At 28.8% G+C, this 57,671-nt stretch carries 43 protein-coding genes (1 of these 43 running past the window's edge); 18 read left to right on the forward strand and 25 right to left on the reverse strand.

The genetic code is table 11. From position 1 onward, the window contains the following. The first annotated feature begins 89 nt into the window (after nucleotides 1-89). Nucleotides 90-1,130 (forward strand): NAD(P)/FAD-dependent oxidoreductase, encoded by a 1,041-nt coding sequence (locus KO506_RS00005; RefSeq protein ID WP_215992875.1) that lies wholly within the window; start codon nucleotides 90-92, stop codon nucleotides 1,128-1,130. 207 nt (nucleotides 1,131-1,337) lie between these two features. Here KO506_RS00005 and KO506_RS00010 read toward each other — a convergent pair whose 3' ends face one another. The 3 genes from KO506_RS00010 to KO506_RS00020 form a co-directional block, all read right to left on the reverse strand. Beyond that, the gene (locus tag KO506_RS00010; RefSeq protein WP_215992876.1) at nucleotides 1,338-1,967 is read right to left on the reverse strand and encodes a response regulator transcription factor; all 630 of its coding nucleotides are present in this window, start codon (nucleotides 1,965-1,967) and stop codon (nucleotides 1,338-1,340) included. Beyond that, a complete protein-coding gene (locus tag KO506_RS00015; RefSeq protein ID WP_215992877.1) occupies nucleotides 1,964-3,979 on the reverse strand; it encodes a tetratricopeptide repeat-containing sensor histidine kinase in 2,016 nt (671 codons plus the stop codon). The genes KO506_RS00010 and KO506_RS00015 overlap by 4 nt, the downstream gene beginning before the upstream one ends. Nucleotides 3,980-4,078: 99 nt before the next feature. Continuing rightward, nucleotides 4,079-4,453: a DUF983 domain-containing protein gene (locus KO506_RS00020; RefSeq protein ID WP_354667543.1), complete on the reverse strand. Its 375-nt coding sequence runs from the start codon at nucleotides 4,451-4,453 to the stop codon at nucleotides 4,079-4,081. Nucleotides 4,454-4,526: 73 nt separating this feature from the next. Between KO506_RS00020 and KO506_RS00025 the strand changes: the two genes are divergently transcribed. Beyond that, on the forward strand, nucleotides 4,527-6,446 hold the full coding sequence (locus tag KO506_RS00025; protein WP_215992878.1) for an ABC-F family ATP-binding cassette domain-containing protein: 1,920 nt from the start codon (nucleotides 4,527-4,529) through the stop codon (nucleotides 6,444-6,446). 49 nt (nucleotides 6,447-6,495) lie between these two features. Here KO506_RS00025 and KO506_RS00030 read toward each other — a convergent pair whose 3' ends face one another. The 3 genes from KO506_RS00030 to KO506_RS00040 form a co-directional block, all read right to left on the reverse strand. After that, nucleotides 6,496-6,936: a hypothetical protein gene (locus tag KO506_RS00030; protein WP_215992879.1), complete on the reverse strand. Its 441-nt coding sequence runs from the start codon at nucleotides 6,934-6,936 to the stop codon at nucleotides 6,496-6,498. A 232-nt stretch (nucleotides 6,937-7,168) separates the two neighbouring features. Continuing rightward, nucleotides 7,169-9,484 carry a chondroitinase-B domain-containing protein gene (locus KO506_RS00035; RefSeq protein ID WP_215992880.1) on the reverse strand — a complete coding sequence of 772 codons (2,316 nt, stop codon included), beginning with the start codon at nucleotides 9,482-9,484 and terminating at the stop codon, nucleotides 7,169-7,171. An 86-nt stretch (nucleotides 9,485-9,570) separates the two neighbouring features. Beyond that, entirely contained in the window at nucleotides 9,571-10,359 is a 789-nt protein-coding gene (locus KO506_RS00040; RefSeq protein WP_215992881.1) for a helix-turn-helix transcriptional regulator, read from the reverse strand. A 302-nt stretch (nucleotides 10,360-10,661) separates the two neighbouring features. Between KO506_RS00040 and KO506_RS00045 the strand changes: the two genes are divergently transcribed. Together KO506_RS00045 and KO506_RS00050 are read left to right on the forward strand one after the other, a co-directional pair. After that, on the forward strand, nucleotides 10,662-11,612 hold the full coding sequence (locus KO506_RS00045; protein ID WP_436836405.1) for a 1-aminocyclopropane-1-carboxylate deaminase/D-cysteine desulfhydrase: 951 nt from the start codon (nucleotides 10,662-10,664) through the stop codon (nucleotides 11,610-11,612). Nucleotides 11,613-11,615: 3 nt separating this feature from the next. After that, nucleotides 11,616-12,464: a glucosaminidase domain-containing protein gene (locus tag KO506_RS00050; protein ID WP_215992882.1), complete on the forward strand. Its 849-nt coding sequence runs from the start codon at nucleotides 11,616-11,618 to the stop codon at nucleotides 12,462-12,464. Between the two features lie 91 nt (nucleotides 12,465-12,555). On the opposite strand, the gene obgE is transcribed toward KO506_RS00050, so the two are convergent. The 7 genes from obgE to mdh all read right to left on the reverse strand — a co-directional run bounded on the left by obgE (nucleotide 12,556) and on the right by mdh (nucleotide 22,584). Beyond that, the gene (gene obgE, locus KO506_RS00055) at nucleotides 12,556-13,545 is read right to left on the reverse strand and encodes a GTPase ObgE (RefSeq protein ID WP_215992883.1); all 990 of its coding nucleotides are present in this window, start codon (nucleotides 13,543-13,545) and stop codon (nucleotides 12,556-12,558) included. A gap of 5 nt (nucleotides 13,546-13,550) precedes the next feature. Beyond that, the gene (locus KO506_RS00060; protein WP_215992884.1) at nucleotides 13,551-14,243 is read right to left on the reverse strand and encodes a hypothetical protein; all 693 of its coding nucleotides are present in this window, start codon (nucleotides 14,241-14,243) and stop codon (nucleotides 13,551-13,553) included. A 52-nt stretch (nucleotides 14,244-14,295) separates the two neighbouring features. Continuing rightward, nucleotides 14,296-15,414 carry an adenylate kinase gene (locus tag KO506_RS00065; protein ID WP_215992885.1) on the reverse strand — a complete coding sequence of 373 codons (1,119 nt, stop codon included), beginning with the start codon at nucleotides 15,412-15,414 and terminating at the stop codon, nucleotides 14,296-14,298. Between the two features lie 92 nt (nucleotides 15,415-15,506). Next, the gene (gene secDF / locus KO506_RS00070) at nucleotides 15,507-18,485 is read right to left on the reverse strand and encodes a protein translocase subunit SecDF (RefSeq protein WP_215992886.1); all 2,979 of its coding nucleotides are present in this window, start codon (nucleotides 18,483-18,485) and stop codon (nucleotides 15,507-15,509) included. Nucleotides 18,486-18,640: 155 nt separating this feature from the next. Further along, on the reverse strand, nucleotides 18,641-19,306 hold the full coding sequence (locus tag KO506_RS00075; protein WP_215992887.1) for a hypothetical protein: 666 nt from the start codon (nucleotides 19,304-19,306) through the stop codon (nucleotides 18,641-18,643). Between the two features lie 74 nt (nucleotides 19,307-19,380). Then, nucleotides 19,381-21,492, reverse strand: coding sequence for a DNA helicase RecQ (gene recQ, locus KO506_RS00080; RefSeq protein ID WP_215992888.1), 2,112 nt, complete (start codon nucleotides 21,490-21,492; stop codon nucleotides 19,381-19,383). Between the two features lie 165 nt (nucleotides 21,493-21,657). Beyond that, on the reverse strand, nucleotides 21,658-22,584 hold the full coding sequence (mdh, locus tag KO506_RS00085; protein WP_215992889.1) for a malate dehydrogenase: 927 nt from the start codon (nucleotides 22,582-22,584) through the stop codon (nucleotides 21,658-21,660). A gap of 251 nt (nucleotides 22,585-22,835) precedes the next feature. On the opposite strand from mdh, the gene KO506_RS00090 reads away from it, so the two are divergent. Both KO506_RS00090 and KO506_RS00095 read left to right on the forward strand, forming a co-directional pair. Continuing rightward, nucleotides 22,836-23,333, forward strand: coding sequence for a hypothetical protein (locus KO506_RS00090; protein ID WP_215992890.1), 498 nt, complete (start codon nucleotides 22,836-22,838; stop codon nucleotides 23,331-23,333). A gap of 41 nt (nucleotides 23,334-23,374) precedes the next feature. Continuing rightward, entirely contained in the window at nucleotides 23,375-24,376 is a 1,002-nt protein-coding gene (locus tag KO506_RS00095; RefSeq protein WP_215992891.1) for a DUF6588 family protein, read from the forward strand. 74 nt (nucleotides 24,377-24,450) lie between these two features. On the opposite strand, the gene gyrB is transcribed toward KO506_RS00095, so the two are convergent. Next, entirely contained in the window at nucleotides 24,451-26,388 is a 1,938-nt protein-coding gene (gene gyrB / locus KO506_RS00100) for a DNA topoisomerase (ATP-hydrolyzing) subunit B (RefSeq protein WP_215992892.1), read from the reverse strand. A gap of 338 nt (nucleotides 26,389-26,726) precedes the next feature. Between gyrB and KO506_RS00105 the strand changes: the two genes are divergently transcribed. From KO506_RS00105 to KO506_RS00115, 3 genes are all read left to right on the forward strand, one after another. After that, nucleotides 26,727-27,983 (forward strand): porin, encoded by a 1,257-nt coding sequence (locus KO506_RS00105; protein ID WP_215992893.1) that lies wholly within the window; start codon nucleotides 26,727-26,729, stop codon nucleotides 27,981-27,983. A gap of 191 nt (nucleotides 27,984-28,174) precedes the next feature. Then, nucleotides 28,175-30,679: a TonB-dependent receptor gene (locus KO506_RS00110; RefSeq protein ID WP_215992894.1), complete on the forward strand. Its 2,505-nt coding sequence runs from the start codon at nucleotides 28,175-28,177 to the stop codon at nucleotides 30,677-30,679. Between the two features lie 65 nt (nucleotides 30,680-30,744). Continuing rightward, a complete protein-coding gene (locus tag KO506_RS00115) occupies nucleotides 30,745-32,511 on the forward strand; it encodes a glycerophosphodiester phosphodiesterase family protein (protein ID WP_215992895.1) in 1,767 nt (588 codons plus the stop codon). Between the two features lie 109 nt (nucleotides 32,512-32,620). Here the strand turns inward: KO506_RS00115 and gatB/aspS are convergent, their stop codons facing one another. From gatB/aspS to KO506_RS00130, 3 genes are read right to left on the reverse strand one after another with little or no spacing between them, the layout of a single operon-like run. Then, nucleotides 32,621-35,956, reverse strand: a complete 3,336-nt coding sequence (gene gatB/aspS, locus KO506_RS00120; protein WP_215992896.1) for a bifunctional amidotransferase subunit GatB/aspartate--tRNA ligase AspS — start codon at nucleotides 35,954-35,956, stop codon at nucleotides 32,621-32,623. After that, nucleotides 35,956-37,356 (reverse strand): amidase family protein, encoded by a 1,401-nt coding sequence (locus KO506_RS00125; protein WP_215992897.1) that lies wholly within the window; start codon nucleotides 37,354-37,356, stop codon nucleotides 35,956-35,958. Before KO506_RS00125 ends, gatB/aspS begins: the two co-directional genes overlap by 1 nt. Nucleotides 37,357-37,358: 2 nt before the next feature. Continuing rightward, on the reverse strand, nucleotides 37,359-37,628 hold the full coding sequence (locus KO506_RS00130) for a hypothetical protein (RefSeq protein WP_215992898.1): 270 nt from the start codon (nucleotides 37,626-37,628) through the stop codon (nucleotides 37,359-37,361). Nucleotides 37,629-38,289: 661 nt separating this feature from the next. Between KO506_RS00130 and KO506_RS00135 the strand changes: the two genes are divergently transcribed. The 9 genes from KO506_RS00135 (at nucleotide 38,290) to KO506_RS00175 (ending at nucleotide 48,476) form a co-directional block, all read left to right on the forward strand. Further along, nucleotides 38,290-39,681 (forward strand): anthranilate synthase component I family protein, encoded by a 1,392-nt coding sequence (locus tag KO506_RS00135; protein ID WP_215992899.1) that lies wholly within the window; start codon nucleotides 38,290-38,292, stop codon nucleotides 39,679-39,681. Between the two features lie 71 nt (nucleotides 39,682-39,752). Then, nucleotides 39,753-40,334, forward strand: coding sequence for an anthranilate synthase component II (locus KO506_RS00140; RefSeq protein WP_215992900.1), 582 nt, complete (start codon nucleotides 39,753-39,755; stop codon nucleotides 40,332-40,334). 35 nt (nucleotides 40,335-40,369) lie between these two features. Then, nucleotides 40,370-41,362 (forward strand): anthranilate phosphoribosyltransferase, encoded by a 993-nt coding sequence (trpD, locus tag KO506_RS00145; RefSeq protein ID WP_215992901.1) that lies wholly within the window; start codon nucleotides 40,370-40,372, stop codon nucleotides 41,360-41,362. A 1-nt stretch (nucleotide 41,363) separates the two neighbouring features. Beyond that, nucleotides 41,364-41,534, forward strand: a complete 171-nt coding sequence (locus KO506_RS00150) for a hypothetical protein (protein ID WP_215992902.1) — start codon at nucleotides 41,364-41,366, stop codon at nucleotides 41,532-41,534. A 91-nt stretch (nucleotides 41,535-41,625) separates the two neighbouring features. After that, a complete protein-coding gene (trpC, locus tag KO506_RS00155; protein WP_215992903.1) occupies nucleotides 41,626-42,414 on the forward strand; it encodes an indole-3-glycerol phosphate synthase TrpC in 789 nt (262 codons plus the stop codon). Between the two features lie 2 nt (nucleotides 42,415-42,416). Continuing rightward, nucleotides 42,417-43,124, forward strand: a complete 708-nt coding sequence (locus KO506_RS00160; protein ID WP_215992904.1) for a phosphoribosylanthranilate isomerase — start codon at nucleotides 42,417-42,419, stop codon at nucleotides 43,122-43,124. Nucleotides 43,125-43,179: 55 nt separating this feature from the next. Continuing rightward, entirely contained in the window at nucleotides 43,180-44,364 is a 1,185-nt protein-coding gene (trpB, locus tag KO506_RS00165) for a tryptophan synthase subunit beta (protein ID WP_215992905.1), read from the forward strand. A 94-nt stretch (nucleotides 44,365-44,458) separates the two neighbouring features. Then, nucleotides 44,459-45,226 carry a tryptophan synthase subunit alpha gene (gene trpA / locus KO506_RS00170; protein ID WP_215992906.1) on the forward strand — a complete coding sequence of 256 codons (768 nt, stop codon included), beginning with the start codon at nucleotides 44,459-44,461 and terminating at the stop codon, nucleotides 45,224-45,226. A gap of 88 nt (nucleotides 45,227-45,314) precedes the next feature. After that, nucleotides 45,315-48,476, forward strand: a complete 3,162-nt coding sequence (locus KO506_RS00175; protein WP_215992907.1) for a S41 family peptidase — start codon at nucleotides 45,315-45,317, stop codon at nucleotides 48,474-48,476. 94 nt (nucleotides 48,477-48,570) lie between these two features. On the opposite strand, the gene KO506_RS00180 is transcribed toward KO506_RS00175, so the two are convergent. The 8 genes from KO506_RS00180 to KO506_RS00215 form a co-directional block, all read right to left on the reverse strand. Continuing rightward, nucleotides 48,571-49,383 (reverse strand): T9SS type A sorting domain-containing protein, encoded by an 813-nt coding sequence (locus KO506_RS00180; protein ID WP_215992908.1) that lies wholly within the window; start codon nucleotides 49,381-49,383, stop codon nucleotides 48,571-48,573. Between the two features lie 225 nt (nucleotides 49,384-49,608). Then, nucleotides 49,609-50,073, reverse strand: coding sequence for an FKBP-type peptidyl-prolyl cis-trans isomerase (locus tag KO506_RS00185; protein WP_215992909.1), 465 nt, complete (start codon nucleotides 50,071-50,073; stop codon nucleotides 49,609-49,611). Nucleotides 50,074-50,087: 14 nt separating this feature from the next. Continuing rightward, complete coding sequence (locus KO506_RS00190; RefSeq protein ID WP_215992910.1) at nucleotides 50,088-51,773, reverse strand: amidohydrolase; 1,686 nt, start codon at nucleotides 51,771-51,773, stop codon at nucleotides 50,088-50,090. Nucleotides 51,774-51,854: 81 nt separating this feature from the next. Then, complete coding sequence (locus tag KO506_RS17050; protein ID WP_252726738.1) at nucleotides 51,855-52,061, reverse strand: hypothetical protein; 207 nt, start codon at nucleotides 52,059-52,061, stop codon at nucleotides 51,855-51,857. 68 nt (nucleotides 52,062-52,129) lie between these two features. Further along, complete coding sequence (locus tag KO506_RS00200; protein ID WP_215992911.1) at nucleotides 52,130-53,563, reverse strand: M20/M25/M40 family metallo-hydrolase; 1,434 nt, start codon at nucleotides 53,561-53,563, stop codon at nucleotides 52,130-52,132. A gap of 23 nt (nucleotides 53,564-53,586) precedes the next feature. Continuing rightward, nucleotides 53,587-54,303 (reverse strand): hypothetical protein, encoded by a 717-nt coding sequence (locus KO506_RS00205; protein ID WP_215992912.1) that lies wholly within the window; start codon nucleotides 54,301-54,303, stop codon nucleotides 53,587-53,589. A gap of 84 nt (nucleotides 54,304-54,387) precedes the next feature. Continuing rightward, complete coding sequence (locus KO506_RS00210) at nucleotides 54,388-56,157, reverse strand: hypothetical protein (protein WP_215992913.1); 1,770 nt, start codon at nucleotides 56,155-56,157, stop codon at nucleotides 54,388-54,390. Beyond that, a protein-coding gene (locus KO506_RS00215) for a tetratricopeptide repeat protein (RefSeq protein WP_215992914.1) crosses the window boundary here: on the reverse strand, nucleotides 56,157-57,671 show its final stretch. The gene runs 1,521 nt beyond the window's last position; 1,515 of the gene's 3,036 nt are visible here — the last part of the coding sequence; its start codon lies off the right edge, out of view; the stop codon is at nucleotides 56,157-56,159. The genes KO506_RS00210 and KO506_RS00215 overlap by 1 nt, the downstream gene beginning before the upstream one ends.

The raw sequence follows: 57,671 nt of genomic DNA on the forward strand, positions 1-57,671 counted from the left end.
CTCAAACAAATGCTACAATCTGGGCTAAGCCTATTTATAAACTTATAGAAAATTAGTAAAAACAAGTAAAACTTATTTATTTTTACATTGTGAAGGTAGATTATATAATAGTTGGTTTAGGTTTAGCAGGTTTAGCGTTTGTAGAAGAATTATTAACTGCAAATAAAACTTTTATGGTGTTCGAAGACGATTCTCAAACATCATCATTAGTGGCAGGAGGTGTTTATAATCCTGTTATTTTAAAAAGATTTACCCCAGTTTGGAACGCTAAACAACAATTACAAATAGCTTTACCATTTTATGAACGTTTAGAAAAGAAGTTCAATACTAAGTTCGATAAAAAAATAGAAACCAAAAAAGTTTTTAAATCAATAGAAGACCAAAATAATTGGTTCGAAGCTGCAGACAAACCTTTACTTATAGATTATTTAGACCCAAAAATAGAAGTTAAAAAACGAGATGGAATAATAGCTGATTTTGGTTTCGGAAATGTAAAAAATACAGGAAGAATAGATACTAAAAAGTTAGTAGAAACTTATAGAACCTATTTAAAATTAGAACACAAAATTCGATTTGAAAAATTTGAACATCAACAGATAAAATTCAATGAAGATTGGTTAGAATACAAAAATATTACAACCAACAGAATTGTTTTTTGCGAAGGCTATGGAATGACGCATAATTTATTTTTTAATTATTTGCCATTAAACGAAGTTAAAGGAGAATTAATAACTATTTACTCACCAGATTTAAAAATCGATTTTTTATTAAAATCTACATTATTTATTTTTCCTTTAGGAGATAATCATTATAAGGTAGGAGCAACCTTTAATTGGAAAGATAAAACCTCAAATCCATCAGAAGAGGGTAGAGAAGAGTTAGTCGAAAAATTGAAAAAAGTAATTACAGTTCCTTATAAAATTATAGATCAAACAGCAGGTGTAAGACCAACTGTTAGAGATAGAAGACCTTTGGTAGGTAAACATCCTGCATATCCTAATTTAGCAATTTTAAATGGTTTAGGCACAAGAGGAGTAATGATTGCACCTACAGTTGCCAAGGAATTATTTCTTCATTTAGAAACAGGTAAGGAACTTGATTCAGAAATAGCAATTAATAGATTTAAATAATTGTTTTAATTAAAGAAGTACTTGTTTATAATTTTTGTTGAAAAAGCAACCTGATTCATAAGAAAAAGATTGCTTTCTGGGGGCTTAAATGTGTTTTAATTTCTTTGTAAATTATAATAACGTTTTATTTTATACTTAAATTCAAACCAAAGAAAATAAAATTTTATAAATTATTTGTGGGTATTAATACCCATAATAAATTAATCTTTAGTTAAATAGATGTTTGTTTTTTAAAACCCATTTAGAAAGAGAACCAGTTTGCTGACCTAAGTTAAGTTTGGTAATAATTTTACTACGATGTTTTTCTATAGTTCTTGGTGATGTAAATAAGATATGTCCAATTTCTTTATTTGTTTTGTGTTGCGAAATTAATTTTAAAATTCTTCTTTCAGCTAAGGTTAGCTCTTTTAAAATTGAATTGGTTTCGTTTGTAAAACCAATATATTTTTTAACGTTTTTACTAAAATATGGAATTCCATTTTTTACAGAATTTATGCAAGTTTCTATCTCCTCTAAAGCAAATTCTTTTAGTAAATATCCATAAATGTTTAGTTTTTTGGCTTTTAAATACAGGTCTATTTCTTTATGAAGTGTAATTAAAATAATTTTGGTAATAATATTGTTTTTTTTGCATTCATCAGCAATCTCTATACCTGTTAAATTAGGCATTTCTACATCTAAAATGGCAATGTCTGGTTTGTTTTTAATAATAAAATTAAGAGCAGATTGGCCATCTGTTGCAATGCCAATCACATTCATTTTTTTCTCAATTAACAACTCATTTAAACCTTTTATTAAAATAGGATGATCGTCTGCTATATAAATAGATTGTTTCATTTTAAAGGAAATAAAATTTTAATAACGGTTTCATTTTTTTTTACGCAACAGACTTTTAAAGAACCTTTTAAAAAATCTACTCGTTGATTTATAGTTTTTAATCCGAGACTTTTATTATCATTTAATTTTTCTATGTAATTAAAACCAATTCCATTATCTTGAATAATAATGTAAATATGATGCTTTTTAATTAGTTTTAAAGTAACTCTAGCAGAACTTGCATCTGCATGTTTAATAATATTTGTAAGGCATTCTTGTATTATTCTAAATACATTAACCTCTTGTTCAACAGTTAAAATATTATCTATATTATCAATATCACCAAAAATAAAAGTTTCGCTATTATCATCGAGTTTACGCATAAGGTTGTCTAATGCGCTTGTTAAACCAATACCTTTTAATTGAAAAGGGTATAAAACTCTAGATATACTTCGCATTTCTTCTATTGCATCATTAATCAATTTTTCTAGAGACTTGTCTTTTATAGATGTTATTTTATGCTTAATTAGTAATAAACTATGCCCTAAACCATCATGTAAATCTTTAGAAATTCTTTTTCTTTGTTCTTCTTGAGCTAATAATAGTTTCTGTGAATAATTTATTTGTATTTTTTTCTCTTTTATAGAGAGTAGTCTATTCCAATATAAGTAGATGATAATTAATAAAAGAACGATAAAAATTATAATTGCAATTAGTAATTCTTTTTTAGTTTTATTCTTTTTTTTTAAATGGATTATTTTATTATTCTGTAATTGTTCTTCTTTTTCTTTTTCGGATAAAGTTTGATAATAATTAACAACACTAACTGAATTAATATTAGTAATTGAGTCTTTTATTTTGGTAAAAAATTGATAATATTTTAACGCATTTTTAGCATCATTTTTATCGGTGTAAATATCAAAAATTAATTTATTTAATTCTTTTTTAGATGCTAAATCACCTTGTTTTTCAATTTCCAATAACGTTTTTTGTGCTAATTCTAAGGCACTTTTTGGTTGATGATTTTTATAAAGATAAAAGCATTTTATTTTATTAAAAAAATCTTTACTAATTGAATTAGCATTGTCAGTTTTAATTTCTAAAGCAGCTTTTTTTAAAAATATTTCTGCTTGAGATAGTTTGCCATATTGTATATAATATTTTGCAATTGCAGTTTGATAATAGGGTATAAAGCCATCATTATCGTTACTCTTTTCTTTATGTGCTAATGCTTTATCTAAATATGTTTTATAGTTTTTTATGTTACCTACTTCTTTGTAGTTAATTGCTAAATTGTAATAATTAGAAGTTAAACCAATGTTGTATTTTAAAGACTTTTTTTTAGCTATAATATTTAATAGCTTTTCTATAGCAATTTCGTTTAAACCGATTTTAGTATAAATAGAAATAATTGCTGTTTTAATAAAAAAAGTGTAAGTTAAATCGTTTAAATTTTCATAATAAACAGAAGCTAGTTCGTAGTTTTTAATGGCGTCAATGAAATTATTTGTTTTTACTAATATCTGTCCTTTTAAAAAAATTGCATCTGCTTTATAAAGCGAATCTTTTACTGTATAACCATAGTTTTTTATAGAAATATTACAGTTTTTATAGGCTTTTGTAAAATTACTTTTATCATAATAAGCTCTTGCTTTTTTCTGATAAATTCCTCCTAATAGATAAGTGTCATTAATCTTGTTTGTATGTTCTTCTAATTTATTTAGTAGAAGAATTGCAAAATCTGGATCGTTAAATTCCATTTCAATTCTAGAGCATAAGCTTAAAATTTTGGAGGTAGCAACGCTATGTTTGTCTTGTTTAAACGCAAGTTCTAGATATTGTAAGGTAAAATCTTTAAAAGATTTTGAATCTTTAGTATCATCAATTAAGTGTACTAAAGATTTTAATTGAATAGGTTTATTTTGTTTTGTAAAATGTAAGTCTTGGGCAGTATTATAATTACTTTTGTTATGATTTGAAAAAATAGTATGTGACAATAATAAACATAAATAAAATATTTTTACTTGTTTCATTAGGGAGGGGATTAGTTGAAAAATGTAAAAGTCGCAAAAAAAACATCAAATAATTGGGTATTAGTACCCTAAAAAATAGTTTTTAATAAGATTGGTTCATCATTTTTCATCATAACTTACAAACATGTTTATCCATAGAATTCTAGATAATCGTAAATTTATGGGTGCTAGAATAAAAAGAGCAGCAACAACAGCTAAAAAAGATTGTAATAAATTAAAGTCTAAACCGAGTTTTGTAATTACAAAAACAACTATAGAAATAGCTACTGTAATACCGTAATTTACATACATAGCTCCATAAAAAAATGAAGGTTCCATCATATATTTTAAATTACAATGCGAACAATTATCATGTAATTTTGTGATTTTTGATGGATTAAAAGTAAAAGAATACTTAAAGAATTCTCCTTCTTGACATTTAGGGCATTTACCATTTGCAATACTATATAATTTTGTCCCTTTTTTAAACATCATAACTTTAAAATTTATCTACTTTTGCAAAGGTAAATTTTTTACCACTTTAATTAAGTAACAATTATTACATTTCATGTTAAACGTTCATAATTTAACAGTTTCTTTTATGGGAACTGATTTGTTTTCTGGTATCACTTTTAAATTAAATAAAGGAGATAGAATTGGTCTGATTGGTAAAAACGGAGCAGGAAAATCTACTTTACTAAAAGTACTTTCTAAAGATATAGAAAGTAGTGGAGGAACTATGGCGTTTGATAAAGATGTGCAAATAGGTTTTTTAAGACAAGATATAGATTTTGTAGAAGGAAGAACCATTTTAGAAGAAGCATACCAAGCTTTCGAAGAAATTAAAAAAATTGAGTTAGAATTAGAAGATATTAATAATCAGTTAACCACAAGAACAGATTATGAGAGCGATTCTTACACGCAATTAATACAAGATTTAACAGACAAACAAGAACGTTACGAACTTCTTGGAGGTTACAATTATCAAGGAGATACAGAAAAAATATTACAAGGTTTAGGTTTTCAAAGAGAAGATTTTAATAAACTAACAGATACTTTTTCTGGTGGATGGAGAATGCGAATAGAGTTGGCAAAACTGTTATTACAAAACAATGATATTTTGTTGCTAGATGAGCCAACAAACCATTTAGATATCGAATCAATTATTTGGTTAGAGAACTTTTTAAAAGGTTATTCTGGTGCAATTGTGTTGGTTTCTCACGATAAAATGTTTTTAGATAACGTAACCAACAGAACTATAGAAATCTCTTTAGGGCAAATTTACGATTACAAAAAACCATACTCTCAATTCTTATTATTAAGAGCAGAAATTAAAGAAAAACAATTACAAGCTCAGAAAAATCAAGAAAAAGAAATAAAACAAAAGCAACATTTAATCAATAAATTTAAAGCAAAAGCCAGCAAAGCATCTATGGCACAATCTTTAATGAAACAGCTTGACAAAGTTGAGTTGATTGAAGTTGACCAAGATGACAACCAAGCTATGAATGTGCGCTTTGCTATTTCTAAAGAACCTGGTAAAATTATTGTTGAAGCAGAAGATTTGTCTAAAAGTTATGGAGATAAACACGTTTTAGAAGGTGTAGATTTATTAATAGAAAGAAATTCTAAAATTGCTTTTGTAGGGCAAAATGGACAAGGAAAATCGACTTTAGCTAAAATGATGGTAGGCGAAATTCCTTTTGAAGGGCATTTAAAACTCGGTCATAATGTTGAAGTTGGGTATTTTGCTCAGAATCAATCAGAATATTTACCACCAGAAAAAACAGTATTAGAAATTATGGAAGATGCTGCAACAGACTCTAACAGAATGCGAGTTAGAGATATGTTAGGTTCTTTTTTATTTGGTGGAGATGCTGTAGATAAAAAAGCAAAAGTACTTTCTGGAGGAGAAAGAAACAGGTTAGCCTTATGTAAATTATTATTACAGCCATTCAATGTTTTAATAATGGATGAGCCAACAAATCACTTAGATATTGCCTCTAAAACTGTTTTAAAAGAAGCGTTAAATAATTTTAATGGTACTTTAATTGTAGTTTCTCACGATAGAGAATTTTTACAAGGTTTAACTAGCACTGTTTATGGATTTAAAGACAAAGAAATAAAAGAATATTTAGGTGATATTGATTATTTCTTAGAGCAACACAAAATGGAAAATTTACGTGAAGCTGAAAAGAAAACAGTAGTAAAAGTAGAAAAAGATACTTCTAAAAACGAAGCATATCAATTAAGTAGAGAGCAAGAAAAAGAGTTAAAAAAGCTAAATAACAAGCTTTCTAAAATAGAAACTGAAATTGCAGATTTAGAAGCTGAAGTAGAAAAACTAGATTTAGAACTAGCAAAAAATTACGATGAAGTTTCTGCTAAACCTAATTTCTTTAAAAACTACAAAGCTAAAAAAGCAAAAGTAGATACTTTAATGGAAGAGTGGGAGAAAGTAGAAGCAGAAGTTTCTAATTTTTCCTAGGTTTTTTTATAAGCAACCTGCTCTAGAAACTTTAATAAATGAGGAGTATTTATTGAAAATAATTGAAGAAAAATTCAATTATAACACTAAGAACAATACTTAATATAGTTGCTAAATAAGACAATGGTTTTAGTTTAAAAGTGTTAGCAAATGCTAGGTACAAACTAACGATAGCACAAATTGTTAAAATTATTGTGCCGTAAATGGGAACAATACTTTTAAAAAGCCCTATTATATTAAAAATAGGATCTAATAAAGCTGTAAAACCAAAAATTGCAAGAGCTAAATTTGTTTTTTTGTGCTCAGTTAATAAGTAATAGCTTGCAAAGATTAGCTCAAGACTTATGGCTAGAGCTCCAAACTTGTTATAGTATTCTCTTTTAAAATAAGGTTCAAAACTTTGTGGGAATTCAATTTTTAAAATAAAAGTGACACTTAAAATTAGTCCAGTAATCAAAAGTAATATCGAAACAATTTTTCTTTTATTCATGCCTTAAACTTTTTCTTTCTTTTTCAGGTCTGCCTTGGGCGATTGCAAATTATAAAGAAATTACAATAATAGCGTAACTTAGTTAAAGGTAAGAATTTAAATTTAAGTATTTAGATACTAGAATAAATTCGTTCTTAAAAATAGTTTTTATTATTGAAAGTTTAGTTGTTATTGAAAACAAATTGTTACAATTTGGCTCAGTCTAATAAAAAGTGTCTTACGATTGAAGCTATTAATACAAAAGATCTAATTTCTGCTGCTCTTCAACCTTTATTTTTCCTGAGTTTATAACAGTATTGTTTTTATGATGATTGTTTTTAACACCCCATAAAAGAGCAACCAATTTAACAGGGTTATTGCTAAAAGTATTCTCGTTTAAAAATACATTTACTATACCTCTGCTTTTTATTAAAACACCACTTTTTTCTTTTTTACCACAAGATTTAAAAGTATTATTTGTTAAAGTTAATATACCACCAATAGTAGATTCGTCATAACCACCTCTATAAAAATGAATTACATTTTTATTAATTTTTTCAAAATTACAACCTTTAAAAGTTACCATTTCTGCATTGTAATCTCCTTTTTCTTCTGCAGCCAAAATAAAACCATTTTCGCAATTTTTAATAGTAGTGTTTACCATTTTTATAGTATCAGAAAAAGATCCTTTAGAAGCTTTTAATACAGTTTTAAATCCCTCAACATTACAATTCTCTGCCAAAATATTATAAGCAGAAGACATATTCTCAACTAAAGGTGCAAAGGCTAAGTGTTCTTTGTTACCTGTAATTGAAATATTTTTTAAAATAAGAGTTCCTTTAGGATTCATTTCAAATAAAGGAGAATTTTTATCACCTTTAAAAATCAATTTTGCTTTGTTTTTAGAACTAGAAATTAAAGTAATTTTTTTATCAATTTTTAATGATGATTTTAAATGATAGTTTTCATCAATCAAATCTATAATATCGCCAGAATTTGCTTTTTTTAGTGTGTTTGCTAATTCATTTTCTTTGGCTGATACTTTAAATACAGTTGGTTCTACCTCAATTTTTTCTGTAGAAAACCAGCTTGGGCCATAATTTTTCTTATCAATTTTAAATTTTTCTGCTTTAATTAAGTTGCTAATTGCACCTACATAATTCTGATTAATTCTATCGCTATTAAACAAGTCTTTGTCAATTTTATCAAATTCAAAACCATTATAAGTTTCATTAATAAAGCCAGTTTGTCCATTTTCTGGAGCATATAACCAATCATTTATTTTTTTTATTTTTAAAGATTGATGTTGTAGCGCGTTAAATTCTGTAAAAGGAACTTTATTATTATCAAGCACATTATTTTTAAATAAAATACCATCAATATTATCATGATTTACCACTAAAGTTTTTTCTGTTTCGTGATTATAGATTAAATTATTTGCAATTATAGAACGAATAGGAGGTGCAGATCTAATTTCTACTTCAGGTAAAACACCTGCACTTTTCTTGTTTTGGCCAACACCAATTTGCCAAGGCATTTTGCAATCTACCCAAGTATTATGAGCAATTACAACATCTGTTACTTGCCTGTATCTATTTAATTGAGATTTAGGAATTCCGTTCATCACAGCTAAAGGACTTCTAAATTCAGATCCATTTATTTTATAGAAATAGTTATTTGTAATCCAATGACCTGTGTTGATTACACGAATTCCCCCATAAAAATCAGAATCGTCATCACCAATAAAAATATTACCATTTACTTTGGCAAAACTTCCATGTCTTAATACAAAAGATCCTTCGCATTTGTAAAAAATGTTATCCGTAAAAGTGTTGAAATTTGTTTTATCAGAAATAATTTCAACTTCGCCATTACAAGCTTCAAAATAATTATTAGAAACGTTTACATAACCAGGTGTCATGTGTGTTTTGCTATCTCCAATTCTAATGGTTTCTGCTCTTGGGCCGCCTTTTCTTGGTCTTGGGCCAAAATAATTATTTACAATTTGATGATGATTGCTATTATGTTTATTACCTGTTTGAAAAACACGTAATGTTTCACCATCATTAGATTTTCCTGTAATATAACAATGAGCTAAAGTATTGTGTTTACCATAAAAGTTAATCCAATGATCGTTTGTTAACCTGCTTGGTTTTGTAAATCCATCAATAACACAATTTGTTATTTTACTATAAAAAGCAGTTGAATCTTCGTTTATTTGATAAGAGATAATGCTATTTTTAGGCGAATATCCATTTCTAAAATACAAACCATCAACCTTTAAATATTGCCCACCCAAATGCAAAAAAGATTTACCTTCAATAAAAACTTTTCCAGAATTTTCTGCTCTTAAAATTATAGGTTTAGTTTGTGTACCCACTCCATAAAAATTAATTTCAGCATCTTTCCAAATACCATTAGCTAAAACAATTTCTGTACCTGGTTTTACTTCTTTTATTGCTTTATTAAGTTCTTTAAGGTCTTTTACAAATACACTGTTTAATGTTGATTTGCTATTACAAGAAACTAACAACAACACTAATAAACTAAGTAATAAATTGTTTTTCATAGAATATGCTTTTTTATAATTTTGATGTTCTAGTAGAATATAAATGTAAAAATATGGTTGTTAAATTCGTTTTTTTTTTTTAGATACTATTTTTTTATAAATGCATTATAATATTGTAATAATTCTTTACTAGTTTTAGCTTTTAATTTTAGTTTAATTTTTTTTATATGTTCTCTTACAGTGTGAATAGAAATAAAAAGAGTGTCAGCAATTTCTTTATGCTTATTTCCCTTACCTAAGTAAGATAATACTTCTAATTCTCTTTTGGTTAAGCTAGTGTACTTGTCTAAATTCTTTTTAATAAATTCATTTTCTTCAAAAATAGATTGAAAAGTTTTTATTGTTTTTGCAATCTCAGAAGGAGAACTCCTTAATTCTAGTATAGCTTCACCATTTTCATTTAAACCTTTATAAATTAGTTCTTTTTCTTTAATGTTGTTTGGAGCAATAATAAATTCTTTGTTTAACCAAACTCTTGCTTCTTCTTCAGTTGCAAAATGCTTTGGATTAAAAACACTTGGAGAGGGTTCATCAAAAACACCCATAACTTCCATATGAGAAAGCACATCTTGACCTACAACAAAAGCTATTGGATGATAGCCATCTTTATCTGCTGTAACAAAACCAGCTTCAAATCTTGGTTTTAAAATATTTTCTTCTACCCAAAGTTTAGTTTTATCATCAATATTATAGGTAAAGTTTTGTTGCAACCAAATAATTTGGATTGGATTTATTTTTTCTAAAGCTTTACGATATTGTAATAATTCACTTTTAAAAGATAAAACACTGTTAGGTGGTGTGTTCCAGGAATTAATAAATCTATTATTTTCAATTTCAAATTTTACTTTTAAATAAGGTCCGTTATAAACAATCATAAAATTTTATTAGAATTTGGTACGTTAAAGTACAGTTTATATAATTGTTTTCAATTAAAAATTGAATATTTTAAAATATTTGCTTCAATTCTTAATTAAGTACAATTATAAGGAAATTGTATTTATGATTATTAATAATTGGTATTGTTGTTTTATTTATTGATTTTCAGTTGAATAGGGTTTGTGGAAATAGTTTGAATATTATTTTATAAGTTTATAGTTTACTTGTAAAAAAAATCAAATGTGGAGATGTAACTTTTTGATTAGAAATCTATTATTTTTACTGCTTATTAAAACTAGTATTGAGCTTAGCAAAAAATCCTTTTATCATATTGCCCTTAGATATTAAAAATCAACAAATTCATCTTCCTGTTTTAGAAGAAAAAAAGGTTGAGCTTTTTATAAAAAGAGAAGATTTAATTCATCCTTTTGTTTCTGGTAATAAATTCAGAAAATTAAAGTATAACATTCAAGAAGCTGAAAATCAAAATAAAAAAGTATTACTAACTTTTGGTGGAGCCTTTTCCAATCATATTTTAGCTACTGCAGTTGCTGGTAATTTAAGCGGTTATAAAACTATTGGTATTATTAGAGGTGATGAGTTAGGGAACGATTTAGAAAAAACATTAGCTATAAATTCAACTTTAAGAGAAGCTTATAAAAACGGAATGACTTTTGAATTTGTTTCAAGAGCTATTTATAGAAATAAATCTGATGTTGAATTTAAAAATCAACTTAAAGAAAAATTTGGCGATTTTTATTTGATTCCTGAAGGAGGTACAAATGATTTTGCGATTAAAGGTTGTGAAGAAATTTTAACAAATGATGATGTGAATTTCGATTATATTTGTACAGCTGTAGGAACAGGAGGTACAATTTCTGGCTTGATAAATGCTTCTGAAAATCATCAAAAAATAATTGGTTTTCCTGCTTTAAAAGGAGAGTTTTTAGTTGATGAAATCAATCAGTTAGTTCAAAAAAAGAATTGGAACTTGCAAACTAATTATCATTTTGGGGGTTATGCAAAGTATAATGATGCTTTAATTCAATTCATCAACAATTTTAAAAAAGAAACGGATGTTTTGTTAGATCCTATTTACACAGGTAAAATGCTTTTCGGAATTTTAGATTTGGTTGATAAAAATCAATTTGCTAAAAACACTAAAATTTTAGCAATTCATACAGGCGGAATTCAAGGAATAGAAGGTTTTAATCAAAAGTTAAAAAGAAAAGGACAACAAATAATACAATAATATATGAAGTTTAGGATTTTATTTTTTTTATGTTCAATTTTATTTTTTGCCAGTTGTGGTTCTAAAAAGAAAGTAGTTAATAAGAAAAATCCTGGAGTTGTAATTGTAGAGCCAAAACCTATAGAGTTACCTTCTGTAAACGAAGTAGAACTTACCAAGAAATTAAAAAAGAAAAACCCAAGTTTAAATAAATATACATTGGCTTATATTAGAAAATATGCGCCAATTGCTGTAAAAGAAATGCACGAATATAAAATACCTGCAAGTATAACTTTGGCTCAGGGAATTTTAGAATCGGGTAGAGGTAGAAGTGAACTGGCTTTAAAATCTAATAATCATTTTGGTATTAAATGCCATACAGGTTGGACAGGGGAACGTGTGTATCATGATGATGATAAAAAAAGGGAATGTTTTAGAAAATATGTGTATCCAGAAACTTCTTACAACGATCATTCTTTGTTTTTAACCCAAAGAAGACGCTATGCTTTTTTGTTTGATTATAATATAAAAAATTATAAAAAATGGGCTTATGGTTTACGAAAAGCGGGTTATGCTACAGATAAAAAATATCCTGCTAAGCTTTTAAAAATCATTAAAGACTATAAATTATATGAATTTGATGATGTAAAAAAAGGAAAATATACCAAAGAAATTAAAAAGTTAAACGAAGGTAAAACCTTTAAAAAACCGATTGTAATTAAAAAGAGCAAAGAGAATATGTATCAAGTTAGAAAAGGAGATACTTTATATTCAATTAGTAGAAAATTTGGAATTTCTGTAGATTTTTTAAAGAAGCTTAATGGTTTAAATGATAACACCATTTCTATTGGTCAGCAACTTTTGGTAAAGTAATCAGAAACAAAAATTACTTTGTTATACTGTTATTTGTTTCTGATTTCTTAACCTAATTATTTTAATTAAATAAGATTACTTGTCTTTAAGACTAATTCAACATTTTCCAAAGTTTATCTTTCAGTTCTTGTAAACCAAATTGAGCAACAGAAGATATAAATATAGCATCTATACCTTTTGGTAAATCTGCTTTTATTTCTGCTTTTAGCTCATCATCTAACATATCAGTTTTAGAAATAGCCAATAATCTATCTTTGTCTAATAACTCAGGGTTGTGTTTTTTAAGCTCATTTAGCAAGATTTCATATTCTTTGTTAATATCATCAGAATCTGCAGGAATTAAGAATAACAAAGCAGAATTACGCTCTATATGGCGTAAAAAACGATGTCCTAAACCTTTACCTTCTGCTGCACCTTCTATAATACCAGGAATATCTGCCATTACAAAAGTTTGATGATTTCTGTTTTCTACAATACCTAAGTTTGGTTTTAAGGTTGTAAAAGCATAATCTGCAATTTTTGGTTTTGCAGAAGTTATAACAGACAATAAAGTAGATTTACCCGCATTTGGGAAACCGACTAAACCAACATCTGCTAGTAATTTTAATTCAATTCTAAACCAACCTTCTGCACCATCCATTCCTGGTTGTGCATATCTTGGAGTTTGATTTGTAGAAGATTTAAAATTCCAGTTTCCAAGGCCACCTTTTCCACCACGTAATAAAACAACTTCTTTTTTGTCTTCGGTAATTTCTACAATTACTTCATCAGTATCAGCATCTTTAATAATTGTTCCTAATGGTACATCAACATAAATATCTTCACCATCAGCACCAGAACTTCTACTTTTACTACCTGCACCACCACCTTCTGCTCTAAAATGACGTTTAAATTTTAGGTGAAATAAAGTCCACATATTTTTATCTCCACGTAAAATTATGTGTCCTCCACGTCCTCCATCACCACCATCAGGACCACCTTTGGTTATATATTTTTCTCTGTGTAAATGTGCAGAACCTTGTCCGCCTTTACCAGAAGAGGCATATATTTTTATGTAATCTACAAAGTTTCCTTCTGTCATAATTATTAGTATTGTAGTTTTTTATCAACAATGTTACCTATAAATAAATTGTCTAGATTTGCTTTTGTTGCAACTTTATCCATTGGATTTTTATATACAGGAGGCAAACCAATATAAGCAGCAATTTCATCTTTTTTTGAATCAATAATTAAAAAAGATAAACTTAGCTCGTTTTTTATGGGAGGAGTTCCTGCAAATCCTATTGTTGCTAAATTAACTAATCTACCTTTTACTTTTTTTAAAATTGTATTTTCTTTATTGTATATATATCCAAAACCTTTTACAACTATTGCAAATCTTTGATTTCTTGATTCAAGAAGAGAATCTATTACTTTGGGTATTTTAATTTTATTTGCTCCAAATAAAGGAGAAGTAAGATTGTAATACAAAGAAGATATTTCTCTATTTATACTATCTCTTAATTTATCATTAGAAATTTTAATCTTATTGTTTATTCTATAATTTTCTTTGTTAGAATCAATTATAGAGTCTAATTTAAGTGAAAATCTTTTTGTTAAAGAATCACTATAATAAAATTTATTTGTTCTTTCTACAATCTGAATTGTAGCAAAAGAATCAAAATATTCTAATTTAGGGTATTTTTTTTCAGATTTTACAAGTTTAAGATATTTATTGCTTACACAAGATAGAAGATTGAAACTTATAACTATAATTATGAAAAATTTATATCTCCTCAACTCTATGAATTAATAGTATTCAATCTTGAATATTAAACTTTAAATCTAGAATTTACAGTGTATCAAATACTTCTGCAATTCTTTTGGTAATATCTTCTATAGAACCAACACCATCAATACCATAGTATTTGTTTTGTGCATCAAAATAATCTTTAAGAATGGCAGTTTTTGTGTTGTATTCGTTAAAACGATTTCTAATTTTGCTTTCATCAGTATCGTCTGTTCTACCACTTGTTTTTCCTCTTTCTAGTAAACGAGTTACTAAAACATCTTCTGGTACTTCTAAAGCAATCATAGCATTAATTTGCTCGCCTTTATCACCTAAAAAAGCATCTAAAGCATCTGCTTGAGATTGTGTTCTTGGAAAACCATCAAAAATAAAACCATTGGCATCTGCATTTTTTTCTACTTCTGCTTTTAGCATATTAATGGTAACTTCATCTGGCACTAAATCGCCTTCATCCATATATTTTTTGGCTAGTAAACCTAATTCAGTAGCGTTTTTAATATTGAAACGAAATACATCTCCTGTAGAAATGTGTACTAAATTGTACATTTCTTTTAAGAAGTTTGCTTGTGTTCCTTTTCCTGCTCCTGGAGGGCCAAATAATACGATGTTTTTCATTTTGGGTTTTGGTGTTAATTGATATATTTCTGGATAATTTCTTCCTATTCCATTGTAATCTAATCCATATCCAACAATAAATTTGTCTTCAATACTTTTACCTATATAATCTATTGGTAATTCTTTTCTAAACACATCTGGTTTAAAAAATAATGATACTATTTTTAATTTTTTAACATCTAGGTTTTTAAAGATATTATAAATTTCTTGTAGCGTGTTTCCTGTATCTATAATATCTTCTAGAATAATAACAGTTCTGCCTGTTAAATCTTCATTAATACCAACTAAATGTTTTACTGTATCTGTTGTTGATGTTCCTTGATAAGAGGCTAGTTTTACAAAAGATACTTCGCAATTACCATTAAATTCTCTAATAAAATCTGCAGCAAATAAAAAGCATCCATTTAAAATACCTACAAAAATAGGTACTTCGTCTTTTGGTAAATCGTCTTTTACTTGTTCTGCTAAATATTTTACAATAGCATTTATTTCATCTTTTTTGATGAAAGGTTTAAAGTATAAATCGTGAAGTTTTAAAATACTCATAAGAATGCAAATATAACAGATATATTTAATGAAAAAACCGTTTTTAATCTGATTTTCAGAGTTAAAAACGGTTTCTTTTATTTAAAAGAGAACTATTTCTTCTTTTCTTCTTTTTTAGTTGTATCGAACATTATTGGTGTTGCTACAAATAAAGATGAATATGTACCAACTGCTACACCTACAATTAAGGCAAACATAAATCCTTTAATAGAATCACCACCAAATAAGAAGATGGCTAACATTACTAATAATGTTGTTAAAGATGTATTTATAGTTCTACCTAATGTAGAGCTTAATGCTTTGTTTACAACTTCGCTGTATTTCCAATTAGGATATGAACCTGTAAATTCTCTAATTCTATCAAAAATAACTACGGTATCATTTAAGGAGTAACCAACTACTGTTAGTATGGCTGCAATAAATGATTGACCAATTTCCATATCAAAAGGCATAAAACTATAAGTAATAGAGAAAACACCTAATACAATTAAAACATCATGGAAAACTGCAATTACAGCTCCTATAGAGAAAGATACTTTTCTAAAACGTAATAAGATGTATAAGAAAACTACTAATAAAGATCCAAAAACTGCATATAAAGCTGATGTTTTAATATCATCTGCAATAGTTGGTTCTACTTTCATATAACTCATAACGCCTGCACCTTCTTTTTCGAAACCAGGTTTAAAGTTTTCGTAAGTTGTGTCTCCTAAATAAGGTTTTAAACCAGTAAATAAAGCGTTTTGTACTTGATCATCTACTTCTGTACCTTCTTCATCAATTTTATAAACTGTTGTTATTTTAAGTTGATTAGACTCACCATAAGTTTTTACTTCTGGTGCTGTACCAAAAGCATCTTTTAAAGTACTTGAAACTTCAGTAGCATTCATGTCTTGATTAAAACGAACAACATAAGAACGACCACCTTTAAAATCTACACCTTGTTTTAAACCAATAGAGAATATAGAAATAATACCAGCAATAATAATACCACCAGAAATAATGTAAGCAATCTTACGTTTCTTTAAGAACTCTACATTTATATTTTGGAACCATCCTTTAGAAATAGAAGTATTAAATGTTAATACAGAACCTTTATTTACTGCTCCATCAATTAATAAACGAGTAATAAATACAGCTGTAAATAATGATGTTGCAATACCAATCATTAATGTTAATGCAAAACCTTTAATTGGTCCTGTACCAAAAATATATAAAATAATACCTGTTAAAAAAGTAGTAATATTTGCATCAATAATTGCAGATAATGCTCCTTTAAAACTAAATCCTTCTTCTACAGATTGTTTTAAACCTTTCTTTTTGAATAATCCTTCTTTAATTCTTTCAAATATAATTACGTTGGCATCTACAGACATACCAATTGTTAAAATAATACCAGCAATACCAGGTAAAGTTAACACAGCATTAAAAGATGCTAAAATACCGAAGATGAATAAAATATTTACAATTAAAGCAACATCTGCAAAAGCACCAGCTTTACCATAATATAAAATCATCCAAAGTAAAACTAAAACAATAGCTAAACCAAATGATAGGAAACTTGCATTAATAGCTTCTTGTCCTAAAGATGGCCCAACAACTTCTGCTTGAATAATTCTTGCAGCAGCAGGTAATTTACCAGCTTTTAATACTGTAGAAATATCCTCTGCTTCTGCAACAGTCATTGTTCCTCCAGAAATAGAAGTTCTACCACCAGTAATTGCCTGGTTTACAGAAGGTGCAGTGTATACGTAGTCATCTAATACAACAGCAACAAAATTACCTACATTATCAGCAGTCATTTTTGCCCATTGTTTAGTTCCAGAACTATTCATAGTCATAGAAACTTCTGGCTTGTTTAATTGATCAAATACTTGACCAGCATCTAAAATAACATCACCTTCAATAGTTGGTTTGTCATTTCTGTTACCTTTAATGGCGTATAAACCAATTAATTCAGTTGTACCATCTGCACTTGTGTTAGATTTATAATCCCATAAAAATTTTGCATATTTAATTTCATTAGGTAATAATGCTCTAATTTCTTTTTTAGATAATAAATCGTTTACAGTAGCTGTATCTAAAACACTAGCATAAGCAACTGTAGAATTTAATTGTTGTTGAGATTGCGCAAAATTTGGCATTAAGTAAGTAAATAAATTCTTCTGAACTTTAGTAGAATCTGATTCTTCACCTAATAAATCATCAATATCATCTTTTTTAGTTGTATCTTTTTCTTGCTCTAAAACAGAATCATCTTTTAGCATTTCTGCTACTTTAGCATTTGCAGTAAAGAAAAAGTTTTGTACTTCTGCATTAGTATATACACCCCAAAACTGTAATTCAGCTTTACTTGTGATTAACTTTGTAACACGCTCAATATCTTTAGCTCCTGGTAATTCAATTTGAATTCTACCAGAATTTCCAATTCTTTGAATGTTTGGTTGTGTAACACCAAATTTATCAATTCTACTTCTTAAAACTTCGAAAGCAGTACCAATAGAACTATTAATTTCTTCTTGTAAAGTTTCTCTTACAGTAATGTTTGCTTCATCAAAAGAAATTTTATCACTTAAAGCTTTTGTACCAAAAATAGAAGGATCACTTAATTTTGTTGTTCCTGCAACTTTTTCAAATTCTTCGAAAAATAAATCTAAGTAATTTAAGTTACTACTTTTTTGTCTAACATCTGCAGCTTCTAAAGCAGTGTTAAATGCTTCGTTTTTAGAGTCATTAGCTAAGCTTTTTAAAACTTCTTTTACAGATACTTGTAAAATTGCATTAATACCACCTTTTAAATCAAGACCAAGATTCATTTCTTTGTCTTTTACATCATTATAAGAGTATTCTGCTATTCCTAAATCTATAATGTCTTTGTTGGCAACACTATCTAAATATTTTCTTTCGTAACTTGCTTTTTGTCTAGCATCATCACTATCAACAGCTTTGTTGTTAGAGTAAGTTACAGCATCATCTTCAACTTTATTAGCTAAAAATGTGAATGATAGTTGATACAAACTCACTAATCCGAAAAGAATAGCGAATAATTTAATTAATCCTTTATTTTGCATTTGATATAGTTTTAGTCAAAAATTTTTAAAACGAGCAAATATAGATAACTTCTCGAACTTTTTGACATTTAATTATGTTTATTGATTTGTTTTCAGAAGATTGCGAAATCGCGTCATTCTGAGGTAGATATTTTAAAATTATCTACTTAAATTGTTTAAGATAAGTAATAAAAAGGGCCAGCTCTAACTTCTGGTATGTTGTGGGAAGTACTATTTTTTACTATAAATAATTGTTTGTAAAATCTAGATTTTGATTTATAAACAGTATTGGCTTCAATTAATAATATTTTTTCTGATGAAGCATAATTTTGTTGATTTGTGTATCGATCTGAATCATATTTGATTTCTATAATAGAATTACCATCAAAATTTGATGAATCTGCCTCATTTTCTAATTCATAAACATCAAAATTAAATTTAGATTTTTTTTCTGATGGATATTTTTTTTGGTTTTGTTTGTTAGATGATTCTCTAACAGCAATTTCATTTTTTTGAGAAAGTGCTTCTTTAATATAAGAAACTTGGTCTGAACTGTAATATGAAATTTTTAACCTACCATTTTTAGCTTCTTGAATTTTAATATTTGATGCGCCAGCAGTAGTTAAGCGATTTTTTATATCGGCTAATGTAAATTCCTTTTCAGAATCATTTATTTTAGAATTATTAAACTCTAAAACAATTTCTTGATTGGGTACAGGAATATTTTCGTGGAAAGTACCAAGAAAAGTAAATAAAACTAAAAGTGCACTAAAGTACCATTTTGGGTTCATGCGCCAAATATATAAAAAAAGATTGCTTTTTGTAGAAGTATAAAACTTCAAATTTAACAATAACAGTTTTTTTGCTTAAAAAGTAATATAAAACTGATAATCAATAAGTACAGAAAGCAATAAAATTACTCTTTTTTTAGAATTAAAGTTATGCTGATTCTAATTTGGCTGTAAGAAACTTCTTCGTTAAGTTTTTCGTAAATGGGTTTTAATTCCATTTTTTGATTAAATTGATTAAAAACGGTTCGAACTTTATCAATAATATCTTGTGTAACATATTTTTCAAGTTCAATGTTTTTGCCTTCTGTATATAGTTGAGATAAATGAGAAAAAATAGTAGTTACAGATAATTCTCTTTTTTCTGCAATTTCTTTTGGATTTAAGCCTTGTTTATAAAGATCTAAAGTTTTTTGAGTTGTAGGTGTTTTACGTGGTTTTTCCACATTTTTAAATTGGCGAATTAGATGCATAAAATCTTCACCATATTTTTCCATTTTATTTATACCTACTCCAGAAATGGCCAAAAATTCATTTTCTGATGTTGGTAATTCACTTGCCATTAATTTTAATGTTTTATCATTAAAAACAATGTAGGCAGGCATATTTTCTTCTTTAGATATAGAATGCCTTAATTTTTTTAGGGCTGTAAATAAATCGTTATTTACATCACCTATAATGGTCGCTTTTACTATTTTTTGTTTCTTCTTTTTATCATTTGGGCTAATAGGCGTTGTTAATCTAATCTTTTTTTCGCCTTTTAAAACTTGCCAACCAATGGGTGTTATTTTTAAAGCAGAGTTTTCTGCATACATTATTTCTATCAAACCTTGGTTTGCCATTTGAATTATATAATCTCTCCAATCGAAAAAAGAAACATCTTTTCCTATTCCGTAAGTTTTTAGATTAAAATATTGTTTTGAGTGTATATCTGCATTATTACTACCTCTTAAAACATTAATTAGCATTGTAATTCCGTCTTTTTCTTTCATTCTAGCAATTCCAGAAAGTGCCTTTTGCGATAAAATAGTACCATCAAAATCTTGTGGTGGATTTTCACAAACATCGCAATTGCCACAATTTTGAGTAAGATGTTCTCCAAAATAAGACAATAATATTTTTCTTCTACAAGATTTTGCTTCTGCAAATTGCAACATTCTATTTAACTTTTCTTTTTGCATTGCAGTGTTTGCACCTTCATCTGCAAATTGGCTGTACAATACAAAATCTCTCATATTGTAATAAAGTAGGGTTTCTGAAGGTAAACCATCTCTACCTGCTCTTCCAATTTCTTGATAATAACCTTCAAGATTTTTAGGTAAATTGTAATGAATTACAAAACGAACATTAGATTTATCTATGCCCATACCAAAAGCAATAGTTGCAACAATTATTTTTGTATCATCATTTATAAAATCAGTTTGTGTTTTTTCTCTTTCTTCGTTACTCATTCCTGCATGATAAAAAGCCACAGAATGCCCTTCTTTTTGAAGGTAGTTAGCTACTTCTTCTGTGTTTTTTCTGCTTAAACAATAAATAATACCACTTTCATTTTTTCTCCTTTTTATAAAGTTGATAATTTCTTGTAATTTTTTCTTTTTAGTAACTTGTCCTCTTACTTCAATACTCAAGTTTTTTCTATCGAAAGAAGAGATAAATAATTTTGAATTATTTAAACCTAATTGTGCTTCAATATCTTTTCTAGCAGATTTATCTGCTGTAGCAGTTAAAGCCATAAAAGGTACATTGGCTAACGAGTTTCTAAATACTTTTAGTTGAGTATACTCTGGTCTAAAATCATGACCCCACATACTTACACAATGCGCTTCATCTATAGCAACTAATTTTATGTTTAATTGTTTAAGCCAAGAATTACTTACTGATATTAGTTTTTCTGGGGATAAATATAAGAGTTGTAAATCGCCATTAATTGCTTTGTTGATGACGTTGTTTTCTTCTTCAACAGAAATAGAGCTGTTAAAGAAATCTGCCTTAATTCCGTTTGATTTTAAGGCTTGTACTTGGTCTTTCATCAATGAAATTAATGGCGAAACTACAATAGTTATACCGTTAAAAAGTAAGGCAGGGATTTGAAAACACATCGATTTTCCTCCTCCAGTTGGCATTAAAACAAAACTATCTTTACCTTCTAAAGTTCTGTTGATAATTTCCTCTTGCAGAGGACGAAAATTATCATAACCGAATATTTTTTTTAAAATAGTGTTTGTTTGGTTTGTCATCTTTTAGCAATTACTTTACAAAAATACATACTTTACATTGCTAAATAAAAATTAGAATTATAATAATGGATTATCTAAAAAAGAGAATCTAATTTTGAAATAGATGCAACAAAAAATCCAGCTCATTGAGCTGGATTTTTATAAGTCATAAAAAAAGACTTTATATTATAATTCTAATAAACCATTAGTTTTAGAAACACCTGCAGCAGATTCTTCTAAATGTGCTTTTTCAGCATCACTTAAACTAATTTCTACAATACTTTCTATACCATCTTTACCTAAAACAACTGGTACACCAATACATAAATCATTTAAACCAAATTCACCTTCTAATAAAGAAGAACATGGGAATATTTTTTTAGTATCGCAAGCAATAGCTTGTACCATACCAGAAACTGCAGCACCTGGAGCATACCAAGCAGAAGTACCTAATAAACCAGTTAAAGTAGCGCCACCAACTTTAGTATCTTGTTTAACTTGTTCTAATCTTTCTTCAGAAATAAATTCTGAAACAGGTACAGAGTTACGAGTAGCTAATCTTGTTAAAGGAACCATCCCTTTATCTGAGTGACCACCAATAACCATACCATCAACATCAGAAATAGGCGCACCTAAAGCTTCTGCTAATCTATATTTAAAACGAGCAGAATCTAAAGCACCACCCATACCAATAATTCTGTTTTTTGGTAAACCTGTAGTTTTATGAACTAAATACGTCATAGTATCCATAGGGTTAGAAACCACAATAATTATTGTATTAGGAGAATGTTCGATTAAGCTAGAAGAAACAGTTTTTACGATTCCTGCGTTAATACCAATTAATTCTTCTCTAGTCATACCTGGTTTTCTAGGAATACCAGAAGTAATTACACAAACATCAGAATTTGCAGTTTTTGTATAATCGCTTGTGCTTCCAGTGATTTTAGTATCAAAACCGTTTAAAGAAGCTGTTTGCATTAAATCCATTGCTTTACCTTCTGCAAAACCTTCTTTAATGTCTAAAATTACTACTTCAGAAGCAAAATTTTTGATTGCAATGTATTCTGCACAACTTGCACCTACTGCACCTGCACCAACAACTGTAACTTTCATATAAATATTTTTAAAATTTGTTAAATAAATCTAATCACAAAAATACAATATTCTGAATGTTTTATTGTGATATATGTCATAAAAAAAGTTACGAATTTTATTGATTTTATCTATAAATTGGAAAGAATATTACGAGTTTATGTGTAAAAGTTGTATCAATTGTATTGAATCTTGTATGAATTGTAAATAATACCTACATTATTTTTCTATATTTGTTAAACAACATTTAATAACTTATAAATAAAAAAATCATGAAAAAATTTAAAATTATTCAAACAATGCTAGTACTTTTTGTAGCTTTTACATTTAGTAATTGTGAAGAAGATGGAGAAATACAATTTATTGTAATAGATGAATTTGAGAGTAATGCTGTGGTTACAGGATTAAACACTGCAACTTCATTTGAAACTTCTAATTCTACTAATATTCAAGATTTATTAGACAATGCAAGTGAATTTGTTGAAGCAGAAATTGAAAAAGTTACATTAACCTTAGAAGATGATTTTTCTGGAGAAGCGATTACAGGTAATTTTGATTTAACAGTAGGGCCTATTAATATAAATCAAACTCTAACTTTAACTAAAGGAGAAGGTGTAGAAGTAATTATACCTACAAACGCATCAAGTATTTTATCAGTAGTTAATGCTGGTGTTTTTCCTTATGTAATTAAAGCTGATTTTACTCAAACACCTGCAGATGATAATTTTACTATCAATTTAAAATTTAAAATTAAAGCTACTGTACAGTAAAGTGCAATAACTTATCTAAAATTAACTAAACTATAAACTATATGAAAAAAGTATTTTTATTTTTATTTACTGCATTTACGTTAACTTCATATTCACAAATTGAATTAGAATCTATTTTAGAAGGTGGTGTTGCAGATGCAAGAGCTTTATTACAAGGATATGTAGAACCTTTTCCTACAGGTTTTGGAAATGGAATTAATGGAGGTTGGTATTCAACTGCAAAAACTCACAAATTATTTGGATTTGATATTGCTGTAATTGCAAATGGTGCTTCTGTGCCTTCTTCAGCAGAAACTTTTACTTTTAATAATGCAGATTATTCTAACATTAAATTAGAAGATTCTAGTATTTCTTCTGCAGAATTACCAACATTATTTGGGTCTCAAAAGTTAGATGATAGACCTTTACTAACATTTACAGATGACACAGGTAATTCTATTTCTACGTCATCTTTACCAGGTTCAGGTTTAAAAGAAGCTATTGGGTACAATGTGGTTCCTTCTGCAATGTTGCAAGCTGGTATTGGTTTGTTTAAAAATACAGATTTAATAATAAGATACATTCCAGAGCAAAATGATACAGATTATCAATTTTCAACATTTGGTTTTGGTATTAAACACGATTTAAAGCAATGGATCCCTTTCGTTAAACGTTTACCTTTTGATGTTTCTGCTTTAGTTGGATGGAATGATGTAAAATCTAAATTCTTTATAGATCCAGAAGATCAACCATCTCAAGCATTAGAGTTTAATACAAAGACTTTTATCTTTCAAGTTTTGGCATCTAAAAAACTTTCGATTTTCACTATTTATGGTGGTGTAGGTACAACAAACTATAAAACAGATGTTAATATGTTAGGTTCTTACACAACATCAGCTTCTAATACTACTTATACAGATCCAATTAGTTTAAAATATGATGGTAGCTCTATGAAAGCTAATTTAGGTTTAAGTATAAAATTATTATTCTTAAATATTGCAGCTGAATATGCAACACAAGAGTATGATGTATTTTCATTGAGAGCAGGTTTTAGTATCAGATAAAAATAGAATATAGAAAACAAAAAAAAGGTGTAAGAATTTTCTTACACCTTTTTTGTTTATTTACCTTTTAGGTATTATGCGTCTATATTCGCATATTTTGCATTTCTTTCTATAAAATCTCTACGAGGAGGAACTTCATCTCCCATTAGCATAGAGAATACTCTATCTGCTTCTGTAGCGTTGTCGATAACTACTTTACGTAAAGTTCTAAATTCAGGATTCATAGTTGTATCCCAAAGTTGTTCTGCATTCATCTCTCCAAGACCTTTATATCTTTGAATGTTAACACCACCACCTAATTTTTGAGCAATTAAATCACGTTGGTTATCATCCCAAGCATATTCTCTTTTTTGTCCTTTTTTAACTAAATATAAAGGTGGAGTAGCAATGTAAATGTAACCTTGCTCTACCATTTCTCTCATATATCTAAAGAAGAAAGTTAAAATTAAGGTAGCAATGTGAGAACCATCAACATCGGCATCACACATAATAACTACTTTATGATAACGTACTTTAGTTAAGTTTAAAGCTCTTGGATCTTCTTCTGTACCAATAGAAACACCTAAAGCAGTAAACATGTTTTTAATCTCTTCGTTTTCAAAAACTTTATGTTGCATTGCTTTTTCAACATTCAAGATTTTTCCACGAAGTGGAAGAATTGCTTGGAAGTTTCTGTCTCTACCTTGTTTTGCTGTTCCACCTGCAGAATCTCCCTCAACTAAAAATATTTCACATTGAGCTGGATCTGTTTCTGAACAGTCAGATAATTTACCAGGTAAACCACCAATAGACATTACTGTTTTACGTTGCACCATTTCTCGTGCTTTACGTGCAGCGTGTCTTGCAGTTGCAGCTAAAATTACTTTTTGTACAATAGTTTTAGCATCAATTGGGTTTTCTTCTAAATAATCAGATAACATTTCTGAAACTGCTTGAGATACAGCAGAGGTAACTTCTCTGTTACCAAGTTTCGTTTTTGTCTGTCCTTCAAATTGTGGTTCTGAAACTTTTACAGAAACAATTGCTGTTAAACCTTCTCTAAAATCATCACCAGCAATATCAAACTTTACATTTTTTAATAATCCAGATTCATCTGCATACTTTTTTAAAGTACCTGTTAAACCACGTCTAAACCCAGATAAATGTGTTCCTCCTTCGTGCGTATTAATATTATTTACATAAGAGTGTAAATTTTCTGCATAAGAAGTGTTGTAAACCATAGCAACTTCTACAGGAATTCCGTTTTTTTCGCCTTCCATAGAAATTACGTTTGCAATCAACTGCTCACGTGTAGAATCTAAATATTGAATGAATTCTGGCAAACCTTTATCAGAATGAAAAGTTTCTGAGATAAAATTACCTTCATCATCAGAATTTCTTTTGTCAGTTAAAGTAATAGTGATTCCTTTATTTAAATACGCTAATTCACGCATTCTAGTTGCTAGAGTTTCGTAATTGTATTCTGTAGTTTGTTGAAAAATAGATTTATCTGGTAAAAAAGTAACTATGGTACCTGTAAAATCAGTTTCTCCAATTGTTTTTACTGGATATAAAGTTTTTCCTTTTTCGTATTCTTGTTGCCAAACTTTACCTTCTTTATGAACTGTAGCTGTTAAATGATCTGATAATGCATTAACACAACTTACCCCAACACCATGTAAACCACCAGAAACCTTATAAGAATCTTTATCGAATTTACCACCTGCACCAATTTTGGTCATTACAACCTGTAATGCAGAAACACCTTCTTTTTTGTGTAAACCTACTGGGATTCCACGTCCATTATCTTTGGTAGTTATAGAGTTGTCTTCATTAATTGTAACATTAATAGTGTCACAATAACCACCCATTGCTTCATCAATAGAGTTATCTACAACTTCATATACTAAATGATGTAAACCACGCACTCCAACATCACCAATATACATTGAAGGACGCATTCTTACGTGCTCCATACCTTCTAATGCCTGAATACTGGAGGCATCATAATTATGCTTTTTTTCTTCGCTCATTATCTGTCTAAATTTTCTATTATTTGATTGTTGATTGTAAAAAATACAACCTATCAAATATAAGGAAAAACATAAGTTTTAAAAGTTTTTTATTGATAAAAGTCTGAATTGTTGATAAGTTTAAAAGTGTCTTAAAACCTCTAAAAAGTGTTTTAAATTAGATTTCAGTGTTTTTTGATGAGTCTCTTTTTTACAGAAAACTCAAAGTTCTTTAATTTAAATGTTTTAAGGTTTTTCTAAAACTAGAATGCAGTCTAAAAAGTTCTTTAGATATGATTAATGTCACATTTTATAAGGAAAGTTCATTCTAATTTTGTCTTATAAATGAGCAATAAAAAATGAAGGTAATTATAAAATGTTTGATGTTAATTGTACTTTTTTCTACAATTAATTTAAGAGGACAAGAAAAAGAAAAATTTACACCTAAAATTAAATGGAATTTAACTACTCAGATTTGGTTTAGGTATTCTGATTTAAATGAGGGGTCTTTAATAAATGGAGAAACTACAAATAGTTATTTAGATGTTTCTTTAAGACGATTACGTATTCCTATTTCATCTCAAGTAACTCCAAAATTGTTTTTATATTCAATATTTGGAGGTAATAATTATAATTTTCAAGATCGTAGTTTTCCTATTGAAATTTTAGATTTATATGCAGAGTATTCTTTCAGTAAAAAGCTTGAAGTAGGTTTTGGTAAATCTGGTTGGCAAGGTTTAAGTAGATATAATGTGCGTTCTAGTAAATCTTTAATGGGATTAGATTCACCTTTATTTGTATTAACAACTGTAAATAAAAACGATCATATAGGTCGTTCATTAGGTATTTGGGCTAAAGGACAAATTAGTAAAATAGATTATAGAATTTCTTTTAGTAGACCAACTTTGGTAACAAGTGTGCCAAATGGAAAAGTAGATTTTGCAAATAATAGACCAAGAATAAGAACATCTTCTTATGTAAAATATCAATTTTTAAATCACGAATCTAATAAGTCAGCTTATTTACCTGGTACATATGTTAAAGGAAAAAAAGTGTTTAATATTGGTGCTGGTTTTCAATATCAAGAAAAAAGTATGAGTGATGGTGATGCATTGTTAACAAATACTAATTTGTATGATATGAAACATTGGGCAGTAGATTCTTTTTTAAACCTTCCTATATCTAATGGAGATGCATTTACTGGCTATTTAGGTTATTTTGATTATGATTTTGGAAAGGATTATATTAGAAATATTGGAGCAAATAATCCAACAACTGGAGGAGGTGCAGATTTTAATGGGGCAGGAGTTACATTTCCGATGATTGGTACAGGAACAACATTGTACTTGCAATTAGGTTATGCTTTTAAAGAAACAAAGGTTTTAAATTACCCAATAGTTATTCAGCCAAATATTGCTATACAGAGTTCTAATTGGGATGCTTTAAATGAGCAAATGACAGTTTACGATTTTACACTAAACTTTTTATTGAATGGAACTCATAATAATAAGTTGAGTTTGGGTTACCAACATCGCCCTGTTTTTGATGCTACTACAATGCAACAAAAAAATTATAAAGGAATGGCAGTTTTACAATATCAAGTGTCATTACATTAAAAAGATTTTTAAATTCGAAAAATTATCATTAATAAGAGTTAAATAAACTATTAATATTAGGTAAAACTTTTACCAAAAATTAACAATATGTAATAAAATAAGTAACTCTAAGATTACAATAAGCTAACAAGTTTCTAAAACCGCAGGTATAAATTTGAACTTTATAACAATTCATAAAATTCAAAAATACAATGCGTTTAAAATTTTTATTTATAGTATCAATAATTTTTTTGGGTATACTTAGTATTAATGCTCAAAATTCGAATACGTTAAAAGGTGTAGTTACTACTGAACAAGGAGAGCCAATTATGGGGGCTAGTATTTTTCTAAAAGGCTTATCTATTGGAACAACTACAGATTTTGATGGTGCATTTTTATTAGAAAATATACCAAATAAAACCTACACTATTCAAGTGTCTTATGTTGGGTACAATACAATTACAAAAGAAATTGTAATTAATAAACCAGTATCTGTGCAGAACTTTGTGTTAAAAGAAAGTTCTTATATGTTAGAGGGTGTTGTGGTAACATCTCAAAAAAGAGAACAAAAAAATAAAGATGTACCTATTGCAATTACATCTTATGGAACAGATTTTTTAGAAAATCAAGGAACTTTTGAATATGATGCTTTATCAGAATACGTGCCAGGTTTTCAAGTTCAAATTCAGAGTGTAAATAACCCAGGTATTGTGGTTAGAGGAATTACAAGTGATAGTGGAGATTCTAGAGTAGAGCCAAGAGTTTCTATTTTTCAAGACGGAGTTTCTATTAGTAAATCAAGAGGTTCTGTTGTTGAGTTGTTCGATATAGAACGTGTAGAAGTTTTAAAAGGACCACAAGGAACATTGTTTGGTAGAGGAGCTCAAATAGGTGCAATGCATATCATTCAAAATAAAGCAAAAAACGAAACTTCTGGTTCTGTAAAATTAGGATATGGAAATTTTAATCAATTTTTAGCAACAGGGCATTTTAATACGCCTTTAGTAGATGATAAATTATTTTTTAGAGCTGCTGCAATTTACAATGGTAGAGATGGTTTTATTGAAAATTTATCAGGTGGAGATTTGAATGGAAAAGAAACAGTTGCATTTAGAACTTCTTTTAAATATTTATTAAGTGATAATACAAGTTTAGATGTTATTGCAAATTGGCAAAAAGACACACCTCCAGGTACTTCTTTTAAAAGCGGAACTTATGCGCCTTTAGGTGGAGATACAAATCCTAATACTTTTGCAGATTTAGAAAGAGGAGAAGAATTAGGTTTAGATAGAACAGTTTGGGGTGTAACAGCAATTTTAAAACATAGTTTTAATGATGTTTGGGATTTAACCTCAACAACTGCATACAGAAAATTCGATTCTAATGAAGCTTTTGATGCAGATGGGACTGTAGCTCCAGCTTTATTCTTCAATGAAATATCAATTGGTAAACAATTCAGTCAAGAATTTAGATTTAATTTTGATAATGATGATAAATTCAGAGGTTTTTTTGGAGCTAATTTCTTCTACGAAGATGGTTCGCAAAGTGTGCCTTGGGAATATGATGAGAGAAGTGTGGCAATGTTACTTTTAAATCCTGCAAATCTTGTTGTAAACGGATTGCCTATTTTATTGCCAAATATTCCTAACGATCCAGCTACATTTGGTGCAATTGCTGGTGCTCCATTAAGTGCTTTTAACAAGGAAACGTATACAAATTTTGGAGAAAATTATTCAGGTGATGTTTTTATTGATGCGTCTTATGATGTTACTGATAAATTATCATTTACCTTAGGTTTAAGAGCAACTATAGAAAATATTAATGCAGCTTACGAAGTAGAAGATACTGAAACACCATCTTTTTTAGGTTATTTATCAGGTAATTTTCCAAACACATTATTTGCGTCAACCAATGGAAAAATATCGGCTAGTGAAAACTTTTTATCAGCTGTAGGACGTTTTGCTGTTAACTATGATGTTAACGAAAACATTACATTATTTGGTACAACTTCTAGAGGAAGAAGACCTAATGTTATCAATGTAACTGCAACAGAAACCAATGTTTTATCAGATGAAATTGTTTGGTCTTATGAGGTAGGTGCAAAATCTTTATTTTTAGACAATAGATTACAGTTTGATGTAAATGCTTACGTGTACGATTATTCTAACTTTCAAACATCAGTGGCTAAATTAGAAAACGGAGTGTTAACAGCTACAACAGAAGATAGTGGTAATGCAAGTTCTTTTGGCTTTGAAGTTGCTTTGCAATATGCTTTTTCTAAAACATCTAGTTTCTTTGCAAATTATGGGTATATAGATGCTTCTTTTGATGATGTAGATTCTGATGGAAATGCGCAAGAATTAGCAGGTAATACTTTTAGATTAACTCCAGAGAATTCTTTTTCAGCAGGTTTTAATATCAATTTAGAAGTCAATAATAAATTAGATTACTTTTTTAGACCTACATATACTTATAAATCTAAAGTATTTTTTGAAGAAACTAACTTACCAGAAATTTCGCAAGATGCTTATGGTTTGTTAAACTTTAGAACAGGTTTAGTTGTTGATAAAAATTATGAAATTAACTTTTATATGACCAATGTTTTAGACAAAGAATTTATTGTTGATGCAGGTAATACTGGTGGTGCATTTGGCATTCCAACTTTTATTGCAGGTGCTCCTAGATTTTTTGGTGTTCAAGTAAAAGCAAAATTTTAATAGTAAGATAAAAAGAATTAAAAGCTGACTAATTAGATTTAGTCAGTTTTTTAAATTGAATACCTATGCAAAGAACATTTTTAATTTCAGTTTTATTATTTGCTATTCATTTGGCAGTTTTTGGACAAGAAGTAAAATCGATAAAAACAATAGAAAGTATTGTGAATGCTAAAGAAAAAAGCATTTTAAATATCAAACCAAATAATCAAGCAAAAATTATTTGGGCAGATAATTTTAATCAAAAACAAACGGAAATTGCGTTTGTGTATTTACATGGTTTTGGAGCAAGCAGCAGAGAAGGAGAACCAATTATGAGCCAGCTTTCTAAAAAATACAATGCCAATGTTTACATGTCTCGTTTAAAAGAACATGGAATTAAGAGAGAAGATAGTTTTAAACATTTAACACCAGAAAACTATTTAGCATCAGCAAAAGAAGCATTGTTAATTGGTAAAATTATCGGAAAAAAAATAATTTTAGTAAGTACCTCTACTGGTGGTTCTTTAAGTTTAAAATTAGCATCAGAAGATAATTCAATTGCAGGTTTAATTATGTATTCGCCTTTTATAGATCTTAAAAATCCGGCTTTTAAAATGATTGTTACACCAGAAGGTAAAGCAGGGTTTATAAAAATGAACAAAGGGAGTGAAATTATGAAACAAGAAAGACCAGCAGAAGAAGCGAAATTTTGGTCTACAATTTATCATATAGATGGTTACGAAGCTTTAATTAAGATGATTGTATCTACTATGAAACCCGAAACTTTTTCTAAAGTAAAAGTGCCTGCATTTGTTGGGTATTATTACAAAAATGAGCAAGAACAAGATCAAGTAGTTTCTGTACCTGCCATGTTAAAAATGTTTGATGATTTAGGAACATCAACAGAAAAAAAAGTAAAAATTGCTTTTCCAGAAACTGGGAATCATGTAATTGGTTGCGATTTAAGATCTAAAGATTGGCAAAGTGTTTACAAAGAAACTGTTCAATTTATTGACGATGTAATTTTAGAAAAAAAGCAACAATATAATTTTGATCTTCAAGGACATAGAGGTGCTAGAGGTTTATCACCAGAAAATACGCTTCAAGCTTTTAAAAAAGCATTAGACATAAACGTAAATACAATTGAGTTAGATGTTGTAATTAGTAAAGATGATAAAGTGGTAGTATCTCATGAACCTTATTTAAATGCTGAAATTGTTTTAGATGCTAAAGGCGAAAGAATTACCAAAGAAGAAGGTTTGGCATTTAATTTCTATAAAAATAATTATAATAACATAAAAAAATACGATGTAGGTTCTTTAGGTAATGCAAAGTTTCCTGAGCAAGAAAAGAGTATTGCTTACAAACCTTTGTTATCTGAAGTGATTAATTATGTAGAAAATATAAATTCAGAAGTTTTTTATAATATAGAAATTAAAAGTACTCCAAATGATGAGAAAAAAGGGTATCAACCATCCGTAAAAGATTTTTCTGATTTGGTTATTGCGCAATTAAAAAAAACGAAATTACCAGTAAAACGAATCACTTTACAAAGTTTTGATCCAAGAGTTCTTGAGTATATTCATAAAACATATCCAGAATATAGATTGGCGTTTTTAACTTACCAAAATGATGCAAAAACGAATCTAAAAATATTAAGTTTTGTGCCTCAGATTTACAGTCCATATTACATTTTAGTAAACAAAAATGAAGTTGATGCAATACATCAGCAAAATATGAAAGTAATTCCTTGGACAGTTAATAAAAAAGAAGATATGATAAATTTACTTAAAATGGGTGTTGATGGTATTATTACAGATTATCCTAATATCGCAGTTCCTTTAAGAAAGTAATAAAAAAGTAATTATTCTTAAAATAGTTATATTGTTTGTGTTGTTAATAAAAGAAAATCCTGCGTAAAGCAGGATTTTTTTTGTTTATTAATTCGATAAAATTATTAATCTATCTCATAATTTTCACATTCATTTCTTCTACTTTTTTATCAGAAAGAATTGATGGAGCATTAAATAATAAATCTTCTGATGTTCCAGTTTTAGGGAAAGCCATTACTTCTCTAATAGAAGCTTTTTTCTCTAAAATCATCATTAAACGATCTACTCCCCAAGCAATTCCTCCATGAGGAGGTGCACCATATTGAAACGCTTTGTACATTGTTCCAACACTTTTTATCATTTCTTCTTTGTTGTAACCCATCTTTTTATAGGTTGCTTCTAGAATTTCTGCTTTATGTGCACGCACAGAACCTCCACCAATTTCGTAACCATTTAAGATTAAATCGTATTGTTGCGCTATGATTGTTCCAATTTCATCATCTTTACCATTCATGTGTTTTTCTAAATCGTAAACAGCTGGCATTGAGAAAGGATTGTGTGTAAACGTCCATCTGCCTTCATCCGTTTTTTCAAACATCGGAAAATCTACAACCCAAGCAGGTCTTAATTCCTTAGGATTTATCAATTTTAAGATTCTTCCCATTTCTTGACGAACAGCATCTAAAGCTTTGTTTGCGGTTGCATAATCAGCAGCAGAGAAAAATACAATATCACCAATTTGAGCATCTGTAGCTTTTATGATATTTGCAGCAATTTCTTCACCTAAAAACTTAATAATTGGCGATTGTAAATCATTTTCATTTACAATAATGTAAGCCAAACCACCTAAACCATTTTGTTGCGCAATTGCAGTCAAGTTTTCAATTTGACCTTTAGACATACGTTTGTTTCCTTGTTCTTCCGCAGAAACTTTTATACATTTTACAATTCCACCTTCATCTATAGGTTTACTAAATACTTGAAAAGTAGTGTCTTTAACTATGTCTGTAATATCTTGCATTTCTAAACCATAACGTAAATCTGGTCTATCACAACCATATTTATCCATAGCTTCTTTGTAAGTAATCACTTCAAAAGGACGTAAAATCCATTTTTTACCATAGATTTTCTTCACTATTTCATTAAACATTTTGGTGTTTAAATCGATAATCTGTTGCATACTTGCATATGCCATTTCAATATCTAACTGTGTAAATTCTGGCTGACGATCTCCTCTAGAATCTTCATCTCTAAAACAACGTGCAATTTGGAAGTATTTCTCAAATCCACCAACCATCAACATTTGCTTAAATTGTTGAGGTGCTTGTGGTAACGTATAAAAAGAACCTGCTTGTTTTCTTGTTGGGACAATAAATTCTCTTGCACCTTCGTCTGTACCTGCAGTTAAAATCGGTGTTTCTATTTCTAAAAACTCTTCTTCATCTAAAATATCACGCAGTAATTTAATTACTTTATGTCTGTTTACAATTGCCTTGCGAACTTCATCATTTCTATGATCTAAAAACTTGTATTGAAAACGAACATTTTCATTGGTTTTCATGGCTCTTTTTATTTCAAAAGGCAAAGTTTTAGATAGGTTTAAAATTTCTAATGCAGAAGTTTCAAGTTCTATTTTACCAGTTCTTAAACCTGCATTATAATCATCTTCTCTTCTTTGAACTACAACACCAGTAACCATAATTACAGTTTCTGGTTTTAATTTTACCAATTCATCTAAATTCGGGAAAGTTTCTCTACTTAAACGAACCTGAAAAACTTGATAACTAGAATCACGTAAATCGATAAAAATTAATTCTCCATGATCTCTAACACTAGAAACCCAACCAGATAATGTTACTTCTGCATTGATAGAATCATCAGATAATTCTGATATTTTATGGGTTCTATATTCATCTTTTATGATGATAGGAGTTTCTTTTAATTCCTCTTCAACTTTAGATTTTGATTTGTCTTTGTTAGTTTCAGTTTTAGAAATTTTTACAGTTTCAGAACTCTGAACTTTTGACCCTGAACTTTTAACTTGAGATAAAATTTCTTCACGAATCACTTTTCCTGAAGCTCCTTTACCAATAATTTTGATGACTTTACCAACTAAAATTCCAGCTTTACCCTGATTTCCGTTTTTGATGTCGTTGGCAATTGCTTCGTTTTCAGATATTACTTTAGATACAGCATCCTTAATTTTATCTTCAGAAATGGTGTTGTCTTCAAAATATTTATTGTAATCGAAAGTTCTATCTTTTAAATATCTTGTAATTCCATTTTGAACTAAAACAGACGTAATTTTATCTGCTTTAAATAATTGAAAAATTTCAATTAACTGATCTACATTATGAATATTGGCATATTCATCAGCAGCAATATTATTTACCAAAGTTTTAGCTACAAAAGACGGATCTTTTATCACGTTATTAATAGCAATAAAAGTTTCAGAACGCAATGAATCTGCAGTAAAAAACTTAGCATCTTGTGGTAAAACACCTCCTTTTATCAAAATAGATTCAACTGCAAAAGGTAAAGAACTAACATCAACATCTATACTTTCTACAACATTTTTAATACTTACAAAAGGTAAATCTGGTTCAGAAATAAAACGATAATCCGCTTCAAACTCCTTTTTACGCATTGTTTTAGTTTGCTTTAAATCTGCATCAAACAATACTGTAGTTTGGTCTGGTCTAAATTCTTTGTGCTCTATATAATAGTTTAATTGCTTTTCAACTTCTTCTTTTAAAGCTTCAATCATAAACTTAAATGAGTTCAAGTTTTTGATTTCTGTACGTGGATTTAAGTTATAGCTGTGTTTTTTTCTAAGTGATACAGAAACATCAGATTTAAATTCACCTTTCTCCAAATTTGCTTCGGATATTTTTAAATTTTGAACAATTCTCTGAATATATTGTGCATACGTAGATGCATCTTCAATGTGTCTGATACAAGGTTCAGTTACAATTTCAATTAAAGGTACACCAGCTTTGTTAAAATCGACTAAAGAAACTTTCTTTTCATGCATCAATTTTGCAGCATCTTCCTCAATGTGAACTTGCGTTAAATTCACAGTAAATTGAGATCCATCATTTCTGAAACAAGAAACTTGTCCATCAGGAATTACAGGGTTATGAAACTGTGTAATCTGTATATTTTTAGGATTATCTGGATATTCGTAATGTTTACGATCCCAAGAAATTACTTCGTTTTCAAAAGTTGATTTTACAGCTTTACCAAAATAAATTGCTTTGGTAATTGCTTCTTTATTTATAGATGGTAAAACACCCATTTGCCCAGTACAAACTGAACATATATTTGTGTTTGGCTGTGCAGATTCTGTATTTGCACAAGAGCAAAACAACTTGGTTTTTGTGTTTAAACGAACGTGAGTTTCTAAACCTATTACTAGTTCTAAATCGTATTTTTTTAATAAATCATTTAATTTCTCTAGCTCCATTATATTAAATCATTTAAGAAATTAGCGAATTGTAAAACCAAAGCATCATTGTTTTTTGCTGCAGAAATTTGCAAACCTGTTGCAGTTCCTTTTGGTATTGTTAACGTTGGTAATTGACCTAAACTAAAACCTACTGTATAAGCATCAGATAAATACATTGCTAGAGGATCGTTTAAGCTGTCTCCAATTTTAGGAGGTGTATTTGGTGTTACTGGCGACAAAATGATATCAACTTCTTTAAAGTCTTTTTCAAAATTATCAGAAATTTGATCTCTTAGGTTTAAGCCTTTTAAGTAAATCTCATCAGAAAAACCTTGAGACAAAACTTGATTACCACCAACAATTCTTCTTTTAGATTCTTGAGAGAAGTTTTCTGAACGAGTAATAGAATAGGTGTCTTTTAAATTATCACCTTCAATTCTTGCTCCATAATTTGTACCATCTAATCTTGAAAGGTTAGAAGCAGTTTCAGCCATTGCTAAAGTATAGTATGTAGAAACTAAAGTATCAGATTCAAAGAAATCAAGTTCTTTAACTTCAATTCCTTTTGTTTTTATTTTTTCTATGGATGCTAAAAAATCTGCTTTTACTTGGGCATCAATAGCATCACTTTCTATAAAGTTTTTAAAATAACCAATGGTTTTTATTTCATCAGTATTTAAAATAGTTTCTTCGGATATTTTTTCTGATTGATAAGTAGTTTGATCTTTTATGTCTTTACCACTCATTACATTTAAAACGATTCTAATATCTTCAATTGATTTTGCAATTGGCCCAACACAATCTGTAGAAGATGCGTATGCCATAATTCCAAAACGAGAAATTCTACCATAAGTTGGTTTTAATCCGAAGACATTATTGTAACCTGCTGGCTGACGAATAGAACCTCCAGTATCTCCACCAATAGAAAAAACGGTATAATCTTTGGCAACATTTACAGCAGAACCTCCACTTGAACCTCCAGAAACTAAATCTGAATTAATGGCATTTTTTACAGCACCAAAAATGGTGTTTTCAGATGACGATCCATGTCCAAAACTATCGCAATTTTCTTTAACTAAAGGAATTGCACCTGCATCTAATAATTTCTGAATTGCAGTAGCTGTGTAAGCCGATTTATAATTTTTTAGTAAATCAGAACTTGCTGTGGTGTAAGTTCCTTGTACCATATAAACATCTTTAATTCCGAAAGGTATTCCTTCTAAAAGTCCAATTTCTTGTCCGCTTTCAATTTTAGCATCAACTTTAGCAGCCAATTCCAAGGCCATTTTATCTAATAAAGAATTTACAGAATTGTATGCGTTAGATTTTAGTAAATCTAATTTGTCTTGTACTAACTTTGTACAAGTAAATTCTTTGGCCATCAATTGTTGATGGATTTTGTGTATTTGCGATTTCATATTTATTCTTCAATCACTTTAGAAACAACTAAATAGCCGTTTTTTTCTTTAGGGAAATTTTCAATAATTATTTTTTTCTCTTCTTTTGGGCTGTCTATTACAACATCCTCTCTCAAATCATCTAGAGAAACAGCATTATTATGATTATTCTTAAAAGAATTGTTATTCGTTAAATTGGCATTTTTAATTACCTCAAATAATTTATTTACAGCTTCAGATGGCTGAGCTCCTTTAATACTAGACAATATGTCTACTGTCATAATTTTACTCATCTTAATATTGCTTTTAATTAAAAAGTAAAGCCTTCCGAAATCGGAAGGCTTTATTTATATATTTCTAAACAACAACCTTCCAATCCTAAAAATTAGGATTATTAAAATTATTATTGTTGTTATTATTCATAATCATTATTAATTGGTGGCAAATATATATAGAATTGTTGTGTCTGCCACGTTAATTAATTAGTTTTTAAAAGAAAACACCAATAATTTATAAGATAAATCATTGGTGTAGACATTAATTCAGTAAATTCAAATCAAACACGTTGTTTGGAGTTACAAATTTAAGTTTTTTGTTTGGTATTGTAAATAGATTTCATTTAACCTGTTATAATATTTAATTAAAATGATTATTAACATATGTAAATGTAAGTACGAAAACGATTTATTGAATTTTTCTTTTAAAAAGTCTAATTAAGAGAAAAAAAGATAAAATAAAATTTGTGCAAAAAGAAATAGCTCTTTACATTTGTAATTCAGTATGAAGAAAATAATAAACAATACTTGGTGGTGGAACTCTCTTATCTAATAAGTGAGAACTAATCCTATATGTATAAAATATAAAAAAAGGCTTATCTCACGATAAGCCTTTTTTTATGCTGAATTTATATCAGCATAAAAAATAAAAAGATCCTGAATCTATTTCAGCATAAAAATGAAAAAAATACAGTTTAAAACCATTCACAAAACTAAAATTGCAGATACAATAACTCCTGTAGGTTTGTATTTACGTTTTAGAGATAAATATGCAAATACACTTTTGCTAGAAAGTTCAGATTATCATAGTAAAGACGAAAGTTTTACGTTTATAGCTATTGAGCCTGTGGTTTCTATAAAAGCAGAAAATCATTATTTAAGTTTTTCTCATAATGGAGTTGAATTAGAAAATCAAGAAATTGGTAGAAACTTCAATACTATTTTCGAAAATTATAGTAAATCAATCGCTTTAGATTGCCCAGCAGAATTAAAATCATTTAACGGTTTGTATGGTTATACAACTTATGATTCTGTTCAGTATTTTGAAAATATTGAATTATCTGTTGCTGATGCTCCTTCTGCAATTCCTCTATTACAATATAGTTTTTACAGGTTTATTATTGCTATCAATCATTTTAATGATGAAATGACATTGATAGAAAATATTGAAGAAGGCACTGAATCAAGAATAAAGGAAATTCAGACAATTATAGATGCACAAACTTTTAATACTCAAAAGTTTGATATTGTTGGTGATGAGACATCAAATGTAAAAGGAGAAGAATTTATTGATTATGTAAAAAAAGCAAAATCTCATTGTAAAAGAGGAGATGTTTTTCAACTTGTTTTATCTCGCCAATTTCAACAAAAATTTAAAGGTGATGAATTTAATGTATACAGAGCATTGCGTTCTATAAATCCATCTCCATATTTATTTTATTTTGATTATGGTTCTTTTAAATTAATGGGATCTTCACCAGAAGCACAAATTAAAATTTCTGCAGGTAAAGCAACTATCAATCCAATTGCAGGTACCTTTAGAAGAACTGGTGATATGGCAAAAGATATTCTATTGGGTAAAAAATTATCCGCAGATAAAAAAGAAACTGCAGAACACGTAATGTTGGTAGATTTAGCACGAAACGATTTAAGTAAACACGCAGATAAGGTAGAAGTTGAGGTTTTTAAAGAAGTACAGTATTTTAGTCATGTAATTCATTTAGTTTCTACAGTTTCTGGTCAATTAAAAGGAAATCCGATAGAAATTGTGGGTGATACTTTTCCTGCAGGAACTTTAAGTGGAGCACCAAAATACAAAGCAATGCAGTTAATTGATAAATACGAGAATCAATCCAGAGGTTTTTATGGTGGAGCAGTTGGTATTATTGGTCTTGATGGTTCTGTAAATTTAGCGATTGCAATTCGTAGTTTTGTAAGTAAAAACAAGACTTTATATTACCAAGCAGGAGCAGGAATCGTAATTCATTCTGATGAAGAAAAAGAATTACAAGAAGTAAATAATAAATTAGCAGCGTTAAAAAAAGCGTTGATTTTAGCGGAAAATATTTAAAGAATGCTTTTAGTTATTTGCTATTAGCTTTTAGCTAATTGCCAAAAGCCAAAAGCCAAAAGCTTTTTAAAATGAAAATATTAATTTTAGATAATTACGATTCGTTTACCTATAACTTAGTTCATATGGTAGAAAAAATTACAGGAAAATTTCCTGCGGTTTTTAGAAACGATGAAATCAGTATTGCAGATGTAGGAAACTACGATATAATTATGTTATCACCAGGACCTGGAATTCCTGATGAAGCAGGAATCTTAAAAGAGGTAATTAAAACCTACGCAGGTGTTAAACCAATTTTTGGAGTGTGTTTAGGCTTACAAGCAATTATAGAAGTTTTTGGAGGAACAATTATCAATTTAGAAGATGTTTTTCATGGGGTTGCTACAGAAATGAGAGTTGTAAATACAGAAGCAGAAATTTTTAAAGATGTTCCTGAAACATTTTTTGCAGCACGTTACCATTCTTGGGCTGCAACAGATATAGATTTTCCTCCTGAGTTGGTAGTAACTGCAAGAGATGAAGATGGATTAATTCAAGCAATTGAACATAAGCGTTTTAATATTTCTGCTGTTCAATTCCATCCAGAATCTATTTTAACAGATGTTGGGGAGCAATTGGTAACTAATTTTATCAATGCAAATAGCCCATCCTAATTTTACCAAAGAGAGAAATTAAAAGGGACTTTTTTATGAAAGACATATTAAATAAATTATACAATCACGAAAGATTGTCTAAATCTGAAGCAAAACAAATCTTAAAAGATATTGCTGCAGAAAAATATAATGATGCACATTTAGCATCATTTATGACTGTTTTTATGATGCGTCCTATAACTGCAGATGAACTTTCTGGTTTTAGAGATGCGTTAAAAGAATTAGCTATAAAAGTAGATTTATCAGATTACAATACTATCGATATTGTAGGGACAGGAGGTGATGGAAAAGATACATTCAATATATCAACATTAACATCATTTATAGTTGCAGGTACAGGTCAAAAAGTGGCAAAACACGGTAATTATTCTGTGTCTTCTCAATCTGGTTCTTCAGATATGTTAGCCACTTTTGGGTATCAATTTACCAATGATGAAAACATTTTAAAAAAACATTTAGAAAAAGCAAACATTTGTTTTTTACACGCACCAAAATTTCATCCAGCAATGAAAGCTGTTGGACCAACAAGGAAAGCGTTAAAGTTAAAAACGTTTTTTAATATGTTAGGACCTTTGGTAAATCCGAGTTCGCCTAAAAACCACATGTTAGGTACTTTTAATTTGGAAGTTGCACGTTTGTATAATTACATTTTACAAGAAGAAGAAAATATCAATTACGGAATTATTCACGCTTTAGATGGTTATGATGAAATTTCGCTAACAAGCGGATTTAAATTATTCAATAAAAAAGGAGAACAATTGATAACTCCTGAAGATTTAGGACAAAAAAGGTTACAGCAGTCTGATATTTTTGGAGGGAATTCTGTAGCTGATGCTGCTAAAATTTTTAAATCTATTTTAGAAGGAAATGGTACTGAAGCACAAAATAATGTGGTTTTAACAAATGCTGCATTTGCATTAACAATTGTTGATGATCAAAAGTCTTTTGAAAGGGCATTTGAAGAAGCAAAAAGTTCTTTGTTTGGTGGTAAAGCAAGACAGACTTTAGAAAAATTAGTAAGTATTTAAAATGGCAAAAAAGAAAAACAATATAATTTTGATAATACCTGCTTTCTTGTTAATGGGAACAGCTATAGGAATACAAACCAAAGATCTTTTTAAACAAATGATTATTGGTTTAATAGTAGGTGTAATTGTTTACTTTTTTCTTAGATATAGAAATAAAAAATTAAATAAATAATGTCATTTCGAACGAAATGAAATCAAGTTGAGAAATCTAAAAAAAATAATAAGATTCCTCCAAAAAGTCGAAATGACAAATATTGAAAATAATGACAATTTTAGATAAAATAATCGCATTTAAAAAGAAGGAAATTGCTAAAATAAAAGCAGAAGTTCCTATTAAGAAATTAGTAGAAAGTCCTAATTTTGATAGAACACCTTTTTCATTAAAAAAGGCTTTGCTAGAAGTTGGTTCAACAGGAATTATTGCCGAGTTTAAACGTCAATCTCCTTCCAAAGGAATAATCAATGATAAAGCAACCATTACAGAAGTAACTAATGGGTATTTAGTTGCAAATGTTGCTGCGCAATCTATCTTAACAGATACTTCTTTTTTTGGTGGTACAATGGCAGATTTAATGGAGGCAAGAACAATCAATCAACAAAAACCGATTTTAAGAAAAGATTTTGTGGTTGATGCTTTTCAAATTGTAGAAGCTAAAGCAATTGGTGCAGATGTAATTTTATTAATTGCTTCTTGTTTAACATCAGCAGAGTTAAAAAACTACGGAAATCTTGCTACAGATTTGGGTTTAAGTGTTTTATATGAAGTGCACACGCAAGAAGATTTAGATAAAATTAATGATTTAGATAACAAAATTATCGGAATCAATAACAGAAATTTAAAAACTTTTGAAGTTGATTTAGAACACTCTATAAAATTAGCAAATCAAATTCCTGATACTTGTATTAAGGTTTCAGAAAGCGGAATTTCTGACCCAAAAATTATTACTGGTTTAAAAGAATTTGGGTTTCAAGGATTTTTAATTGGTGAGAATTTTATGAAAGAAGAAAATCCTGGAGAAGCTTGTCAAGAATTTATCAGTCAAATTAGATAAGTATGAAACTGAAAGTCTGTGGAATGAAATATGTAGAAAATATTCAGCAAGTTGCTGAATTAAATCCTGATTATTTAGGGTTTATTTTCTATGATAACTCCAAAAGAAATTTTGAAGGCATTATTCCAGAATTTTCAAATTCGATTAAAAAAACGGGTGTTTTTGTTAATGAATATGTAGAGATTGTTATTTCGCTAGTAGAAGAGTATAGATTAGATGCTATTCAATTACATGGTGATGAATCTGTAGAATATATTATCAAATTAAAGAGACAATTAGCAGAAAACAGAGCTTTGTTTATTGAAGAAAACAAGCAGATTAAAAAGAAGAAAAATCAACATTATATCTCGAAAAATGAAGTTGAAATAATTAAAGTTTTCGGAATTAAAGATGAATTTAATTTTGATGTTTTACAGCCTTATTTAGATGTTGTTGATTTCTTTTTGTTTGATACAAAAGGAAAAGAAAGAGGAGGTAATGGTACAAAATTTGATTGGTCTGTTTTAGAAAAATATCCTTATGATAAACCTTTCTTTTTAAGTGGTGGAATTGGTCCAAAAGATATAGAACAAATCCAAATAGTAAGAAAAACAAATTTACCCATTTACGCGTTAGATGTAAATAGTAAATTTGAAATGGAGCCAGGTAGAAAGAAAATAGAAGAATTAAAAGAGTTTAAAAAGAACGTCATTACGAACGTAGTAAAATAATCTGCTGATTAATTAGGAGATTGTTTCGTAATTCGGATTTACAAAAAATAAAAATATGAAATCACAATTTCAGCCAGACAAAAATGGATATTATGGACAATTTGGTGGAGCATTTATTCCAGAATTGTTATATCCAAATGTAAAAGAGTTAGAAGATAATTATATTCAAATTATCGAATCTGATGAATTTCAAAACGAATATAAATCTTTATTAAAAGATTATGTTGGTAGGCCAAGTCCATTGTATTTAGCCAAACGTTTGTCAGAGAAATATGGTGCTTTTATCTACTTAAAGAGAGAAGATTTAAATCATACAGGGGCTCATAAAGTAAACAATACAATTGGTCAGATTTTGATTGCTAAGAAATTAGGTAAAACTAAAATTATTGCAGAAACAGGCGCAGGTCAGCATGGAGTTGCAACTGCTACAGTTTGTGCTTTAATGGGCTTAGAATGTACTGTTTTTATGGGCGAAAAAGATATTGAGCGTCAAGCACCAAATGTTGCTAGAATGAAAATGTTAGGCGCAAAAGTAGTCCCAGCATTAAGTGGAAGTAAAACTTTAAAAGACGCTACAAATGAAGCTATAAGATACTGGATTCAGCATCCAGAAACCTTTTATTTAATTGGTTCTGTAGTTGGTCCACATCCATATCCAGATATGGTTGCTCGTTTACAAGCTGTTATTTCTGAAGAAATAAAATGGCAATTAAAAGAAAAAACAGGTAAAGAAAACCCAGATACAATTATAGCTTGTGTTGGTGGTGGTTCTAATGCAGCTGGTGCTTTTTATCATTATATGGATAATGAAGAAGTAGAGCTAATTGCTGTAGAAGCTTCTGGTTTAGGTGTAAATTCTGGAGAGAGTGCTGCTACTTCTCAATTAGGTGAAGTTGGTATTATTCACGGTTCTAAAACCATTTTAATGCAAGATGAATATGGCCAAATTGTTGAACCTTATTCAATTTCTGCTGGTTTAGATTATCCAGGAGTTGGACCTTTGCATGCATATTTATTCGATTCTAAAAGAGCAAATTTTATGGATGCAACTGATACAGAAGCATTAACGGCTGCTTACGAATTAACAAAAATTGAAGGAATTATCCCTGCTCTAGAAAGTGCGCATGCTTTAGCTGTATTATCAAAAATTAAATTTACAAAAGACCAAGTTGTTGTTGTAAATTTATCTGGTAGAGGAGATAAAGACCTAGAAACCTATATTAAACATTTAGAGGATTAGTAACTGTCATTCCTGCGAAAGCAGGAATCTCATAATTAACATGAGTACATTTAAAAAAAGATTCCTGCCTACGCAGGAATGACAACAAATAATTATGAATTCAATTAAAGAATTATTTCAACAAAAAGATAAAAATTTATTATCAATTTATTTTACTTGTGGTTATCCAAAATTAGATGATACAACTAAAGTAATTACTGCATTAGAAAAAAGTGGTGTAGATTTTATTGAGGTTGGTTTACCTTATTCAGATCCTTTAGCAGATGGACCAACGATACAAGATAGTAGTCAAAAAGCACTAGAAAATGGTATTAACTTAGATTTGGTTTTTGAGCAGTTAATGACTATTAAAGAAACTAATAAAACACCTTTAGTTTTAATGGGGTATTTAAATCAAATGTTAAAATATGGCGAAGATAAATTCTGTCAAAAAGTTGTAGATTGTGGTATTGATACGTTAATTCTACCAGATTTACCTATGGTGGAATTCGAAAATCATTATCAAGAATTGTTTGATAAATATGGACTTACAAATGTATTTTTAATAACACCTCACACATCAGAAGAAAGAATTAAAAAGATAGATGAATATTCAAAAGCATTTATTTATGTTGTGGCTTCTGCATCAATTACAGGTGCTAAAGGAGAAATTTCTAACAAACAAGTTGCTTATTTCGAAAGAATTAAAGCAATGAATTTAAAAAGTAATCTAATTGTTGGTTTTGGTATTTCTGATAAACAAACATTTAATACAGCTTGTAATTATGCAAATGGTGCAATTATAGGTTCTGCTTTTATTAAAAATTTAGGAAAAAACGGAGTTGCCTCTATTGATGGTTTTATAAAACCGATAATTAGTTAAATAAAACTTAAAACAGTCTTAAACAATTTTCGAAATTTAAGAACCGGTCTTAATATAGTCTAACTTAGTTGTTTTAAATTCAAATAAAATGACTAAAAAAACTATTCTATTCATTGCAGTTATCTGTAATTTAACTTTTTTAAACGCCCAAAATTCGTTGGTAAGAACACCAACAATTAGTCCTGATGCTTCTAAAATGGCATTTGGTTATCATGGAGATATTTGGGTGTTAGATTTAAAAACTAATCAAACAAATAGATTAACCATTCATCAAGCTTATGAGAGTAATCCTATCTGGAATACCAAAAGCAACGAAATTATTTTTATGTCCAATAGAAAAGGAAGTAGAAATATTTTTAAAACTGATTTAAATGGTGGTGTACCAAATCAAATAACTTTCTATCCAACAACAGATACTCCAAGTCAGTGGAATGCAAATGGAGATATTATTTTTTCTAGTAACCGAATTTTTAAAGGTACAGAAAGAGAGTCTTCTATCTATAAAATTAACGAAAAAGGAGAAACACCAACTCGTTTTATGGAAGCTTTAGGAAGTCAAGCTTCTGTTTCTCCAAATGGAAAATTTGTTGCTTTTGTAAAAGGGACTTGTAGAATTTCTAGAGAAGATTATAATGGACCTGCGCAAAGAGATATTTGGATTTATAATATAAAATCAAAACAATATCATCAAATTACAACTAGTAAAAAGAACGATCATACTCCACTTTGGGATGCAGATAACAATCTGTATTATATAGGTTCAGAAAGTGGTAGATATAATATTTATAAAACATCATTAAATGCAAATGGTAGTAAATCTGGTTCTGAAACTCAATTAACAGACTTAAAAGTTGATGGAGTTTTATCTTTTTCAGTAAGTAATACTGGTACAATTGTTTACAATAGTGGAATTGAAGTTTTTAAAATCCAAAACGGAAAATCTAACAAAGTAAACTTAAATTTAGCTACAGACAATAGATTCGAATTAGAAGAAAGAAAAACAGTTTCAGACGGAATTAGAGATTTAAGTGTATCACCTAATGGAAAATTAATCGCTTTAAGTATTAATGGAGAAATTTTTGTAAAAGAAAACAACAAAGACCAAACAAAAGCGAATAATGTAAGTAATCATCCTTTTAGAGATGATAACCCTTTTTGGATTGATGATAATACTTTAGGTTTTTTATCTGACAGAAGTGGTCAAAATGAACTGTATAAAGTTGTTTCTACGGATGAAAACGTGAGTTTAAATAGAAGTTTAAAAATAAAAGTAACTCAACTTACTAAAAGTAAAATTGATGTTTTTGAACCTATTTTATCTCCAAACAGAAAGAAATTAGCCTACAGAATTGGTAGAGGTCAATTAGTTATTGCAGATGTAAATGATGGAAAATTAGACAAACCAAAAAGTTATTCAGATACTTGGGCTGCTGCAAATAGTGTTGCTTGGAGTCCTGATAGTAAATACATTGCTTACTCTCAATCAGATTTAGATTTTGATAGCGAAATTTATATTCAGTCTATAGAAAAACCATCAAAAAAGATGAATATTTCTATGCATCCAAGGTCAGATTCTAGACCAGTTTGGAGTCCTGATGGTAAAAAACTTTCTTTTGTTTCTAATAGAGCAGGAGATAGAGGAGGTATCAATTATGATACTTGGATGGTTTGGTTACAAAAATCTGATTGGGAAAAAACGAGATCTGATTATAAAGAAGGTGATTATTATCAACAAAAAGAAGATAAAAAGAAAGATAAAAAAGAGGTTGTTGTTAAGATAGATGAAGATAAAATTTATGATAGATTAGTGCAATTAACAAGTTGGGCTGGTAATGAATATGGAGCTATGTTTAGTGCAGATAGTAAAAGTATTTATATTTCTGCAACAAACCCAGCAACTAGAAGTAATGGATATTATAAAGTAGATTTATTAGGAGGTACCCCTAAAGAAGTTAAAGGTGTAACTTTTGTTGGTGGCAATAGCTTAAACAAAGGAACTTTGTATTATTCATCTAGAGGGAAATTAAAATCTTTAAGTTTAAAGAGTGATAAGGTTGCTTCTTTTTCACATTCTGCAACTTATACAGTTTATAATGATAAATTAAACGAACAAGTTTTTTACGAAGGAGTTAGAGCAATAACTGCTGGTTTTTACGACCCACAATATCATGGTTATGAGTGGGATAAGATTGTTAAAAGATATACTCCTTGGGTTTTATCTGCAGCTACAAAACAAGACTATACTTTTATGTATAATAATATGCTTGGACAATTGAATGCAAGTCATATGGGGTACAGAGGTAGTTCTCCAGAAGAAGTTTCTAGTGATAAAGTTGGTCTTTTAGGTTTAGCAGTTTCTAATGTAAATAATGGTGTTAAAATTGATTATATTTTACCAAATTCAGCTGCAACAAAAACAAATGTTTCTTTAAGTACTGGTAATGTTATTACTGCTGTAAATGGAAAGAAAATTGGTAAAAACACAAATTTTTATAGTGTTTTAAGAAATACTTCTGGTGATGAAATTCTTTTAACTTTAGCTGATAAAAAAGAGGTTGTAGTAAGAACAGAATCTACAAGAACTATTAGTAGTTTACGTTATGAAGAATGGATAAATTCTCGTAAAAAATTAGTTGATGAATATTCTAATGGACAGTTAGGTTATATTCATATTCAAGGAATGAACTTGCCAAGTTTTGAGCGTTTTGAGCGTGAATTAAAAGCAAGTGGTTATGGTAAAAAAGGTATTGTAATAGATGTTAGAAATAATGGAGGTGGTTGGACCACTGATCGACTATTAGCCGTTTTAACTTACCAGCAACATGCTTATACAGTGCCAAGAGATGCTACAGATAATCTTCAGAAAAATAATTTAAAGTATAAAGAAAACTATCCTTATAATGAAAGAGCTGTTTTATCTGTTAATACTAAACCTTTAGTAGCATTATCTAATCAAAGTAGTTATTCTAATGCAGAGATTTTTGCACATGCATTTAAGAGCTTAAAATTAGGTAAATTAGTAGGTCAGCCAACATTTGGAGCAGTAATTTCTACAGGTAGTCATCGTTTGCAAGATGGTTCTATTAGAATGCCATATAGAGCTTGGTACGTTAAAGAATCAGGATTAAATATGGAACATGGGCCAGCAGTACCAGATGTTTTAGTAGAAAACAAACCAGGTTGGAAAGCAAGGAATGAAGATGATCAACTTAAAAAAGCTGTTGAGGTTTTATTGCAAGATATTAAATAATATTACTATTTATTTTATTATAAATCAAAAAAGCGAAACTTTTTAAGTTTCGCTTTTTGCTTTTATTTACATAAAAAAAGGGAACAATTTAAATTTAATGCTGTATTATAATTTTTTTTGTTGTACTTATATTATTTTCATTAGATAATTTTACAAGGTAAATACCTTCAGATAATTCAGATGTATTTATGGTTTGAACTGTATTAGTAATTTTTTTAGATATAATTTTTTTACCTAGTAAGTTGTAGATTTCAACTTTGCTAACTTTATTGCTAACATCATTTATTTGTAATTGATTGTTTGTAGGTATTGGATATAATTGGGTTAAATTTAATTCCTTCTCTTCAACAGAAGCTACAGCACCTTCTTGGTAAAAACGTAATTCGCTAATAGTGTTCCAAGCACTTGTATTTGCTTCTGTAGTTGCGTTTATTCTACCATAACAAATTAGTTTTACATGAGTTATACTATTTTGTACACTAGGCAAAATAAACTGTTTGTAAGTACCATCTATATTGCTTTGTTGTTTAGCTCCTCCATATACATCAGTATAATTAGTACCATCAGAAGAAACTAATAATTGAAAACCATAAGGATCATCTTTAGCTAGAGTTAAATATTGAATTTCAGCTAAATTATAAGTAGCTCCTAAGTTAAAAATTAATGAAGCTTCACTTGTAGCATTACCTAAGTTTCCTGCCCAATCAGTATCATCATCATTATCAACAATGCGTTCTTTTACGTTGTTTTTTGTGTCTGTAACTTCTTCATCAAAAGCAGAGACAGCAGTTACACCACTTATTTCTGTATTGCTTGTTGTTTCTTGCGCAGCTATTGTAAAGCTTAAAAATAGTAGTAATGTGTTAAAAAGTGCTTTTTTTTGTTTTAGTAAGTTTAAAGTAATCATTTTTTCGATAGTTTTAGTTTTAAGTTAATAATTAATAAATGGTTAACCAAATATAGTAATTATATTTTAATTGCTAAAAAAATGAATTAATGATTGTTTTTTAGATGTTTTATTGAGAATAACTATGTATTTTCTGATAGAGAGTAAATTTGATTCCTAGATTGGGGTTTTATCTTTAAGTTGATTACTTTAGGGTTAAAAAAATAATATAGAGTTTATATTTTTTTAATTAATCTCTAAAAGTTTTACATCAAATAGAACTACTTCACCTGCCAAAGAAGAATAAGAATAATAAGGGTAGCCAATTTTAGAAGGAATTATTAAAGTAGCTTCACCACCTTCTTTTAAGTAAGTTATACCTTCAGAAAAACCAGTAATTAATTGATTTAAATTAAAGGTTGCACCATCTTCAGAGCTTTCATCAAAAACAACACCATCTGTATTATAACCTTTATAATATACAGTTACATTAGATGTAATTGTTGGTGAAACTCCAACACCTTCTTCTTTTATGATATAATACAAACCAGAATCACTTTTTTCTGGATTTAAATTGTTTTCAGTAATATAATCTTGAATTTCAATTTCGTTTAAAGCATCATAATCAACAGGATTTTCATCTATTGGTTCAGAGTTTAAACAAGAAATACATGTAAGTGCTAAAATTATTATTGATAGATAGGATTTCATAAGTAAGTTTAAATTTATTCTGTTTTTTCGTTTTCTATTATTTTTTCTTCCTTTTCTTCTTCATTCTTTTTAACGACTTCTTTTATGGTATACACATTTTCTCCATTTAAATAAGTAGCTATTGCTTTTGTATTAGGTATTTCATTACCATCTATACTCATAAGATCTTGACTTAGAATTACAAAGTCTGCAAATTTACCAACTTCAATTGTTCCTTTTTCTTGCTCTTCAAAATTTGCATGTGCAGCCCAAATTGTCATCCCTTTTAAAGTTTGAGTTCTTGTTAATGCATTACCAATTTGAAAACCTTCTTCTGGAAAACCTTCTAAATCCTTACGATGTCTTGCAGCGTAAAACGTTAAAAACGGATTTACTTTTTCCACAGGAAAATCTGTACCTAAAGCAATTTTTCCATATCTGTTTAATAAATTTCTATAAGCGTATGCGCCTCTCATTCTTTCTTTGCCTAGCCTTTCTTCTGCCCAATACATATCTGATGTTGCATGAGTTGGTTGTACAGAAGGTATAATATTGTTAAAACTTCTAAAATCTTTACTAGATATTATTTGTGCATGTTCAATTCGCCAACGTCTATCTTCTTGGTCTTTTAAAGCTTCTTTATAGGTTTTTAACATCCAAGTGTTTGCAGAGTCACCAATTGCATGTGTGTTCATTTGAAATTCTGAAGCAGCAATTTGTTTGGCAATTTCTCTATATCTTTCTGGAGGATAAATTAAAGCTCCAAAATGATTTTCTCTATCAGAATAAGGTTCACGTAAAGCAGCACCTCTAGAGCCTAAAGCTCCATCACCATAGACTTTAAAAGATCGTACATTTAATCTGTCTGTTTTGTAAATTCCTTGTTTTATATAGTAATCAATTTGCGATTGTTTGTCACCAGAAACCATTGCATAAATTCGCATTTTTAATTGATTTTTCTTTTGTAAGTCATCAATTAAATCGATTGTGTTTTTATCTAAACCTGCATCATCTACAGTTGTTAATCCATAAGAGAAACAGATCTTTTGAGCTTCTAAAAGAGCGTCAATAGATTCTTGTCTTGTTGGTTCTGGTATTTTTATAAAATCCATAGCAGCATCAATTAAAACACCAGTCATTACTCCGTTTTTAGTAATGATTTCTCCACCAGTTACAGGAGTGTCTTTATTAATACCTGCTAAGTTTAGGGCTGCTTGGTTTACTAATAAGGCATGGCCATCTATTCTTGTAATTGCAACTGGAGTTGATGGAAACAAAGCATCTAATTTTTCTTTAGTTGGGAACTCTTTTACTTCCCAATCATTTTGGTCCCAACCACGACCAGTTATAAAACTTACATTTTTTTCTTTTTGGTATGCTACTAAAGTATCTAGAATAGCATCGTAACTTTTTGTGCCTTCTAAATTTGCTTTTTGTTGTTGTAAACCCATTCTGTAAAAATGACAGTGAGCGTCTATAATACCAGGTATAATTGCTCTTTCTTTTGCGTTAACAGTGTCTAAAGCAATGTAATTTTCTAAAATTTCTTCATTAGTACCAATGGCTACAAATTTCCCATCCTTTACAGCAAATGCTTCTTTTTTTTGAAAAAAATCATTAATAGTATATGTGGTAGAATTATAGACAATTAAGTCTACCTTTTCTTTTCCACAAGAAAACAGTAACAGCGTTAAAATTAAGATGGGGATATTCTTTGTCATAATTAATTAGTGAATATACATAAATTATATTCCATACATCAATATAAATTGAAGTGGAATTCTAATGATTTCTAATTTCTTTTAACCTCTTTCAGGTTTTACTTTTGTTACATTCCATATATGAATGAATAATATAATTATACTTAATGCTGAATATTTTACAGTTGCTCTAAATAAAAGACCTAAACCTAAAATAAATTCGATAATACTAGCAGTGTAGTTATTCTCTTTTTTAGGTAATAAAATTGAAACAAAGTGTTTGAAAACCTTAGGTTTAATTAAATTCATAATTCCTGCGAAGCAGAAAAACGAACTATAAATAAATTCTAATATTAGGACTCTTATTTTCAATTACTTTAAAGTTTTACTGGCGAATCTGAGTATAAATATTTATCCATTAAATAAACAATGCTTGCCATAGATGCACTACCTAAAACTAATTCTCTTTTATTAACCTTATCAAAAGTATCTCTACTTGTATGATGATAATCGAAATAACGTTGAGAATCTGGTCTGTAACCTACTAAAGTTACATTTTCGCCTTTTAATGGGCTAATATCTGCACCAGAACCACCTTTGTCTAAATCGTGTAAACCATAAGGAGAAAGTAATTTCTTCCAGCTTTGTAATAATTCTGTGTTTACACTATTAGCATCAATAGAAAAACCTCTTGGTGTATGGCCACCAGCATCAGATTCTAATCCTCCAATATGGTTTTCTTTGTTTAAAGTTGCTAGTTCAGCATATTTTTTAGCACCTCTTGTTCCATTTTCTTCGTTCATAAAAAACACAATTCTAATGGTGTTTTTTGGTTTGATGTTGTTCTTTTTAAACAGATAAGCAACTTCTAAAGACTGTACAATTCCTGTTCCATCATCATGAGCACCTTCACCTAAATCCCAAGAATCTAAATGACCACCAACCACAAAAATATTTTCTGGTGTTTTTTCTCCTTTTATTTCACCAACAACATTAAAAGAAGGGGCATCTGGTAAAGTTTTACAACTTTGTTTAAAGTAGAATTTTAAATTAGGATTTACTTTTAAATCATCACTTAAAATATTGGCAGCTTTACTACTAATAGCAGCTGTAGGTATGTGTTTTTCTATTGGTAAATCTCCATAACTCATTGTTCCTGTATGTGGATAATCATCAATAGAATTAGTCATAGAACGTACAATTACACCTTTTGCTCCAAACTCGCCACAAATAGCTGCACCTCTAACACGTTGATCTACACAACCTCCATAAGCTCTAAAAGTATTGATTAATGTATCATCAAAAGGACGATTAAAAAACACAATTTTACCTTCCATTTTATTACCTAAAGCTTTAGCTTCTTCTAAACTTTTAACCTCAATAACTTTTGCTAAAACTCCAGAATTTGGTGTTGCAACAGAAAAACCTAAAGCACAAATTGGCACATTTTTCTGATTTCCATTTGTTGTGTAAGTTGCTACTTCTTTTTCGCCACGAACCCAATGAGGTACCATAACTGGTTGCAACCAAACAGAATCTAAACCTACTTCTTTCATTAATTTTTCTCCCCATTCTACAGCTTTTTGCGCCTCTGGAGAACCAGATAATCTACCACCAACATTTTTTGTTAAGTCTCTTAACCACTCATAAGATTTACCTTCTGTTAAAGCAGAATTAAAAATAGTTTTAATGTTTGTAGAATCTGTTTTTTCTGCAATAGAAAGCAGATTAGAATTCTCTTTTTTTTCTATGTTTTTATTACAAGAAAAAATTAATAAAGAAAAGGGTATTAAAAATATAATTTTTTTCATGTGTTGTAGAGTTTGAATAGGAATTAAACTTCCTTTAATAATTTCTTAGATTCTTGATAGATGTATCTATATTTTCGTTGATTTACTTCTATCATATTATTTATTTCAGCAATAATCTCTTCTAAAACAATTTTTGCTTCTTCCTTTTTGTTTCTTCTAATAAAAAATTTTGATAGTTCTAATCTTTCTGGGTAATTAGAATATCTTTTGTCAATTTTTTTAAATTGATGTTCAGCTTCATCAAAATCGTTACATTTTTCTAAAGAAATAGCATAAATATAAAGAGAACTTCTAAAGGATTTGTCTAAATCTATTTTACTTGCGTAAGCTTTTACTTTGTTATAATCTTCTAATTCAAAATAGCATTTTATAGCTTTATTTAATGTATGAGGATTGTTTTTGTAATTCCCTTCTAAAGCTTTCTCATAATAGGGTATTGCTAATGCAAAATCTTTATTGTCTCTATGTGCATCTGCTAAATCTATTAGGTTTTGATAGGTTTCTGAAAAACTTAACCTCTTTTCTAGTTCTTTAATCTTTTTAGTAGGGTTTAAAGCAGTATCTACAGCATCTGTTAAACTTTTTAAATTAGCCCCATTAAGTATGTGCATAAAAAGGTAAACTAAAGAGCCAATTACAGGTACAAAAAAGATAACAAAGTACCAATAGGTTTCGTTTCTACTTTTATAAACGTGAAAAATACAAAAAGCTTGAAAAGCTATTATAATGTAATAAAGCATAGTCGTAAATATAAGAAAAATGTGATTTTAACTTATATCTTTTTTAAATAACTTAAACTATTTAAAACTTTAAGTAATAAGAATTTAAAAATCGAACTTATAAGTTATACCTCCTAATACTTGAAAACCTTGCACATTAAAGTTTGCAAAACGTTGGTAGTCTGAATTTAGAACATTATTTAATCTTAAAAAAGCTGAGAATTTATCGTTAAAATGATAACCTCCATTCAAATTAACATCAACAAAGGCATCTAAAGTTTGTATGGCACTTACAGCTGATGGTGAAGTTGATGCATAAATAATGTCTTTTCTTTCTCCAACATAAAATATATTTGTGGTTGCATACCATTTATTGCTTTTGTATTTACCAATAAAAGCACCTTGTATTGTTGGTAAGTTCCAAGCTTCAAATTGAGAACTCATTGTATAACTATCAAATTGAACGTTGGTAGAAAGTGTAATTCTTTTGGTTAAATCATATTCTAATTCTGCTAAAAAAGATGTTGTTTTTACATCGTCATAAACTAATGTAAAAGAATTACCATATTCAAAACCTTGTAAAGCAACACCGTTTATAAAATTATTAGTGCCATTAGATTTTGAGTTATTTCTGATGAATAAAGCCTTGTCTTGCTCTTCTTTAAAACTTGCTGATAAATTAAAACTAAGATCGTTATTAATTACACCATTAAAACCTAAAAAAGCATTGTATTTTTCTGCTGTTTGGGTAATGAACAAAGTAGGAGAAACATAAGGATTTTCTTCAGTAAATTTCTTGTAAGTATTGGTTTTAAAATCACCAACAACACCTGCGTAAGCATTAAGTTTTTCTGTTATTATTGATTTTTGAATCTTAATATCTGGGTAAACCAAAACATTATTCACACTATTTTCAGCATCAAAAGAACCAAAAAGTTTTGCGCCTAATTTTACAGAAAATCCACCAAAAGTGGCATTATATTCTGGATTTAATTTAGCAGTAAAAATGGAGTATTTTAAAGCAGTATCACTAGTATAATCGCTTTTAAATTCGCCATTTAATAATTCTACAGAAGTTTTTAATTGTAAATTATTAAGACTTCTACTAATAAAATCAATAGGCAAATCAAAATTTGTATTTAGGTTTATAAAAAACTCACTGCTTTTATAATCGTCCATAAAATAAGACAAAGACAAAACACTTTTATCTATATAAGAATCTAAAAAATCTACTTCACCAGTTGCATTAAAAAACTTATAAGCTTGGTTTTCTTCTATATTTTGAATAGTACTTGGTGCAAAAGAATTTTCTTGTAAACCATACCAATTGTAATTGTTTAATTCTGTGTTTAAAATTAATTTCCAATCGAAATAACGCTCTTCTTGTTCGTAAGAAACACTGGCTAAAAGATTAGAAAAATCGCTGTCTAAGTCTGTGTTTTCTATGTTAGCTAAAGAAGCTTCGTATTTAAGAGAAACACCAATTTCACTTTCAAAACGAGTGTAATTATGTAAATACGCTTCAAAATAAGGAGATGTAAAATTGCCAAAACCAGCAGCTATATAATTGTCGTAAATACGTTCTTTAACACCAACATCTATACCTTTTACAACACCACTTTTTGGTATAAAAGTAGAGGCAACTGGAGCCGAAAAAATGTTATAAGTCAGTTTTTTCTTTTTGCTGTTGTCTGATAAATTTACAACAGGGTTTTTATGAATCTTGTTAGCATCTGCAATTTCTGGATTGTAAGTAGTAATTACTTCTACAACCTCAGTTTTTACGGTGTCTTTTGCAACAACAGGTTTTGTTTGTTGTGCATTTGTGACTAACAATGCAAAGAAAATTAAAAATATGATTAAGCCTTTTTTCATTAATTTTTATTTTGTGGAGTTATAGAATTATTGGTTTTGGCTTCGTTTTCTTTTATTTTATCGAGTTCTATTTGAGCTTCTTTTACAATATCATCAAACTGAGTAAAGTTTTTAATTACGTTTTCTAAGATAAATGTTGCTTGGTAAGCATCTTTTAAACTGTAATAATTTTTAGCCATTATTACATAACTCTTTACTCCCCAATATTTATAAGCAGAATAATTTGCAATTAATTCTTGCACAACTTTGGTAGATGCTTCAAACTCATTTTCTAAATTTTTAAAGTAAGCATTGTAATACAAGGTTTCCGCCTTTAACTCTCCTGTTGCTTCTTGTTCTACAACACTATAATACTCTTGCGCTTTTTGTAAATCTAGATTTAAAAAAGATGCTCTTGCAATAATAATTTTTGCATCTAATTCTAAACTGTCATCTAATTTGTCTTTTTTCAATATTTTTTCAGCGTATTCTATAGCCAAGAAATAAGATTCTGTTTTTGAGTATGCTTTCATTAAATTACTCTGCGCAAACAAAATATTTTCTGAGACATAAGCCTCAAGTTCTAATCTTTCTAACAAAGGTATAGCCTCATTAAGATTTTCTTTTTGTAGATATATTTGAGATAATTTAGCCAAAACATCTTCGCTAAATTCACTTTGGCCAGCTTCTAAAACTACTTTATATTTGTCTGCTGCTTGGTTAAATAAACCTTCTTTAAACAAAATATCAGCTAAGTAATAATTCGCTTTTAAACTGTTTTTACCATCAGGAAAATTTCTTAAATATTTTTTTAGACTTAAAATACTTCCATCATTTTTACCTTCAAAGTATTTACGTTCTGCAATTGCAAAAGTTGAGTTTTCTAATTCATTATCAGAAACATTTACAAATCGTAAAGTTTTTGTCCAAGCAACATAACCATCTAAATTATCTTCATCTACATAAATGTTTTTGGCATTTCTTACAGCCTCTAAAGCATCCGAAGAATTTGGGAATTTACTCACCATCAATTTAAACTTTTCTAAAGCTTTTGCATTCTGATTTTCATTATAATACAATAATCCTTGACGTACTAAAGCTCTTGGTAAAAAAGCACTTTTTTGATGTTTTGCTAACAAACGATCGTAAGCTTGGTGTGCTTTTCTGTTGTCTTTTATTTTGGTATAAGTATTTGCTAATTGATACAATGCATCATCTTTTAAAGTAGAATTGCTATACTTATTTACTACTTTGGTTAATGCATCAATTTTAGCATCATTTTGGTTTTGAAAACCATAACTCATACCAATTTGATATTGTGCATAATCTGCTTCTGCACCATTTTTATCAACTACAGTTTTATAATTATTAATGGCACTTGAGTAGTTTCTTAATGCAAAATAACTATCTCCTAAACGTATAAATGCATCATCGATTAAAACTTCATCATCAACTTTAGTTTTAGAAAAACGATTAAAAGAATTAATTGCATTTTCGTATTCTTTCAGTTTAAAATAAGTGTAACCAATATTGTA

Origin of the sequence: Polaribacter vadi (assembly GCF_018861005.1) — a bacterium.
Classification (GTDB): Bacteria; Bacteroidota; Bacteroidia; order Flavobacteriales; family Flavobacteriaceae; genus Polaribacter; species Polaribacter vadi_A.

What these genes read in the sequence shown, in the direction of transcription:
- KO506_RS00010 (WP_215992876.1), bottom strand. Translation starts at nt 1,967, where the DNA reads ATGAAACAATCTATTTATATAGCAGACGATCATCCTATTTTAATAAAA.
- KO506_RS00015 (WP_215992877.1), bottom strand. Translation starts at nt 3,979, where the DNA reads ATGAAACAAGTAAAAATATTTTATTTATGTTTATTATTGTCACATACT.
- KO506_RS00020 (WP_354667543.1), bottom strand. Translation starts at nt 4,453, where the DNA reads ATGATGTTTAAAAAAGGGACAAAATTATATAGTATTGCAAATGGTAAA.
- KO506_RS00025 (WP_215992878.1), top strand. Translation starts at nt 4,527, where the DNA reads ATGTTAAACGTTCATAATTTAACAGTTTCTTTTATGGGAACTGATTTG.
- KO506_RS00030 (WP_215992879.1), bottom strand. Translation starts at nt 6,936, where the DNA reads ATGAATAAAAGAAAAATTGTTTCGATATTACTTTTGATTACTGGACTA.
- KO506_RS00035 (WP_215992880.1), bottom strand. Translation starts at nt 9,484, where the DNA reads ATGAAAAACAATTTATTACTTAGTTTATTAGTGTTGTTGTTAGTTTCT.
- KO506_RS00040 (WP_215992881.1), bottom strand. Translation starts at nt 10,359, where the DNA reads ATGATTGTTTATAACGGACCTTATTTAAAAGTAAAATTTGAAATTGAA.
- KO506_RS00050 (WP_215992882.1), top strand. Translation starts at nt 11,616, where the DNA reads ATGAAGTTTAGGATTTTATTTTTTTTATGTTCAATTTTATTTTTTGCC.
- obgE (WP_215992883.1), bottom strand. Translation starts at nt 13,545, where the DNA reads ATGACAGAAGGAAACTTTGTAGATTACATAAAAATATATGCCTCTTCT.
- KO506_RS00065 (WP_215992885.1), bottom strand. Translation starts at nt 15,414, where the DNA reads ATGAGTATTTTAAAACTTCACGATTTATACTTTAAACCTTTCATCAAA.
- secDF (WP_215992886.1), bottom strand. Translation starts at nt 18,485, where the DNA reads ATGCAAAATAAAGGATTAATTAAATTATTCGCTATTCTTTTCGGATTA.
- recQ (WP_215992888.1), bottom strand. Translation starts at nt 21,492, where the DNA reads ATGACAAACCAAACAAACACTATTTTAAAAAAAATATTCGGTTATGAT.
- mdh (WP_215992889.1), bottom strand. Translation starts at nt 22,584, where the DNA reads ATGAAAGTTACAGTTGTTGGTGCAGGTGCAGTAGGTGCAAGTTGTGCA.
- KO506_RS00090 (WP_215992890.1), top strand. Translation starts at nt 22,836, where the DNA reads ATGAAAAAATTTAAAATTATTCAAACAATGCTAGTACTTTTTGTAGCT.
- KO506_RS00095 (WP_215992891.1), top strand. Translation starts at nt 23,375, where the DNA reads ATGAAAAAAGTATTTTTATTTTTATTTACTGCATTTACGTTAACTTCA.
- gyrB (WP_215992892.1), bottom strand. Translation starts at nt 26,388, where the DNA reads ATGAGCGAAGAAAAAAAGCATAATTATGATGCCTCCAGTATTCAGGCA.
- KO506_RS00105 (WP_215992893.1), top strand. Translation starts at nt 26,727, where the DNA reads ATGAAGGTAATTATAAAATGTTTGATGTTAATTGTACTTTTTTCTACA.
- KO506_RS00110 (WP_215992894.1), top strand. Translation starts at nt 28,175, where the DNA reads ATGCGTTTAAAATTTTTATTTATAGTATCAATAATTTTTTTGGGTATA.
- KO506_RS00115 (WP_215992895.1), top strand. Translation starts at nt 30,745, where the DNA reads ATGCAAAGAACATTTTTAATTTCAGTTTTATTATTTGCTATTCATTTG.
- gatB/aspS (WP_215992896.1), bottom strand. Translation starts at nt 35,956, where the DNA reads ATGGAGCTAGAGAAATTAAATGATTTATTAAAAAAATACGATTTAGAA.
- KO506_RS00125 (WP_215992897.1), bottom strand. Translation starts at nt 37,356, where the DNA reads ATGAAATCGCAAATACACAAAATCCATCAACAATTGATGGCCAAAGAA.
- KO506_RS00130 (WP_215992898.1), bottom strand. Translation starts at nt 37,628, where the DNA reads ATGAGTAAAATTATGACAGTAGACATATTGTCTAGTATTAAAGGAGCT.
- KO506_RS00135 (WP_215992899.1), top strand. Translation starts at nt 38,290, where the DNA reads ATGAAAAAAATACAGTTTAAAACCATTCACAAAACTAAAATTGCAGAT.
- KO506_RS00140 (WP_215992900.1), top strand. Translation starts at nt 39,753, where the DNA reads ATGAAAATATTAATTTTAGATAATTACGATTCGTTTACCTATAACTTA.
- trpD (WP_215992901.1), top strand. Translation starts at nt 40,370, where the DNA reads ATGAAAGACATATTAAATAAATTATACAATCACGAAAGATTGTCTAAA.
- KO506_RS00150 (WP_215992902.1), top strand. Translation starts at nt 41,364, where the DNA reads ATGGCAAAAAAGAAAAACAATATAATTTTGATAATACCTGCTTTCTTG.
- trpC (WP_215992903.1), top strand. Translation starts at nt 41,626, where the DNA reads ATGACAATTTTAGATAAAATAATCGCATTTAAAAAGAAGGAAATTGCT.
- KO506_RS00160 (WP_215992904.1), top strand. Translation starts at nt 42,417, where the DNA reads ATGAAACTGAAAGTCTGTGGAATGAAATATGTAGAAAATATTCAGCAA.
- trpB (WP_215992905.1), top strand. Translation starts at nt 43,180, where the DNA reads ATGAAATCACAATTTCAGCCAGACAAAAATGGATATTATGGACAATTT.
- trpA (WP_215992906.1), top strand. Translation starts at nt 44,459, where the DNA reads ATGAATTCAATTAAAGAATTATTTCAACAAAAAGATAAAAATTTATTA.
- KO506_RS00175 (WP_215992907.1), top strand. Translation starts at nt 45,315, where the DNA reads ATGACTAAAAAAACTATTCTATTCATTGCAGTTATCTGTAATTTAACT.
- KO506_RS00180 (WP_215992908.1), bottom strand. Translation starts at nt 49,383, where the DNA reads ATGATTACTTTAAACTTACTAAAACAAAAAAAAGCACTTTTTAACACA.
- KO506_RS00185 (WP_215992909.1), bottom strand. Translation starts at nt 50,073, where the DNA reads ATGAAATCCTATCTATCAATAATAATTTTAGCACTTACATGTATTTCT.
- KO506_RS00190 (WP_215992910.1), bottom strand. Translation starts at nt 51,773, where the DNA reads ATGACAAAGAATATCCCCATCTTAATTTTAACGCTGTTACTGTTTTCT.
- KO506_RS17050 (WP_252726738.1), bottom strand. Translation starts at nt 52,061, where the DNA reads ATGAATTTAATTAAACCTAAGGTTTTCAAACACTTTGTTTCAATTTTA.
- KO506_RS00200 (WP_215992911.1), bottom strand. Translation starts at nt 53,563, where the DNA reads ATGAAAAAAATTATATTTTTAATACCCTTTTCTTTATTAATTTTTTCT.
- KO506_RS00205 (WP_215992912.1), bottom strand. Translation starts at nt 54,303, where the DNA reads ATGCTTTATTACATTATAATAGCTTTTCAAGCTTTTTGTATTTTTCAC.
- KO506_RS00210 (WP_215992913.1), bottom strand. Translation starts at nt 56,157, where the DNA reads ATGAAAAAAGGCTTAATCATATTTTTAATTTTCTTTGCATTGTTAGTC.